Genomic DNA, 55,152 nt, shown 5'->3' with positions numbered 1-55,152 from the left:
TGGCGAAAAACGCCACCATTCCCGTCACTGCCAGGCGCACGACGCGGAACACGTTCTAGACGCCTTGTGGCTCTACGAACATGCGGCCCTGCATCTCCATATGCATGGCGTGGCAGAACCATGAGCAATAGTACCAGTAGACGCCGGGCTTGCTTGCCTTGAACGTCACCGACGCCGTGGCGTGGGGGGCCACCTCCATGTTGATGCCGTAGTTGATGATGGCGAAGCCATGGGTGAGGTCCTCCACCTCGTCGATGTTGGTAACGTAGACCGTGACCTCGTCGCCCTGCTTGACGCTGAAGCTCTCCAACCCGAAGGCCGGCGCCGAGGACGTCATGTAAACGCGCACCTTGTTGCCGTCGCGGATCACCTCGCTGTCCACCATCAGGTCGATGCCGTCGGCCTTCGCCTGCTTGACCGCATCCTCGAAGAACGGATCGGCCCGGTCCCAGATGCTGATCGGGTTGATCTTCGAACGGTGGACGAGGGTGGCGTCGTGCGGCTCGGCGAAGCTCGGGCTGTCATGCACCAGCACCATCTGGTCACCGGAAATGTCGATGAGCTGGTCGTTCTCCGGCTTCAGCGGGCCGACGTTGAGGTAGCGGTCCTTGGAGAACTTGTTCAGCGAGATCAGCCACTTGCCGTCCGCCTCCTTGGTCTGGCCCATGGAGGAATGGTTGTGGCCGGGCTGATAGTGAACGTCGAGCTTCTGGCGGATCGGGTCGACCTTCTCGCCGGCGAAGGAGCGTTTGGCGTCCTCGATGTTCCACTTGCAGATCTGGCTGTCGATGAACAGCGTGGTGTAGGCGTTGCCGCGACCGTCATAGGCCGTGTGCAACGGCCCGAGCCCCAGTTCCGGCTCGGCCACCACCGTGTCGCGCGGCTTGATCTTGTCGTCGAAAAGGTCATCGAACTTGCGCACGTCGAACACCGTCACTGTCGGCGACAGCTTGCCGTTGGCCACCACATGGATGCCGTCCGGCGCGGTGTTGATGCCGTGCGGGCTGTTGGGCACCGGCACGTAGCGGGTGTAGGGTGAGCCGTGACGGCCGTCGATCACCGGCACGCCCCCCATTTCCTTGTAGTCCCCCCTCTTCACCGCGTCCTCGATGCGCTTCAGATTGAAGATCACGATCCAGTCCTGCTCCTTCGCCATCGACTGCTCGAGGTTGATGCCCTCCTCGGAATTGTAGCAGGTGGAGAAGGCGTACTTGCCCTTGTAGTCGGCGTCGACATTGTCGAGGTTGCCGTCCACCATCACCTGCCAGGCGACCTTCATCGTCTCGCCGTCCACGGCACTGAAAATGGAATGGTACTGCTTGCTGTCGTCCAGGATCTTGCCGTCATTGGGGATCGGCACACGGTCCTCGCCATTGCAGAACACGTAGCCGGTCTTGGGGTACTTCTGCACGCGCAAGCCGTGCACCGTATGCTGGTTCGGCAGCTGGATGATCTTGTCACACTTCATCACATCGAGCCGGATGCGGGCGACGCGCGTGTTGGCCTTGTCGTTCACGAACAAGTAGCGGCCGTCGTAGGTCCCGTCCGTTTGCGAGGGGTGGGGGTGATGCAGGTCGCCGTTGAGGTAGATGCCGCCGCGGTCCTTCAGGAACTCGACGGTCTCCGGCAGCAGACCCTCGGTCAGTATCTTGCGGCTCTCGTTGGTCAGACCCCAGCCGGTGGCGCTGCAGCGGTTGAAAACAGGGATGCGCATCATTTCGCGCATCGAGGGCGCGCCCATGATGCGGACCTCGCCCGTCTGGCCGCTGGAAAAGAACACGTAGTACTCGTCCAGCTCGCCGGGCTTGACCTCGAATTCCTGCTCGCCCTTCTCACTGGCCGCTGCCCGTGCAACCACGCCTCCGTTCAGCGCCAGTCCGCCGCCGACGCCGGCAGCCCCCGCCGCGGCGAGCGCGGCCGTCGTCCCCAGCAATTGGCGCCTGCTGAGGATCGTCTTTCTGTCCTGGTCTTCCTGCGACATGTCCTTCTCCTTTTGGTTGGCCTGTCAGCCTGTTGGATTTGTGTCGTTTTCGGGAACTTGTATCGGCAATCCCTTGTGCGTGATGACCGGCGGGCTTGCCGGCCCCTTGCCCGGCTTGGCGGGGGCTCGCGTTGTGGGCGAGGACAACGCCTCGAACTTCTCCCGCTTCAGCCGCACCTGGATCATGTGCGGACAGCGGTGGTCGTCGTGGTAGAGTTCCTGGCAGTGCATGCAGTAAATGCATTCGTTGACATTGATCTGGCCTTCGGGATGAATTGCCTGGACGGGGCATTCCTTAGCGCAGCGCTGGCATGGCGACCCGCATTCGGGATAGCGCTTCAGCCATTCGAACATGCGAATTCGGCCAGGAATGGCGAGGGCCGCGCCCAGCGGGCACAGGTACCGGCAGTAGAAGCGCTCGATGAAGAGGCTGGCTCCCAGCAGCGCCAGCGCGAAGACGACGAAAGGCCAGCCGCGTGCGAACTTCAGGATGATCGCCGTCTTGAACGGCTCGACCTCGGCGTAGGTCTCGGCCAGCGACACGGAATAAAGCGACAGACCGAACAGGCCGAGGAAGATCATGTACTTGATCGGCCACAGGCGTTCGTGCAGCCCGAAGGGCAGCTTGACCTGCGGGACTTTCAGCCATTGCGCGAGGTTGTTGGTCAGTTCTTGCAGCGCCCCGAACGGGCACAGCCAGCCGCAGAAAGGCCCCCTGCCCCAGAACAGCAGGCCGGTCGCCACCGCCCCCCATAGGACAAAGATGAGCGGCGCGGTAAGGAAGAACTCCCAGCGGAAGCCGGTCAACAGCGAATTGATGAAGGTCAGCACGTTGACGACGGAAAGCTGGGCGTTTGCGTACCAGCCGAGCCAGACCAGCGTAAACAGAAGGTAGCCGCGCCGCACCCAGGCGAACAGGCGTGGCCGACGCACCAGCCAGTTCTGGAAGAAGAAGATGGCGGTGAGCACCAGCAGGGCGACGACGGTGATGCCGATCTTGACGGTGTTCAGCTTCCAGATCTTCACCCACAGGGGTTCTTCGTTCGAGGAGCTCTGTCCGGTCTCGGCCGCCGCCTGCGCGACAGCCGCCGATCCGGGCGCGGCTGCTTGCGGTTCCTGAATGGGCTGTGTTGCCGGCGTCGGCGCCGTCGCCTTCAGGTAGCGGTCGGGCAAGGTGTAGCCGAGGTCGAAGGGCAAGGTCGCCTTGTCGCGAGCGCCATAGCTGCGCTGGACGAGCAGTTGCAGCTCCCACGGCTCGGACAGATCGAGCGAGAACTCGTCCGGCACCGTAAACAACGCGACCTCACGCAGGTGCGGCGCGCCCTTGGTCGCGATGTCGCCGAGACGCGTATGGTTGCGGTCGCGAAAGCGCACACCTTGCCCGTCCTGCAACAACTCGACGCGGTCGAAGATGCCGCCGCGCACATAGCCGGAGCCCTTGAAGGAATATGCCCCGTCTCCGGCCACCACGATCGCCTGTTGGCCGGGTTTGAGCGACTTCTGCAGACGCTCATAGGCGCTGTCGCCCAGGAGGCTGCGGCCGATGCTGGGCACGGAGACCGGCGCGACATAGAGGTCGATGAAACGATCGTCGGGATTGCCCGTCTCCGGCCGCGCGGCGGCCTCTGGATGGCCGGAATCGGCGAAGGCCTTGGTCACCTCGCCCACGGTCAGGCGCAGGCTGCGCACCGAGCCGTCGCCGAGCAAGGTGCTCCAGTCGTGGACTTCAGAAACGGACGTATCCACGGTTTTCGCAGGCGTGACTGGCGCGCCGGCGGCCACGGCTCCGGTTTCGGCCAGGCGGCCACTGCGAATCAGCTTGACGGCCGAGCGCACGACACTGTCGCTCATGACCAGCACCGTGACGGTGGCACCGCTGACAATGTCCACCTGCGGCAGCTGTTCCTGCCCTGCGGCGACCCGGCCAAGATCCTTGCCGATCAGCGAATTGAGCGCGGCGACCACCTTTTCCTGCGGGATGCCGATGAGGACGATGGGTTCCTTGTGTTCGACCAGCTTGATGCCACGGATGACGCCTTTGGGGTCGATGCCAACCAGGATGCGGATCGGTTTGCCCGAATAGCCTACCGCGCCGGAGAAGTCGGTGTTGAGATAGGCGTAGCCGACGGGTTTGCCGCCGGACAGGAGCGGCGCCAATGGTGGGCTTCCTGTCAGGTCGCCGTAGGCGTCCGCGCCTTGAATCAGCTCGCCCGGCTGCGTGCCGGACATAAAGTGCTGCAGGCTTTCGTCCGCACGACTCTGAGGCGCGGAAAGGGCGAGCAGCGTGAACGCAGCCAGCACGAACGCCAGTGCGCGCCGCGCGCCGGCGCCGACTTGGCGTGATACCGGTCGGTCGGTCTTGTCCATCAATGTGGGTGTCGGCATGCGCGTCCTCTCCCGGCCGCTTCGGGCGGAACCGGTCTCAGGACCACATGTGGGGGGTTTTGCCGGATCGTTCTTTGATCAAACGCAAACAAATGCACTGAGGAAGGCTGTAGGACTGAGCGCCTAAGCGCGAGAAGCCGTCCATGTCCCGTCTGACATCCGAACCGACGTCAATCCAATCGATGGACGAGCTTCTTGCCGTTGCGTTGGCGATGGAGAAGGAGTCCGCCGACCGCTACGCAGCCCTTGCCGAGCGCATGCGCTCGGTCGGCCGCCTGGAATTGGCCGAAGTATTCGATCGCCTCGTGCGCGAGGAGACCCGGCATATCGATATGGTTGTGAGTTGGTCGCGCCAGATCAGCCGACAGCCGCGAGAAGTCCTGCCGGCCGACGCCATGCCGCAGGACCTGTTTGACGATGAGGCAATAGGGGTTGTCTCGCCCGAACTTGTGGACGCCTACAGTTCTTTTGCGATCGCCGTCCGAAACGAGGAGCGCGCTTTCGCCTTCTGGTCCTATATTGCAGCCCATGGCGCGTCGCCGGAAATTCGCGAGGCCGCCGAGCAGATGGCGCGCGAAGAGCTTGAGCACGCGAAAACACTGCGGCGCGAGCGGCGGAAAGCCTTCTTCAAAGATCGGCGTCCGGGACCGGCAGCCACGGAACCCTACGATCTGCCCGGCCTGGAAATGGAGGTCTGCCAGCGCCTTGAGGACTATGCCGACAGGAACGAGGATCGAAGCGAATACCGTGATCTCGCCCTCGAGGCGCGCATGCTCTCACTTGATCTCGCGTCGGATCCTCTTCAGGATCCCCCGCACGCTGGACCGCCGCCGCCGAGATCCCTGGATGCGCTCTGCGAATGGTTGGCTGATTACTATATCGACGCCGGCGAGCACCTGCCCTCGCAGACCGCCCGGGACCGGGCGCAAGCCCTTGCCACCATCGCCGTCAAACGCCTGGCTGTCGTGCGGGCCCTTGCAATGAAATAGACGGGAACCTAGCCGTTTGCCTCGGGTCGTCGCCCATGTCGGCCAACCATTTGCCTCCAACAGGCGGCTTCCCGGGGGAGCCGAAGTCCCCACAGTCGCTCCTGGAACGGGCCCGCTTCCGTTGGCGCCACGCGTCCTCGCGTCGTTCGGGTTCATCCTTGACCGCCCAGCGAAAATAAATCGACAATCTTGCGACAGTTTGCGCTGCAACAAAGTGGACCCGCCTGGACCACGGTAGGGATCAGCCCATATTCATCCCGTAAGAACAAGGAAAGCAGATCATGAGATACGCAACCATCGCCGCGGCAGCATTCGCGACGCTTCTCGCCTCAAGCGCAGCCGAGGCCGCCGACCACCAGGTGCAACTGCTCAACAAGGGCGAGCATGGCGTCATGGTCTTCCAGCCGAATTATATTGAAGCAGCCCCTGGCGACACGGTGACTTTCGTGCCCACCGACAAAGGCCATGACGCGGCGAGCATCGACGGCATGATTCCAGATGGCGCGCAGCCCTTCAAGGGCGAGATCAGCAAGCCGATCACTGTCACGGTCGACAAGGAAGGGCTTTACGGCATCAAATGCGTTCCACACTACGGCATGGGCATGGTGGCGCTGATCGTCGTCGGCAAGCCCGTGAACCTGGAAAAAGCCAAGGCCGTCAAGCAGCCTGGCAAGGCCAAGACCGTTTTTGCCGATCTGTTGTCGAAGGTCCCGGCAGGCAACTGAGCCGGAACCCGCCAGCGTTTGGCCGCCGCCGGCTTATCGGCGGCGGCTTTTGTGTGCGTGTCGCCACCCCTAGGGGAATGCAAGATTGCGATCCCGCGCACGAGGCACCTAGCCGTTACCCTATCCTGGCTGGCCGAGTGCCCGCTCAACATCGCGGCGAACTCGGTTCCGGGTATTAGGCCGCAGCAGGAATGACTTGCGGCAAAAGGCTTTCGCGTGACATGTTGCTGGAGCCCAAAACATTGCACAGGCCGGAAAATAAAGATGAGTCGTCTTGACCGCTCGCTGATCGCCAGCCTGTCGGCGTTCCAGGGCCTGACCTCGGCTGAACTCGATCGCATGGTAAGCCAGGCGCGCTCGCTCCGCATCGCAAGGAACCGGGCAGTCTTCGAGCAGGAGGGGGATGCCCATTCCTTCTTCCTGTTGTTGGATGGCCATATCCGCGTCGTCAAAAGTACGTCAGAGGGCGGCGAGGTCACTGTACGCTACATCGGTCCTGGCGAACTGATGGGCATAGCCACGGCTCTTGGCCGCACGACCTATCCAGCCAGCGCCATCGCCGCGGTCGACTGTGTAGTGCTGGCGTGGCCTAGCAGCCTGTGGTCGGAATTCGCCTCCGCCTATCCAAGCTTTGGTGCCAGCACCTACCAGACCGTCGGCAACAGGCTGCAGGATGCCCACACGCGTGTGGTCGAAATGTCGACCGAGCACGTCGACCAGAGAGTGGCCCATGCCCTCCTCAAGCTGGTGAACCAGACGGGAAGAAAGACTCAGGAGGGTCTGATGATTGACTTTCCGATTTCACGCCGGGACATCGCCGAGATGACGGGAACGACGCTGCACACGGTTAGCCGCCTTATGAGCGCCTGGGAAGGAAAAGGACTGGTCAGAAGCGGCCGCCAGAAAGTGACTGTCGTGGAGCCGCATCGCCTGCTCATGCTGGCCGAAGGCCGGGCGCAGAAGACATAGGCGCCGCCGAATCGTCGGAGGATGCAGCGGCTTCCAGATCGCTGCGCAACAAATCTTCATCCAACTCGTGCTCGCGGGCGGCGTCAGAAACCGTGTGGAAAGATGCAATTGGACAACCAACGCACAGCATGCCGCTGCGAATGACCACGCGGATGGTCAGCGGCCATCTGCGCATGATCTGGTCCATGGTCATATCATCATCAATCAAGGATCGCATCGTATCCACTTCCGATGGTCAACCCTAAGGCAATGGACGGCGGCAGTTCTTTGCGCATCGACAAACTCCTGCGTGGAGCCAAAGTCATTCGCTCAGCCTCGCCGGATCACGACGCGATAGTGTCCGTCGGGCTCGACGGCTCCGCGCCAGAGATGGCCGCGCGCCTGCAGTTCCTCGAAAAGAAATAGAGGCTCCCGCGGCAGCAGTGCGGCAAGCGTTTGCCCGGGCGACAGCGCCTCGACCCCTTCCAGCGTCCGCACCATCGGCTCAGGAGGCTCGAGATCGCGATTGTCCAGTTCGACGACGGGTGCGGGCCACGTCTCACCGGTGAGGCTTCCATCAACTGCTGGCGCTGGTTGTGCTGCCACGGGGTACGGCTGCTGGCCGACCGGCGTGAAGATCACCTCCCAGTCGCCATTTCCGACCTCCCGCGCCGTCGGTTCAAAGCCACGACTGCCCAGGACATGAAACAGCGGGATCGGCTTGAAGGTTGCAAGCAGGCGCAGGCTCTGGCCGGGTGCGAGCGCCTCGAGCGCCGCCATGATGGCACTGAAAGGTTCCCCGCCTTCGCGCAGGATCGGCCTGACGTCGACATCGTAGTAAGGAAGAGTCATCGCTATCTCCAGTTCTTTCGCCGTCAATGCGGGGTAGGCAGGAAAAGTCGTGGCCGCGACGCGCCTTCGGGCAGGCGTTTATCGTCCTGGATGTTGGCGAGACGGCGCGCGAGGACGAGCTCGGCGACAATGGCCAGCGTTGCAAGCAGCGTTGCGGCGGCTGCGGCGCGAAACAAGCCAGGCTGTTCGACAAGCAAGGTTACCGTGCCAGCCAGCACGCCGAGGAAATAGAGCGCGAACCACATCCAGCCACGTCGTTCCGTGACGAGGTCCTGTACTCGCGGCGTCGGCTTTCTGCCCATGACCGGGCCATAGCATTCCAGCCAGGTGAGGAACGGGACTATCTTGTAGAGCTGCGAAAGTCCCAGCCCAGTTAGCCAGCCGAAGGCGACGAGATAGAGCAGCGCGCCGATATGGCGTTCGAGCGTTCCGGTCGCCAGCAGCGCAAGCAGCAGAATCGCTGACAAAGCGAGTGCCAGAAAGGCACCTTGGGCCGCGCGGCTGTTCAATTCGATGGTACGGCGCTTGCGGTGGCGGTAGAAGAAAGCAAGATCGAGGCCGTAAAGGACGAGGGCAGCCATCCCGAGTGCCACGGCCAGCCCCGTCGCCGGGCTGGCTGTGGCAGCAAGCCCCACTTTTTCCAAAAAGGCGGCGATTGGCGAGGCCAGCGCGATCAGGAGCAGTGCGACGACCCCGCTCCACCAGGACACACAACTGGTGGCGCGCTCCCGGTCCGGTGACAGCATGAACATGGGCAAAAGCCGGTAGGAAACGCCGATCGCCGTGAAGCTCAGCCATCCGCCAAGCCCGACGGCGATATGGACGGGAAGCGCCTGCATCCGGAAGTCGATCACGGCAAGCGCAGGAAGAAAGCCCGAGAGCAACAACGCGAAGAGCCCGCCGAGGATGGCCGTCACGAGCACACATACCAAGCCAACGGCAACGAAACGCGCGGGGAGCTGCAAGTTCGCGCGCCAGAGCGTAGCGCCCAGCACCCCGGCGACGAGCAGAAATCCGGCCGGCAGAAGCGCGCCTGCCAGAGCGAGCAGAGGAATACCGACATCGAAGACGCCGGCCAATTGCAGGAAACCCGCCAGAAGAAAGGCGAGCCCGGTCAAAAGACATATCAAGGCGGGCAGCACCAACCGTTCCCCGCGCAAAGGCTGCGCGATTAGCACCGGCACGAACTGAAACAGGGCGCCGCACATCAGCATGCTGAGCCAGCCGATCGTAACCATGTGCACGAGGACCAGCGTCTCGGGCGCCTCCGCCGCCACCGCAGGGAAGCCGTAGCCGGCGACCATCAACATCTGGGCACCGATAAGAAAGGCCAGCGCCACGGCGAAATATGACATTGTCCAGCGCGATAGCGCAGTGCCAACCATAGCCTTTTCCTCGCAGCGCCTTCATCACGGATAGCGCATCAAAACCGTCGAGACTCCGCCGGGGCTTTCCAGCAACGGATCCTTACTGGACTCCTCTTGCAGGAGGCCACTCAGGCCCAAAATCTAACTGGTCTGTCTCAATACACTTTGTCCAAACGCAAACTTGTTTGCGAGCAAAGCATTGTCTCTTCGACAGAAAGGGCGATCCCATCGGGCTAGCGCGACGCGCTGGTCTCGATATGGGCATCCCTCGATTTCGGACTGTCCGGCCAGAAAGCTGACATACTAGCGCAGCGCTTTTGGTGCCGCGATCATCGGCAAGCGTGGTCAGGCGCAGCGCCGTCCAGGCATCTATGCCGACTGAATGATGAAGCTTCCTGGAGGTGAGCCGGTCTCGCTTTATCTCCACATCCCCTTCTGCCGACTGATGTCGATACGATCCGGTCCTGATCCGCTCTTCAGGAAGGCGCTTTGTTCGGCTGGCGCCCACGTAATTTGGGTTGAACTAACATACCGCCAAACAGAGCCGCGTATCCGAGGAAGGCTACCACCCACAACATCGCCGATATGTGGAGGAGTATTGCGTCAATAGGGACGAACGCCGCTCCGATGCGCAGGAGAGCCGCGAGCACGATCGCGACAAAGACCGCGCATGTGCTAATGCTCGCCCGTAACTCGCGACCCGTATGACCAAGGGTGGCTCGGGTCATGACGGCAAGCGTCATGCATGCCACCGCACCTACGCTGAACGCGTGAATGCCCGCTGCGGAAGGAACGGTCTCCGGTCGGACGACGGCAAGTCCGGCCAGCAGAAAACCGATCGGCACAAAGACGAACGCTACGTGCAGGATCAGCACCAGCGGCTCGCGGAGCGTGCGATCACCAGCCCAGCGCGCAATCCGCATGGCGTTGAGGACCGCTCCGGCGATCAGCATTGCGCCCGTTGCGTTGCTTTCCGGAAAGAAGGCCCATGCCGCCAACGCGGTCGCGGACAGTGCGATCGTTGTTGCGTCGAAATGGCTGAACGGGGACGGCAGACGTCCCTGATTTTCGCGAGCCAACCAATTTCGGGTGAAACTGGGAACGATGCGTCCCCCTATGATCATGATGAGCACGACGGCGGCCCCAAGGCCGAGCCGACGGCTAATATCGGAGACGCCTTGGTAGTGCGCTTCGACATGAAACAACACATTGGCAGCAAAAAGCACCGCCACCGGCACGAGCACTTTGAGGTTTCGCCAATTTCGGCCTGCGATGATTTCGATCGCTGCGGCGAGCGCTACCGCCAGAAGGAAGCCGCAGTCGACTGCGGCTCCGACCAGCCAGCCGGTCTCCATCGAAAAGAAAACCGCGAGTCGGCCAGCAAGCCACAAGAGGACGAGCGCCAGGAGAGGCAGCCCTTGCACTGGCAGGCGTCCGGTCCAGTTCGGGATTGCCGTCAGTAGGAACCCTGTGACGATCGCAGCAAGATAGCCAAACAGCATCTCGTGCACATGCCAGTCTACTGGCAGAAAGGTGCTGAAGGTTTTGAGCTCGCCGTAAAACAATGGCAGCCAGAATAGGATGGCCCCGCCGGCATATAGCGAGCCGAGCAAAAAGAACGGCCGAAAACCGTAGGACAGAACCGCCGGATAAGCGCTTGATCGGGTACGGGGAATTGCCATAAACTGCATTTCAGAAAAGAGAAACCCATGGCGGACTGATGCCCGTCTTTAGGTTCCTGTTGATTTTTCAGAGCAATGTTTGCTCCGCTTCAATTTGCGGCTTGAACTTGAGCCAACAGGCTCTCGAACACTTTCTTGGCTTTCCCCGACTGTTTGACCGTCGCTGCATGCACCAGATTAACCGGCTTGCCGACCACGATCAGCGCTACCATGCCCATCCCATAATGAGGCGCGCACTTCACACCGTACACACCTTCCTTGTCCAATGTAACGGTGATTTGTTCGCTCGACTTACCCCTGAAAGTCTTTGCTCCTTCCGGGATCATTCCCCAGATGCTTTCGGCATCATGCCCCTTGTCGGTTGGCACGAACGTAACTGTGTCGCCGGGCGCTGCCTGGACAAAGTCGGGCTGAAAGACCATCACACCTTTCTCGCCCTTGTCTAGCATCTGGATCTGGTGATCGGCCGCCTGGGCCGCTCCTGCCAACATCGATGCGGCGAGTGGGACGGCGATTGCAATTGCGCATCTCATGATCTTGCCTTCCTGTTCAGATTCTCGATGACGTTCACGCTATTTCTAGACTGTCCTCGGCCCGAGAACTTTGCGACAGCGCAAACAAGGTTGAGAAATGAGGGAAAGAGCCACGGCGTCCGCCACTTGCCAGCCGTCGTCGCCTAGACATGACCCGGCTGAGGCGATGCTCGGGTAGCTAGAGCGTTTCACCGTTTCAAGGAAACGGCGAACCACTCTAAATCGTTGTTTTGACGCAATCCCGGACGGAAAACCGCCCACACTTTTCCTGAAATTGCTCTAGGCCGCCTCGATAATAGCGATCATCGGAAAGACATGCTCGCGTTCGAACGCAACATGAATCCGACAGCTTCAGCATTCTCGACCGTGTCGCCACGGCCAATCGCCGGCAGAATTTCGGTCACCTCGCCCGCAAAGCATTCGATTTCGACGTGTTCGGCGCGCAATCGCCGGGCTCATCGGAACATCTCGAAATCCGACGAAAGCCACCCTGGGTCGATTCTGAGCCAATTCGTAATCACTGCCGACGTGATCTGAAACGCCGAAAATCGGCTAGATGAGGATGAACGCGCCGATGAGAAGCGCGCCGAGCCCGATCGCAATTATGAGCCGTGTGGTGAAATCCATCGGGTCAATTTCCTTGTTGCCATGTCTGGCGTCTCGAGTTGGAAGAGACCGTCCGCTTGGAATCGTCGGCCCACACGAATTGCTTCCGCGCCGGAAGAAAACCCGGGTCGTCAGCTTTGCTGGAGCAGAAACTCCGTGCGCCGCTGCCCTGCCCGGCGCCATTCAGTCAGGAAACCAGCACATTCCGGAACTGCCAGGGATCGGATGTGTCGATCTCTTCCGGGAAGAGCCCAGGCCGGCCATCCAGAGGCGTCCAGTCCGTATAGACACCCACGAGTGAGCCAAGATAGGGCTTCTGGATCTCCAGGCAGCGCCGGAAATCCAGGTCTTCAACCTCCACGATGCCAGCCTCGGGATTTTCAAGCGCCCAGACCATGCCTGCGAGCACAGCTGACGTGACCTGAAGCCCAGTAGCATTGTGATGGGGCACAAGCTGACGCGTCTCTTCAATCGAGAGCTGCGAACCATACCAGAACGCGTTTCTTGAATGCCCGTAGAGGAGCACGCCAAGTTCGTCGATGCCATCGACGATCTCGGCCTCCCCAAGGATGTGGAACTTGTCCTGGGCCTTGCCGGCCTTGCCGAACATCTCGTGCAAGGACAGCACCGCGTCGTCGCAGGGATGGTAGGCATAGTGGCAGGTCGGCCGGTAGGCGACCTTTCCGTCATCATCGTGAACGGTAAAGTAGTCGGCAATCGTGATGGACTCGTTGTGAGTGACAAGGAAGGCGTGCTGCGCCTGTGCTGTAGGCGTCCAAGAACGGACGCGCGTGTTGGCGCCGGGCTGAAGCAAATATATCGCCGCCTTGGAGCCTTTGTCATGGGTCCGGCCATTCGCCGGCATCCATTTTTCATGGGTGCCCCAACCAAGTTCCGCGGGTTGCAGGCCCTCGGACACGAAGCCTTCGACGGACCAGGTGTTGACGAACACGCCTATGGGTTTCGCGGATACGGCGCGCTGCGTGTCCCGCTCGGCAATATGCACGCCCGTGACACCAACGCGCTGCGCCCATTCCTCCCGAGATTTCGGCTGTTCATGTTCGATACCTATGTCGCTGGCGAGGGTGAGCAAGGCTTGCTTCACAAGCCACGAGACCATTCCGGGATTGGCGCCACAGCAGGACACGGCGGTTGTGCCACCGGGATTGCGGCGCTGGGCGTCGAGGATGAACTCGCGCAACGCGTAGTTGGTGCGGGCCTCAGGCCCGACGCTGTTATCGAAGTAGAAGCCCGCCCAAGGTTCAGCGACGGTGTCGATATAGAGCGCACCGATCTCCCTGCAGAGCTCCATGATGTCCCGCGACGATATATCGACAGAGACGTTGACGCAGAATCCTTGACCACCGGCTGTCAGCAGAGGCGTGAGAAGCTCGCGATAGCCATCTGGTGTGACCGCCGCATGGACAAATCTGATCCCTCGCTCATCGAGGAGGTGGCGATCCGTGTCCTCGGGATCGACAACCACAAGGCGAGCCCGGTCAAACTCAAAATGGCGCTCGATCAACGGCAGCATTCCTTTGCCGATGGAGCCGAAGCCAATCATTACGATGGGACCGGAAATTCGTGCGTGCACAGGCCAGGATTCGGTTTTCATATGCTTGTCCATGATGGTTGGCGTGACGTGGCAGACGTGACTGCAAAGGATTCACGGTTTTGATTTACGGAGACCGTCTTCTTTTTCGCGGATGGCGTCGGCCAAAGGAGACGTCCGCATTTGCAATCCTCGACGCAAACAGTGCAACTCGTCTCCAAGGACCTTAGAACCTGCGCGAGTTGGTAGTCCGAAACGGTCCGTCCCGCCTCGGAGACCGTGAACCAACTCCGCTTGCGTTGAGACCGCTCGGGCCAGTTGACGAGCGTGCCCCGGACTTCGATGCCGAACAGAACGACACGGCATAAGGCTGTCGAACCGTCGCGAAGGATTTTCAGGTAGTCGTAGGCCCCGATCGGTTCCGAACGAGCATCTCCAAATACTCCTCCTTCTTCGAATGCCTCCAGTGCGGCGACCTTTGCCGGGGTCTCGCCTTTGATGGGCCAGCCTTTGGGCACGATCCATCGACCTCTCTCTCGCGAAGTGATCAGGAGAACCTTGAGCTCACCACTCCTGGACCGGCGCCATGCGATGGCACCGTACTGACGGCGAATGCCTGCCCCCTGGAACGACACTCGCTTTCCGGAGACGACAGCTTTTTCAATCGCTGACACGGCCTACAACCCGGTCTTTTCGAGAGCGACGCATCGACGCCGCCGAAAACCCTTCTGAGGGCGTGTATAGAAGCTGTATTGAACAAGGCCCCGGCTGGCACACCATGGACAGCGGCGTGCGGCCTTCGGCAGGCTACGTTGACAGGTCTGGCACATGATGGCCAAAAACGGGGTGAACATGATGGGCTCCGAGGGGCGCTCGCCAAGCGATACGCAAATAGAACTGCACCGCGATGATTTTGGTGAGTGTTCCCGGAGCGGAGTACTGTGCGGCTGTCAGTTCATCATCAAGCTGCCCCGGGAGAAAGCATATGCATCCCCGGCGAGCCTCGAAATCATGATGAATGTTTCCATGCACATGCCATCGAATCTAGACATTAAGGCGACCAAAGCAAGGGCAGAAACTGCCCTGCGACAAAAAGTGTTCTTTGCAAAACCGCATTTGACTTTGACCATTCCATGACCAAGATGGAGGCATGCAAAGTTTGCTCCCCTATTTGCCGACTTTTCGGTTGGGCCTTCTCGTAGGCCATTAGCCCTGGTCCGGATTGTCGCCGAAGCGACAAGTGGGCCAGGGAGTTCTTCCTTTCAACAACCCAACTGGTTTCGCTGACCGCAACACGTTCAGACGGAATCTGATTGCGAATGTCACACGGCTTGTTCCCGAGCGAGACCGGGCGGGAGGAGGTTGATGTGATCTTGGCTTCAAGGCAGGAATCCAATGTCAAAGAAAAATGGTAATCGAGAAATACGCAAGCCGAAGAAGATAAGGGAACAGCCAGCGGAGATATCCGCGATTTCTCAACAATCTATCAGAGTCGGGCAGCGCCTAGGAAAGAAATAACTCTAATTTCGCTATCCATATAGGGCGTTCGTCAAGATATGCCCTATATGGAAACTGGGCCATTTATGCTCTCGCAAAGAAGGCTCTGTCATTTTTGCTGAAATACCTCTTGACTTTCGTCAGAAGCCTGGGAAGACGCAACCATGAATGCCGCTGCGAAATTGCTCTTTTACTTCCGGGATTGCCCCATGGCGGGATCCTGACCTCGGCTCGGCTTTTCTTGAGTCGAGGGGCGAGCGTTCTTCTCCACCAAATCCGGTCGGCTTCGCCTGTCGAGATTAATGCCACGAGATCCCGGCATCGACCTGAGTGCCTGCTTCCAGAGGGACGCACGGCCCGGCTTTTAGCGAGTTTGAAATGGCCAAAAAAATCGAATCCAAGAGCAAGCCAAGGCTCGTCATTAGCGTTGCCTCGCAGCGCCGGCGAAGCCAGCGGCCAACGCAAAGCGGCGACGGCAGACGAAGCTCAGTCGGTAAAGTCGACGTAACACTTCCGAGTCTCTTTAATCGGCTGAACCAGGCGGGCAGCCCGATCGCGGGAGAGTAGCCCCTCCTGTGGCCGCTTGCGGTGCATGGATCAGGGGCAACTCGTAAACAAATCACAGAACGGAGAACGCTTTTTCGTCGGCCCCAGCGGCCGACATGGAGATATGCCATGTCCAACGATCAGATCTTTCGCCTCACTACAAAAGACTACACCATCCTCGAAGTCATGCTCGACCGCCGCCTTGGGCGTGACGATCCTTTGGTCCCGATCCTCCAGCGCAAGCTGTCGGCCGCCATCGTGACGTTCCGAGAGGATATCCCGGCAAACGTTGTGACACTTAGCAGCCGGGTCACTTACAGGGTGAACGATGCTCCGGCAGAAACGCGCATCGTTACCCATGACGAGATGCGCGGCCTAGTCGGGTCGGTTCTGTCGATCACCAATCCACGCGGACTCGCTCTTCTAGGCTTGGCCGAAGGCGAGCGGATGACGTTCTCGAGGGCGGACGGACGCGAAGAAACGATATGGGTAGAAAATGTGGTTTATCAGCCCGAGGCCTCCCTTCGAGAAAAGGCCAAGCTCAGTGAGGCAGCGGCAACCGGGCAATCGCCGCACCAGCCTGCTCTGGGCGTCCCGCGTGGCTCAGGAAACATTCTCTTGAGAGCAGCCAAGGCGATGTTCATGCCGCATCCAAGCGGATTCGACGATCCTGGACCGTCGATTACTTAGCAGGCCAACGACATATTGCTATGGGCGCGGGCGTGATCGGTGTCACGTCCGCGTAGAACATTGAGAGCGAAGGACTGTCAGAGTATCCGTATCTCACCAGACATGCGATCCAATCAGTTCGCGATCGCCTTTTCTTCGGAAGAAATCTCGACGAGAACGCCGTCGAACGCTATCCATCGTCACAGGCCGAACTGCACGCGCCAGGTACCACCGCCGGTAACATGCGCCGCCTCGCCTGATGAGCCTTGCTTCGAGGCTGTTGAGGAAATGGTCGCGACCACTTCGCTGTGGACCAAAACCGAAAGCTGTTTTCAGCTGCCGCCTGCATCATTCCGTCCCTTCCTAACCAGCACTGCTGAGTCTGGTGGCGGCGGGCCTGGGGCGTCGAGGTGCGGCCGAACAGGCACCCGAATTTCCGTATCCAGACGATCCTGGCGAACCAACCGTGCAAAGGCGGTCCGGCATTTGTCGAAGTCGCGAAAAACCTTCCTGCGCGCGGCTGGGGTGCGGCTGCGTTGCTCAGCATTCCGGCAGGTTAACGGCGAGGCCTCCGAGGCTGGTCTCCTTGAACTTCGCGCTCATTTCCGCGCCCGTCTGGCGCATCGCCTCGATGCAGTTGTCAAGTGGCATGAAGTGCGAGCCGTCTCCGCGCAGCGCGAGCGAAGCGGCCGCCACCGCCTTGGTGGCACCAATGCCGTTGCGTTCGATACAGGGCACCTGGACAAGCCCTGCGACCGGATCGCAAGTCATGCCGAGGTGGTGTTCGAGCGCGATTTCGGCTGCGTTCTCCACTTGGTCCGGTGTGCCGCCGAGAACCGCGCAGAGCCCCGCAGCGGCCATAGCTGCGGCAGAGCCGACCTCGCCTTGGCAGCCCGCTTCCGCGCCCGAGATCGAGGCGTTGTGCTTGATCAGCCCGCCGATGGCGGCGGCGGTGAGCAGAAACTCCGAAACGCTGGCCGGGTCGGCGCCGACGCAGTGGTCGAGATAGTAACGCAGCACGGCTGGCACGACCCCGGCGGCGCCATTGGTCGGCGCGGTGACCACCTTGCCGCCTGCCGCATTCTCCTCATTGACCGCCATGGCATAGACACTGAGCCAATCGGAAGCGACATGCGGCTGAGCTCGGTTTGAGCCGCGTTCCTGCTCAAGTTGCTGAAAGATTTTCTTGGCGCGCCGCTTGACGCGAAGACCGCCCGGCAGTTCGCCGTCGAGCGCAAGCCCACGGTCGATGCAGCCACTCATCGTCGTCCAGACCCGCGTGATACCCTGCTCAAATGCCTCCGGCTGTCGTGCAGCCAACTCGTTCGCCAGTTTCATCATCGCGATCGACTTGCCGCTTTCCTTGGCCATGCGCAGCATCGAAGCGGCGGTGTCGAATGGATAAGGCCAGGCTGCTGCCTCACCACCTGTTGCCGCTTCTGGCGCCTCACGCTCTGCAGCCGTGACGACGAACCCACCGCCAATCGAATAGAAGGTCTCAGCGAGGCAAACCTTGGCGCCGGCATCGAACGCCTCGAATATCAGACCGTTGGCGTGGCCGGGCAGAGACGGACCGTAGTCGAAGACCACGTCGCTGTCCGGATCGAAAGCCAGCGGCGGCAAGCCGATGGACTGAAGCGTTTTGGTCCGACGAAGCCCGAGCAAGCGCTGTTCGGCCACATCGACCTCGAGGTCGGCCGGCGCATAGCCGAGGAGTCCGAGCGCCACTGCTCGGTCCGTCGCATGGCCCTTGCCCGTGAAGGCCAATGACCCATAAAGCGTTACTCGCAGGCTTGCGGCCTGAACGTCCTCGCCGCGATCATGCAGGATCTGCAGGAACCGGACAGCCGCCGTCATTGGCCCCATTGTGTGCGAGGACGATGGACCGATGCCGATCTTGAAGATGTCGAATACGCTGAGAAACATCTGACGGCTCCGACCCACCAAGCTGACGACTAGATGTGAGCTGTCGATAGGTTGTCCATTCGGACCGAACCGAGGAGACTGGAGTTACCAAGCTTCAGCACTCACCGGAGGGTCCGAATGAACATCCACAAGAATGCCCGTTTGACACCGTTGCGTCGAGAGGAGATGGCTCTTTCGGTCATCGGGGGCCGTCTTTCCCAAGCCCTTGCGGCGCGGGTCTATGGTGTGTCGGCCAAGATCGTGGCGCGGTGGGTGGAGCGGTTCAAGGCTGACGGCCGCGCAGGTATGGCCGATCGTTCTTCGCGCCCCAGGAAGCTTTATCGTCCAACCGAGGCAACCACCGTCGAGCGCATTGTCGCGCTGCGGCGGCAGCGGCTCACCGGCCAGCACATCGCGGTTGCCGTCAGCGTCTCGCCGGCAACGGTCAGCCGGGTCTTGAAGCGAGCGGGCTTGTCGCGCATCAAGGACCTTGAGCCGGCCGAGCCGGTGCGCCGCTACGAGCGGGCGCACCCGGGCGAACTCATTCATCTCGATATCAAGACGCTCGGCCGTTTCGAAGCGGTCGGTCACCGCATCACCGGCGACAGAACCAGGCAAAGTTCAAGACGAGGCAACGGGTGGGGCGCGGGATGGGAACATGTCCATGTCTGCATCGACGATGCCTCCCGCATCGCCTTCACCGACATCATGCCTGATCAGACGGCCGCCAGCGCGGTCGCCTTCCTCAAGGCCGCTGTCGCCTACTATGCCGCCCTCGGCGTCACGGTCTCGCGCGTCATGACCGACAATGGCCCCTGCTACAAAGCCTTCGCCTTCCGCGACACTTGCCGCGAGCTTGGTCTCAAACACATCCGCACCAGACCATACACGCCAAAGACCAACGGAAAGGCCGAGCGCTTCATCCAGAGCGCCCTTAGGGAATGGGCTTACGCACGCGCCTATGAAACCTCAGATCGACGAGCCCAGGATCTCCCGGTCTGGACCCACATGTACAATTGGCACAGACCGCATGGCAGCCTAGCCTCAAAGCCGCCAATCAGTCGCCTCGCTCAAACCGAGGACAACCTGTTGAGGCTCCACAGATCCCGTTTGCGACAAGGTCGTCTTTAGTGATCTGCACGCATTCCGCAAGGCGAGAATTCGGGACACCGACGTCGGTCACCATTTAGTATGCGCCCGGCCGGGTCGAAGTCATTACCTAAGTGCAACGCCGGCGCCGCTGGTCGGTGGCCGAGAAGGTCCGCCTTGTTGAAGAAGCCATGCAACCCGGCATGACTGTTTCCTCTGTTGCCCGGCGTGCGACCATTTCTCCCTCCCCTGGTTAGAAAATCAACTGTCGATGATCTCCTCCGGCTCTAGGCTAGCCGAAGACATCCGCTATGAGCTCGCTTACCGGGAGAGGCTCACCCGCTTCCTCGACGACGGCTCGGCTCTAACTTGACACCAACCCCGTCAAAAACGCCGTCCGCCCCGTATGCTTGATCAGAAAAACTGCCCTGTTTGCGGGCCACGAGGTCGAGGCTGAAAAATGGGGGCTGCTCTCATCCATCGTCGCCATGGGTCAATTTCGGATGGAAATATCCTGTTTCACCGGGCATTCTCGGTGGGAAATCAACAGGCGGTCAGAAGAACGTTTTTCTCAAGCTCGAAGCGTCATCTTTACAAACGCACCCTCAGAAAGCGGAGGGGAGTCAGTCCCTCTTCCTTTGGAACTCTCCCGATGGCCGTGAACGCGCGATTCCTACATGCTGTGCTTTCCACCTGAGAGTTGTGTCGGCAAATGATCGGTCCGATCCTTCAAACCAACGAGGTCAATCATCGGGCGGGCACGCTTTTCTCGCTTTGCTCGGGCTTCACGCGAACCTTGAGCGGCAAAGCAACATTCTCGAGAACAGTTCTATGCGCCAATAACGCATAATTCTCGAAGACCATGCCCATTCGATGCCGCCGCAGTTTGATCAAGCGCTGTCGTTTATTTCATCTTGATGCGATGCTCGTGGGTTGCACCGCCAGCCGCTGCTCGGCCAAACCTCCAACAAGGCGTTTTGCACAACTGCCAAGATGGCGACTGCGAAACCCGCCATCAGGCCTTTTCCGGGATAGACCTGCGCCAACGCCACGTTAGCGCGATTTAGGAAGGGCAGCGGAGATCGCCGTTTGGTATGATTCCGAGATGTTTGGCGTGGCACGTTCAGTAGACAATACAATTTGTCTGGGGCGATCCCGTTCACACCTACTCACACAACGGTGATAGCTGTTCTACGAAACCGTTCGTCGACACGTGCGTTTTGTTCAGTACGATTTATCTGAGGTTCCATCATGTACGAAGCGTGGTTTTCCAAGCCGGTGTCAGTCACCACCGGCATTGGCGGAGACATTCGCAACCTTTTGAATGCTCAACAAGCGGTGGATTTGCTTGGAGGCAATTGGCGCGATGCAGGAAGTCAAAAACATCGGTCCGCGTTGAGAGCTTGCCGACAGGCCATAAACGGCGGCGTTTCCGCCGATGTTGCACGAGAAGTTTTTGTCGAAGCCGCCCGAGAGGCGCATATTTTGGTTGAATGAGATCACAGTTTGCGCGCCGGATTCCTCGTTCGGCCTCCAAGGTCCTCCATTCGTCGGCGGGAACCCGGTCAGTCGGCCGTTTGAAAGTCCCTCAAGCATCCACAAAACCGTATCGCGATTGGAGCCGCGTAATTGCTGGCGAGGTAGATCGACCGCGTTTCGAGAAAGCTCGCATGTAGTGCGCGTTCAACCAACGCGGTCTTGTTCAGCGCCATCCTGTTTTCTACGGCGTGTGCCGAAGCCCAGCAATGCCGAACGGTCGCGTTCCTCGGATTGTTTCTTCGACCGCACGCGCATCATATCCTTCCAGCCGACATAGCCGACCAACTGCGAGTCTTGACGGGTGACGACGGGCAGATGGGAGACATTGGCTATCAACAGCTTGTCGGAAAGGCCTTCGAGATACTCATCCGGATAAGCGAGCGTCACCTTGCTGCCGGCCAGCAGCGCGCCAAGCGTCGTGGTGCGATGGGTGCCGGCACGGCGCCAGCGCAATATCGCCGGCGGATCGATGAGGCCGAGCACCTGCCTGTTTTCATCGACCACCGGAAAGCTCGGATGCCGTGTTTCCGGCGCCGTCAGGAACGCCGCCGCGCCATGCAGCGTCATCGTCGCCGGCACGCTCTCGACCTCTGAGGTCATGACCTCGCGCACCCTGGTCAAGGCGAAGGGATCGACGCGATATTCGCGGACCAGGTGGTGTCCCCTTCTGGCAATCTTCTCGGTCAGGATCGAACGCTTCATCAGCAGCACAGTGACCGCATGCGCCGAAGCACATGCCGCGATCAGCGGCACCAGCATATGCGTATTCCCCGTCAGTTCGACGGCAAAGAAGGTAGCGGTCAGCGGCGCGCGCATCGTGCCACCCATGGTCGCGGCCATGGCCAGCAGCGCCCAGAAGCCCGGATCCGCCGCCGGCAGGATACCGGCGAGCACGGCTCCCATCGCTCCGCCCATGATCAAAAGCGGCGCCAGCACGCCGCCTGATGTTCCTGAACCGAGCGCCACCGACCAGATGATGGCCTTTACCACCAGCAGGATGAGTGCTGCCGTGGCGATTGTGCGGCCGTCCAGCATATCGGCGATGTTGTCATAGCCGACGCCGAGCGCCCGCGGCTCGATCAGGCCGCCGATCCCGACCATCAGACCGCCAATCATCGGCCACCACATCCAGTGAATGGGCAATTTCTGGAAACCGTCCTCGCAGGCATAGACCATCTGCGTCAGCAGCCCCGACAACAGCCCCGCACAAATGCCGATCGCGACCCAGCCGCCAAGGCCGACAAAGGAAACATCCATGCCGCCCTGAAACGGAAAGATTGGTCCGGGTAGATGCAGCATGGTGCGTTCGACTTCGGCAATGATCGCGGCGACGGCTACGGGAATGAAGCTGCGCGGCGTCCACTCGAACAGCAGCAGTTCCACCGCCAGCATGATGGCGGCGATCGGTGTTCCGAACACGGTGGTCATGCCGGCCGCCGCGCCTGCCACCAGCAACGTCTTGCGTTCATTGTCGCTGACCGGCAGCATCTGCGCGATCAGCGATCCGATGGCGCCGCCGGTCATGATGATCGGCCCTTCGGCGCCGAATGGTCCGCCGGAGCCGATCGAGATCGCCGACGACAGCGGCTTCAGGATCGCAACCTTGGCATCCAGCCGCGACCGGCCAAGGAGGATCGCCTCGATGGCCTCGGGAATGCCGTGGCCGCGAATCTTCTCGCTGCCGAAGCGCGCCATAAGGCCGATGATCAGCGCGCCGATCACTGGAACAATCACTGCGGCAAGCCCAAGCGGAGTGTCCTCGAGCTTCAGGTCGGCGAGCGTGAACTGGCCAAAATAGGCAATGTTGGTGGCCAGCCGGATCAGCTTCAAAAGCGCGATGCCGGCAAACAGTCCCGCCGTCGCTACCACCACCGCTATCGCGGCAACCAGCAGCACCCTTGCATCGGTCGTGAAATCTCGGAGATGGTCGGGGCTGGCGTGATCAGGTTTCATTGCTGCTCTCATTCTGGGGACGCATAGCATGTGCCGGGTCACTGTGTCGGCGGACACGGCATGCTTGTCGGTTCGCTATGTATCGTAATACGATATAAATAGACAAGGCCGTTCTTGCTAAAACCGATCGGAATAGAACAAGTGTCAAAAATGACGCATCCGCAAAAACCACGCCCCGCCATCAGCCAGGCCGACTACCAGCGGCTGTCGGAGTTTCGTTACCTGATCCGCCGCTTCCTCGAATTCAGCCAGGTCCAGGCACATGATGCCGGGCTGACCCCACGCCAGCATCAGGCGCTGCTTGCGATCAAGGGATATCCGGGTGGTGGACCGGTGACGGTCGGCGACCTCGCGGAGCGCCTGCGCATCCGCCACCACAGCGCCGTCGAATTGGTCAATCGTCTTGGCGAGGCAGGGCTGGTCGCACGGGATCAGGACAAGGACGACCACCGTCGTGTTCTGCTGCAGTTAACGATGCGTGCCGACGACCACCTGGCCGACCTTTCGGTTGCGCATCTCGACGAGCTTTCGCGGATAGAACCGATGCTGAGACGCTTGCTGCGTCGTGGCGACGAATGATCCGAACAGGTCGACTTCATTGGCATTGGCTCGTCGCGACACGCAGCTTCTTGCAAGAGCCAGCTAGATACCATGTAAATATGAGAGCAACTGTGTCGGTCAGCGTTCGAAATCCTATTCAATGGTAACCAACGTCAGCGCGAACTTTGCCGCGGAACACCCAATACGACCAGCCAGTGTACATCAGGATCACGGGCAACAACACAAGAGTGCCGACGAGCAGGAAAGCCTGGGTACGTTCTGAAGAGGCCGATTCCCAAAGCGTGAAATGGTAGGGAACGATCATCGGGAAGAGGCTGATGGCGATCCCGACATAGGAAAGCACAAAGAGGCCGATGGCGCCGACGAAAGGCTTCGTCTCACTTGCACTGCCCAGTACCCGCCAGGTGAAGAAGGCGACGGTCGCTGTCGCGACAGGTACCGGTGCCAAATACAGAATGTTGGGCCAGGCGAACCAGCGCGCGGCGATGGCCTGGCTCATGAACGGGGTCCAGATGCTGACCACGCCAATACCGACGAGGACGCCGACAAGACACATGCGGCCGTGGCGGCGCGCCGCCGCCTGCACCTCCCCCTCGGTCTTGAGGATCAGCCAGCCGGCGCCCAGAAGGCTATAGCCGAACAAAAGGGCGAAACCTGTCAAAAGCGAGAATGGCGTCAGAAAATCGAAGGAACCGCCGGAAAACTGTCTGCCCGTGACCTCAAAACCCTGGATGAAGGCGCCAAGCACGACCCCTTGAGCAAAGGTGGCGACAGCCGAGCCATAGCAGAAACCATGATCCCAGAAGGTCTTGTGCTCAGCGTCGCGGAACCGGAACTCGAACGCCACGCCGCGGAACACCAGCGCCAGCAGCATGACCAGGACCGGAAAATACACCGCCGGGATGATGATGGCGAAGGCAAGCGGAAACGCCGCCAGAAGCCCGAGGCCGCCCAGCACCAGCCAGGTCTCGTTGCCGTCCCAGATCGGCGCGATCGAGTTCATGATCGTGTTGCGGGACGCAGTGTCGGGCGCGAAGCCGTAAAGCATGCCGACGCCAAGATCGAAGCCATCCAGCAGCACGTAGAAGAACACCGCCATGCCGAGGATCAGCGTCCATATTGGCACGAAATCGAGGACCTGGCTCATCGCACTTCTCCCTCTCGAAGTTCGACGGCTCCGGCACGGACCGGCGCCCCGGGCCGTCCTCCCTCGATCTCCGCATCTATCTCGGCAACATTTGCCGGACCTTTGCGCACGATGCGCAGCATCAGGAAGAGGCCCACGGGGTAGATGATGAGATAGACGGCTATGTAGCCAATCAGCGAGAGCATCACGTCGAAGCTCGTCAATGAAGGTGTCACCGACTCCGCCGTGCGCAGAAGGCCGTAGACGGTCCAGGGTTGACGTCCGACCTCGGTGGTGATCCAGCCTGCGATGACCGCCACGAAACCGATGGGCGCCGCGATCTGAGTAACCGTGAGAAAGGCCGGCGACGCGTCCAGACGGCCGCGCCAGCGAAGCCATCCGCCGACAAGGACGAGGCCAAGCATCAGAATGCCGCAGCCGACCATGATCCGGAAGGCGAAGAAGGGGATCGCGACGGGGGGACGCTGATCGGCCGGAAAATCCTTTAGGCCCTTGACCTCGCCGTCAAGCTCATGGGTGAGAACGAGGCTGCCAAGCCATGGAAGATCTATGGCAAAGAGGTTGCGCTCGGCTTTGTCGTCCGGGATGGCGAAAAGGGTAAGCGGCACTTGTCGGGCAGTTTCCCAGCGCGCTTCAATCGCGGCGAGCTTGGCCGGTTGGTGGTCGCGCGTGTTCAGACCGTGCTGGTCGCCGATGAACATCTGCAGCGGGACCAGCACGGTCAGCAGCCAGAGCGTCATCGACAGCATCGTTCGGCCTTCCTCAACGGACCGCCAGCGACGCATCAAATAGGCGCCGACGCCCATGACGACGAAGCCTGTCGTGACGAAGAAGGCGACGACGGTATGCGCCAGCCGATAGGGAAAGGAAGGATTGAAGACCACCTTGAACCAGTCCGTCGGGAAGAAACGGCCATCGATGATCTCATAGCCGGCCGGCGTCTGCATCCAGCTGTTGGCAGACAGGATCCAGAAGGAAGACAGCAAAGTGCCGAGCGCCACCATTAGCGCTGCAATGAAATGCGCCCAGCGCGGCACCAGTTGCCGTCCGAAAAGAAGGACGCCGAGGAAGGCCGCCTCCAGGAAAAACGCCGTCAGGCCCTCATAGGCGAAAAGCGGGGAAAGCACATTTGCGGTCGCGTCGGAAAAGCGGCTCCAGTTCGTACCGAACTGGAAAGGCATGACGACCCCGGTGACGACGCCCATGCCGAAAGCAATCGAGAATATCTTGATCCAGAACGTCGAGATGCGGAGATAGATGTCCTTCCCGGTGAAAAAATTGAGCCCTTCCAGCATCGCGATGAACGCGGCCAATCCCACGGTGATGGCCGGCAACAGGATGTGCCAGCCGATGACCCAGGCGAATTGCAGGCGCGACAGGAATACCGGATCGAAGTCCATCACTCGTCTCTCTAAACGAAAACGAGCTGGCCTCATGCATCCAACTGCGCCGTAGCCACGACAGTGGACAGGGCTCGTCTTCGGGCCATCGTCAAGCTATAGCAACTAGCGACGGTGTCGATAGCGCCGTTTCTTAACCTCGTCTTCTCCCAGTAGATCGGCCCTCCCAGGCAGCGGCTTTGGAAAGCGCTAGCTCAAGGTCGGCGATCAGATCAGTCTCCGCTTCGAGGCCGACCGATAGCCTCAGAAGGCTGTCGCTTATTCCGGCGACCTTTCGGGCCTCGGCGCCCATTCCGGCATGGGTCATGGTAGCCGGATGGGCAACGAGGCTTTCGACGCCGCCGAGAGACTCGGCTAGCGTGATAACCTCGACCGCTTCGACGAAGCGCCGAACCGCCTCCACGCCTCCTGCCAGTTCGAAGCTCAGCATCGCTCCGAACCCGGCTTGCTGAGCCTTGGCGATTGCATGGCCGGGATGGGATTCGAGACCCGGATAGTGGACGGCGCTGACTTGCGGCTGCTTTTGCAGGAAAACGGCCACTGCCGCCGCGCTTGCTTGCTGCCGCTCGATACGCGGGAACAGCGTGCGGAGGCCCCTGATTGTCAGGTAGGCATCGAACGGCGCACCTACCACGCCGGTGATCTTGGCCCATTCGGCGAGAGCGTACGCATCGCTCTCTTGCGTCGCGACGACGGCGCCACCTACCACATCGGAATGGCCATTCAGATATTTTGTGGTCGAATGGACGACAAAATCCGCACCGAGCGCGATCGGCCGCTGAAGAGCAGGCGACAGGAAGGTGTTGTCCACGGCAACCTTCGCGCCGACGGCCTTCGCCTGAGAAGCGATCGAGCGGATGTCGACGACGCGCATCAGCGGGTTGCTGGGTGTCTCGATTAAGACGAGGGCCGGCTTCCTCAGCAACACGGCCGACAAAGCCGCGGCATTGCCCTGATCAACGAAGATTACATCGAAATGCCCTTTGTCACGGCGAATTGAAAGCAGCCGGTAGGTGCCCCCGTAGCAATCATGCGGCGCAACGACGAGATCGTCTCGTCTCAACTGCCCCAGCACCAGATCGACCGCCGCCATGCCGGAGGATGTGACGACCGCGCCGGCGCCGCCTTCCAGCCTCGCCAATGTATCGGCCAGCATGTCGCGGCTCGGATTGCCGGCCCGCGTATATTCGTAACGCCCCGCCTGCTCATAGCCCTGGAAAACGAAAGTGCTCGAAAGATAGACCGGAGGCGTTACCGCGCCGAAGCCACGGTCGGCGGCGATACCGTTCGCCGCCGCTATGGTCCGCGGATCTCTGGGCTTTGTCATGGTGGCGACCTCGCACTTCAGGAGCGGCTTTTGGCCGGAAATCAGCCCTGCAATTGGACCATGCGCAGATAGGGTCGAAGCTCCTTCCAGCCTTGGGGGAACCGCTCATTTGCCTGCTCATTGGTGAGGCTTGGCGAGATGATGACCGGCTGGCCCGGCTCCCAGTTCACCGGTGTTGAAACCTTCTGATTGTCGGTCAGTTGCAGGCTGTCGATGGCGCGCAGGATTTCGGAAAAATTGCGGCCCGCGCTCGGCGGATAGGTCAGGCTGAGGCGGATCTTCTTGTTCGGATCGATGATGTAAACAGCGCGCACCGTCACATTAGGATCCGTCTCGGCGTGGATCATGGCGTAGAGGTTGGCGACCTTCTTGTCGGTATCGGCAAGCATCGGAAAGTTGAGCGCCTGCCCCTGCGTCTCCTCGATATCCTTTTCCCAAAGATTGTGCGCCTTGACGTCGTCGACCGAGAGGCCGAGCGGTTTGACGCCGCGCCTTTCCCATTCCGGCTTGAGACGGGCGACCTCCGCCAGTTCGGTGGTGCAGACCGGGGTGAAATTCCTCGGATGGCTGAAGAAGATGCCCCACGAATTGCCGAGCCATTCGTGGAAGCGGATTTTCCCCTGGGTGCTTTGTTGCTCGAAATCTGGGGCGGTCTGGCCAAGTTGCAATGACATGATTTGTCCTTCCTGTTTTGATCTTGAAGCGTCAGTCGTTGAAATGCCGGCCTTCCGTCACCTGCGCGACATACCCAGTGCGGATGGCGAAATCGCCGAAGCGCTCGCCCGGCCGCCGATCCCGAGCAAAGTGCCCGATCACCTTCCCGAGCATGTCCAGAATGGCGGCCTCACCGACGTTTTCGAGAACCATTTTGTTGAGCCGCTGGCCGTGGAAGCCGCCACCGAGATAGAGGTTGTACTTGCCGGGCGCGCGGCCGGTCAGGGCGATCTCAGCGATGTAGGGACGCGCGCAGCCATTGGGGCAGCCGGTCATGCGAATGGTGATCGGCTCGTCCGTCAGGCCATGTGTGGCCAGGATGGCATCGATCCGGTCGATGAGGTCGGGCAGATAGCGCTCGCTTTCAGCCATGGCGAGACCGCAGGTCGGCAGCGCAACGCAAGCCATCGAATTCAGGCGCAAGCCGCTTCCCCCGTTTAGACGGTCGAGCCCGAATTCCTTCATCAGACGTTCGATGCCAGGCCGGGCCTCAGGCGCGATATCGGCGATGATCAGGTTCTGGTTCGGCGTGATGCGGAACGTGCCCTCGTGGATACGGGCGATTGCACGCAGGCCATCCATGACAGTGCCGATGACACGGCCGTTCTCGATGAAGAGGGTGCAGTGCTCGCGCCCGTCCTCTCCACGCGTCCATCCAATCGGGTCACCATTCGAAGTGAACTCATGCGACCGGGCGGCCGCTAGCGAAAAACCGAGCCTTGCCTCGATCTCGGCCTTGATCCAGTCGAGGCCCTTGTCGTCGATGGTGTATTTGAAGCGCGCGCGGCCACGATCGACCCGGTCGCCATAGTCGCGCTGCACCTGCATGACCGCGTCACAAGTCTGCAGCACCTTGTCGACGCCGACGAAACCGATCACGTCGGCCAGTCTAGGATAGGTTTTGGGCGCCTGATCGGTGCGGCCCATGCCGCCGCCAATGGCGATGTTGAAGCCCTCAAGCTTGCCGTTGGCGGCAATGGCGATGAAGCCCAGATCCTGCGCATAGACGTCAATGTCGTTGATCGGCGGAATGACGAAGCCGATCTTGAATTTTCGCGGCATGTAGGTGCGACCATAGAGCGGTTCTTCCGGCCCTGAAACCTCCGTGCGCTCCTCGCAATACCATATCTCGCGATAGGCGCCGGTCTTGGGAATCGCATGATCGCTGGCGCGCTTGGCCAGCGCGTAGATCTCGGCGTGCAATGAGGAGAGCCGAGGATTGACCGAGCACATGACACCGCGGGAATCGTCGCCGCAGGCTGCCTTGGTGTCCAGAAGCACGTCGCGCAGACCTTGCATGGTCGCGCGCAAATTCTGCTTCTTGACCCGATGCAGCTGGAACGTTTGACGCGTTGTCAACCGCAGCGTCTCGCCTGCGTATGCGCGCCCGAGCTCGTCCAGCTTCAGCCATTGGCTGGGACTGCAGACACCGCCTGGCAGGCGGATCCGGGCCATGAAGGTATAGGCCGGCTCAAGCTTTTGCCGACGGCGTTCGTCGCGGATGTCGCGGTCGTCCTGCTGGTAGAGGCCGTGGAACTTCATCAGCTTGATGTCGTCACCGGGCACGGCGGCAGTAAGCTCTTCGACGAGGCCCGCCGCTATGGTGCCACGCAACTGATCGCTATTCGCCTTCATCCTCTCGTCGGCCCCGAGTTTTTCCAGCGGCTGCGAAAGGTCCCGGCTACGGTCCGTATTTGACTGGTGCACTGTCATGCGAGCCTCAATAGACATCGATCTGGTAGCGGTGGTCGCGCTGCAAGGCGCCAAGATAGTCTGCGGCCTCGGCCTTGCCGCATGCCCGCTGCTGCTGCACCACGCCAGCCAAGGCGGCATGCACGTCCGGAGCGAGATGCGTGCCGTCCCCGCAGACATAAACATGCGCGCCCTCCTCCAGCCAGGCGTAGACTTCGCGTGCATGGTCGAGCATACGGTGCTGGACATAGGTTTTCGCCACGCCGTCGCGAGAGAACGCAACGTTCATGCGGCTGAGCACGCCATCCTTCAGGAAGCGCTGCCATTCGGTCTGGTAGAGAAAATCACTGTTGAAATTGCGCTCGCCGAAAAACAGCCAGGATTTGCCCGCGGCTCCTTGCGCTTCGCGTTCCTGCAGGAATGCACGGTAAGGCGCGACCCCGGTGCCTGCACCGATCATGATGATGGGAACATGACCGTCCGGCAGACGGAAATGCGGGTTGGCCTGGACATAGACCGGTATTGTCGCGTCCGGTGCGCCACGTTCGGCGAAGTGGCCAGAAGCGACGCCGGCGCGCGGCTGGCCATGCAGATCATAGCGCACGGTGGCGATCGTCAGGTGCGCTTCATCGGGCACGGCGGAAGGACTCGATGCGATCGAATAGAGCCGCGGCTGCAAAGGCCGCAGTCCTGCGGCAAAGGTTTGCGCATCGATGCCCGGAACCGGGAACTCGCGGACGATGTCGATGACGTGGTGGTTACGCAGAAACGCGGCGCGAGCCTGAAATTGGTGCTCGCCACGCAATTCCTGAAGCTTGCTTGCGCCTGTGAGTTCTGCCCATTGGTCGAGGAAGCGCGGCGTGGCAGCGGTGATTTCCAGGTGCTCGGTCAGCGCGACAACGAGCGTGGTCGTGAGCCCCTTGACGGACAAGCTTGCATCGGCGCCAAGGGACAGCTTATCCAACAGCGTTTCGACTAGGGCTGGATCGTTGCGTGCCATCACACCAAGTGCGTCACCCGGTTCGAAAGAGAGTCCCGAGCCTGCCAACGACAGTTCGATATGCCGGGTTTCCTTGGACGATCCACGTCCGGTGAGTACAAGATTGTCGATGATGGCTGCTGGGAATGGCGTGCGCTTGTCGAATGTCGGGGCTTCAACTACTGCCACGGAAGAAGCGCTTGCAGGACCAGCCGCCCTTTTTTGCAAAGCTGGTCCGGAAGCGGCTGGCGCGAGATTGGCGACCGCAGTCGCGATCCAGCCAGCGGCCTCGTCTTCATAATCAACGTCGCAATCGACCCGGTCCTGCAGTCGCAACGCGCCAAGTTCGGCCAGTCGCCGATCGAGTCGCTTGCCCGCTTCGCAATAGTGTTCATAGGTGGAATCGCCAAGTGCAAGCACGCCATAGCGCACGCCTTCGAGGCGCGGCGCCTTGCGGCTCTCGACGAATTCGAAGAAGCCCATGCCTGAAAGCGGTGGATCGCCCTCGCCATGGGTGCTGGTGACGATCAGGATGTCCTGCTCGTCCTTGAGCTTGCGCGGCTTGTAGTCAGCCATGTCAACCAGGATTGGCTCAAGTCCTTGCCTGCGGACGACTTCGCCAAGTGTCCTGGCGAGAGCGGAACTGTTGCCGGTCTCGCTGCCGAACAGGATCGTCAGCGATCGCGAGGAAATCGCTAGTGGCGCGACCGACACAGAGTGGTCAGATGGTGATGGAGAAGCAATGTCTGCGAGCAGTGAGCGCGCGCCGTGATCGATCCCGGCGAAGTAGCCGCTGATCCAGAGCCCCTGTCCGGGCTTCAGCGAGATCGTCAGGGCGTTAATCCGTTCCCATTGCTCGGCCGTAAAGCCTGGGCCCGGAAACTCGAATGCCGTCATCTGATCACTTCCTTTGGCACAGTCCCGGCTGTGCTTTTTGCCTGATTAGGGAGCGTGGCGGAACTCGCATCCGAAAGCTCTGCCGGCTGCCAGGCGCGACCATTGCATCTGAGTTTTGGCCAAGACAAACGAATGATATTGTTAGTTTGATGCAAGAATTTTGCTGCAAATAACTGTTGAAACGCCCATCCTGTGGTTTCTTTCGATCACGTATCGTTCCTTCTAAAAACGATGCCTTCCGTGGTCGAAAAATGCGTCTGACCGATTCCAGTTTTTTGCTGTGTTGAGATGGCGCACGCCTTAACTTGCGTGTTTGTGCGTGCCTAGCTGCGCAAGGACACCCGGTCGGTCGAGACCGCCCGCGGCGATCCAAGCCTCGGTGCTGCTCGCGGCCCTCTCGATCAGATCGCTTGTCTGGGAGAAGTCATGGGGCGACCCGACCAGCGGGCAGAGCGGCGGCAGGACGAAAAAATCGATGCTGCCGTCCAGTCCCTCCAGTTCGCTCCACAATTGCCGCGCGACAAGCAGCGTCAAGGCGTGCAGCGCGTTCGCGACCGCTCCCGCAGGAGGCTTGTCGAGGGCACAGGCGTAGCCGGTGGACAGAACGATCAGGCGCTGTGCACCTTGTGCTACCGCCACCTTGACTGGCGTGTTGCTCGATACGGCGCCATCGGCAAGATAGAGATCGCCATGCTGCACCGGGGCGAAGGCCGCCGGAATAGCTGCGCTGGCGATGATGGCCTGCGCGGCCGAGCCTTTCGACAACACGACTGTTCGACCTGTCAGAATATCAGTCGTCACGATATGTATGGGGATCGGCGCGTCTTCCAGGTTGAGGTAAGGCACGTTCCGATCGACGAGTTGGCGCAGCCCGTCCGACGTCACCAGAAAATCGCGGCGGTACATGAACCCGATCATGGTTTTCAATGTCAACGGAAAGACGTCGCTCCGGCGCAATCCGCGCCCGATCGTCTCCAGCCGCCGGATTCCTTCAATCGTGGGATCGCCGGCATAGTAGGCCCCGTTCAGTGCGCCAACGCTCGAACCGACAACCATATCAGCCGCAATGCCGCGGCGCGCGAGCGAACGCAGCATGCCAACCTGAATGGCGCCGAAGCTGCCGCCGCCCGCAAGGACAAACGCGGTCTTTGCTTGTGCAACCTCCTTGGGCACGACGTATCTCCCAAATTGTGGGATCGCGGCGTCTGCCGCGATCCCATGCTTCAGCTACGGCGCCACCGCGATGTGGCCCTTCATGTTGGGGTGGAAGCGGCAGAAATAGTCGACCGCTCCCGCAGCCTTCAATGTCAGGCTTGCGGACTTCTTTGGTGGGATCATCACCTCCCAGCCGCCCTTGACGGTGGCCGTGTGGGCGAACATGTCCTTGTTCACCCACTCGATCGTGTCGCCAACCTTCGCTTCGACCGTCGCCGGCGAGAACACCAGCTTGTCAATGGTGACCTGGATGGTTTCGGCCTTCACCGGCGCGGCAATGACTGTCAGCGCCAGTGCAATCCAAAGATGGCGTTTCGGTACCATCAGCGCCGGCCTCATTTCAGCATACTGGCGACATGTTCGGCATGCTGCTCATGGCCCTGGAAGATCTTCAGCCCGGTCTCCAGCAGGCTTTTCAACTCGGCATTGCTGGCCGACGGGATGAGCAGCGTTTCGAGAGCACTGTCGACCTGTTTGTGATAGGCAACTTCATTGTCGACGTAAGCCTTGTCGAAGGCCGCACCTTTGAGTTTGGCGAGCTTTGCTCGCTCTTCTGCCGCGGCTTTCGTCAACGCCTTGCTGGTGGCGTTGTCTTCGGGCGTCACCTTGAGTTTCTTGACCAGATCGAGCGCCTGCATATTCACCGCCTCATGGTCGCGTACCATGTCCTTGGCGAAGGCGAGCACCTCCTTGTTCTTCGATTTCTTCAGTGCTTGCTTGGCCGCCTCGACATCGATCACGCCGGCTGTGTAGGCGATGTGGGCGATCTGCGGGTCGGTCGGTTTGTCGGCAGCTTGTGCGAGCGGGGCAGTGCCGAGCAGAAGCAGCGCGGCCAGGGTGGCTGTGTGACGAATAAGCATGAAATCTCCTTCTCCGGACGCGGGAAGCGCGCCGGCCAGTTTTTTTCGGTTGACGGTTATTGGATGCGGGGCGGCGGCAAACGTTCCCGCTAAAATCTGCTGAATCTGACGAGGGTCAGTCTTCCAGCCCGAGCCGCTTCATCACGGCAGCTGTCAGCCGTTCGCAGCGCCGACCAGCGAAGGGGAAGGCCTCGAGCAACACTGGCCCGATCTGGTCATCCAGCGCCTTGCGCAGAAGGGCGCGGGCGCGGTGCAGTCTTGTCTTCACGGTTTGTGGCCGCACGCCGAGCAGTTCTGAAGTCTCTTCAATGCTCAGGCCCTCGATCACCCGCGCCATGAACACCATCCGGTAGACATCGGGAAGGCTGTCGGTTGCCCGTTCCACGAGTTGGAGGATCTGCCGTTGCGCCATGGTCCGCTCCGGATCGTCGCTGGGGTTGAGAGGGAACTGGATAATCTCGGCCTGCGGGTTTTCGGGCATCGCCACCGTTCGCCGTCTTTTGCGCAGGCGGCCCAGCGCTTCGTTGATGACGATGCGCGACAGCCATGTGCCGAGTGAGGCATCGCCGCGAAAACTCTCGAGATGGGGGAAGGCCCTGACATAGGCCTCCTGGACAATGTCCTCGGCCTCGGCGTCGTTGCGCACCACGCCGCGCGCGATGCGGTAAAGCCGCTGGTTATGCGTCTTGATGACGGTCCGGAAGGCGGCGCCGTCGCGCGCCATGGCGCGCTGTGCCAATTCCAGGTCGCCAGAGGCAGCGATGATTTCGGTCGCGTCTCGTCGAACGTACGACATAAGCAGTCTCCTTGCGCTTCAATAGATAGGTCTCGACAACAAGGGTTCCCGGAAATTCGTCATACAGGGATCGACGACAGGAATTCACGCCTGAGATCGACGTTCGTGTCGAAAACGCCAAGCATGCGTTTGGTGACCATGCGCGTGCCGTGCGCGTGGACGCCGCGCGATGTCATGCAGCCATGCTCGGCGACAAGCACGACAGCCACTCCACCAGGCTGCAGGGCATCCTCGATGGCGCGAGCGATGTCCTCGGTGAGCCGCTCCTGTATCTGCAGGCGGCGGGCGCAGGCTTCGACAACCCTTGCCAATTTGGAGATACCCACCACGCGGTTGACGGGCATGTAGGCGATGTACGCTTTGCCGCGGATTGCTGCCATGTGGTGTTCGCAGAAAGAGTGAAACGCGATGTCGTGCAACTCGACTGCCTGGTCATAACCGCCGATCTCATCGAACGTCCGTTCGAGCAGCCCCGCAGGATCTTGTTGATAGCCGGCAAACCACTCTTCGTAGGCACGCACGACACGCGCAGGAGTATCGACAAGCCCGGGCCGGGCCGGATCGTCGCCGGCCCAGGAGATCAGCGTCCTGACCGCGGCCTCTGCATCGAAGCGCGTCGGACGAGCGCGTACGACTGTCCTGGGCATGCCGTTTCCCGCTGAGTTTCCCTGGGCGGCTGGCACGCCGTCTTCGGTGCCGTCCAGAATTTGCGAATGCAGGTCCATCTGTCTCTCCAGTTCCACGTTCGAACCATTGGACGCGCCCAGCGAAGATTGGTTCCCGACCGGCACGACACGGGGACGAAGGTTCCCAACTATGACGAACCATGGGAACTTTTCCAAAGGCGCTGCATCCAATTTCATGTCCGGCGCATGATCAACGTACGCCGTCAGGGCCGTGAAGGAGAACCGAGATGGCATCGCAACAGCCAGTGGAAACCGACCCCGACCTAGCGGCTAGTGTGTTCATCGTGGCAATTGCGATAATGCCAATGCCGCCGGGTTAGCTGGTGGTCCTGGTACGCGTCGGCGACGATATGCTGGCGGTCGACGGCACATGTATCCACTGCGAAGTACCGCTGGCGTGCGGAGCACTGACCGGCACCAGGCCTGCATCGGCCTTCGGATCGGCGAAGCGCTCCAGCGTGCGTGACGTGCCGGCCATGTCCACCGGGGCGGCCGATCTAGGTCAGGACGCGATGCGCGGCCGCCCGGTGGCTGTCGCGACGACAATGGCTTCGACGAAACTGCGCTCGCCTTCGATTGTAGCAACCCTTATGTCCCGTGCGATCTCGATCCGCGCCTGATCGGTCCCCGCGCGCTCGGCAAGGCCTGCCGCCAAGACACGAATGTGGGCTTCGGCGGCAGCCATTGCTTCGTCCTCGGTGTCATAGTCGTCCAGCCGCTCGCCCGAATTCAGACGGAAAAGCCCGGTCTCCGGCTGGCTGACGCGCGCTTGCGCTGACATCCGCACCTGCCCAACGACGGCACCCAGCGCATTTGCGACGTCGGCGTGTTCGGCGATGCTGCAGTCATTGCCGATCAACTGCGGGAGACCGACATAATGGAGCGCTGCAGAGGCCCCTAGGCCGATCACCGGCCGGTCGAGCGCGATCGAAAGCCGCGCCATGCCGCCTCGGCGGCCAACCGCCCGCTGAACCAGCGGATTGGCAACGGAGACGCCGCCATCCAGCCCGTCCTCGGCAAAGACCGTTTCAAGAATGGCTTCGGCCGAACGCCTGGTGACGGCGGTGAGAACCATCTCGGAGAATGCTTCTGCGCCGTTGGCGACACGATGCCCCTGGCCGTCGCGCTTGCGTGCGAACAATTCGGCGCCCAGTCGAGCCGCGACAGGATCCCAATTCCCTTGCCGGCCGAGCACATGGGCTGCATCGGATGGCGTCAAGCCCGCGATATGCACAAGACCGCGCGCGACCAGGCGATTGAGCGTTGCGACCTGTGACGTCGATACGAGCAGCCGATCAAGCGCGGCGGGAATTGCCGAAATGTCAGCATAAAGCCGCGCCTCGGTAACTGTCAGGCCGGCAGCGAGACGCTCGGGCACTCCCGTGCGCAATGCGAAGCGGCCGTCCAGCCGGCTGGTGTTAGGGCTGAGCAATTGCCGCTTGAGGCCTTTGTATATGGCATCGTCATGCTTCACCGCGGCCAGCGCCAGCGGCACGAGCCGACGGGGCCCAAGCACGATCGTCGAAGTCAGCGACCGCTCATGAAGCGAGACTTCCGAATCCCCGCCGAGGCCAAAGGTGCGCATGGCGACGGCTTCCACCATGGTTCGCATTCCGCCGACGGTGGCGCCTTCCGGATCGAGCCGCAGTCGGCCGCCGTCCAGAACGGCGATGTCGGTGGTGGTGCCGCCGATGTCGGACACCACCGCGTCATCGATGCCGGTCATGTACCGCGCGCCCACCAGGCTTGCCGCTGGTCCTGACAGGATGGTCTCGATCGGCCGGGCGCGGGCGAATTCTGCGGTTATGAGCGCGCCGTCGCCGCGCACGACCATCAGCGGAGCTACGATCGCGCGTCTTGCCAGAAAGCCCTCGGTGGCATTGACAAGGCGATCGATCATTGAGATCAACCGGGCGTTGAGAAGCGTGGTCAGCGCCCGACGCGGGCCGCCGAGTTTCGACGACAGTTCGTGTGAACAGGTCACCGGAAGCCCGGTACGCTCGCGGATGACGTGACGTACTGCGATCTCATGTTCGGGATTGCGAACCGCAAAATAGGAGGCCACGGCGACGCCTGAGACCGTTTCGGCGAGAGACGGCAATGCGGCCGCGAGAGCGTCCAGCACCAGCGAACGCGGATCGCCGTGGACGTCGTGCCCGCCCGGGCAGAAGATCACGGGATCGGAGCCGAGGGCTTTTGACAATCCGTTCCGGGCAAGATCGGCTTCAGCGAAACCGATCATCACCAGCGCGACCCGTCCGCCCTGCCCTTCGACGAGGGCGTTGGTTGCGAGCGTGGTCGACATCGAGACGAGTTTGATCGCTCCGGGTTCGATGGCAGCCTCGGATAAAACAGCGTCGACGGCGCCGGCGATGCCCTCGGCAAGATCGTGTCGCGTGGTCAGCGATTTGGCCTTGGCCACGATGCCTGTAGATTCCGACCATAGCACGGCATCGGTGTACGTGCCGCCGGTGTCGATGCCCAGATAAAGAGGCGACGGCGGGTGCGCATATGCGTTCATTTGATCAGTCGCCCAGCCCAGGTTCCGACGAGAAATATTTCGCGAGTTTGTTCGCTTCGCCGTCGAACGCCTTGGCGTCGGTGGGCGGATCGCGCTTGATCGCAATATTAGGCCACACAGACGCGTACTCGGTATTCAACGCGAGCCAATCGTCGAGACCAGGCGCGGTGCCGGGAAAAATGGCCTTCGCGCGGCATTCGGGTTCGCAGACGCCGCAATCGATGCATTCATCGGGATGGATGACGAGCATGTTCTCGCCTTCATAGAAACAGTCCACGGGACAGACTTCCACGCAGTCCATGTATTTGCATCTGATGAAATTGTCAGTGACCACGAACGTCATGCGGCGTTTCTCATGCATGGCCGTTCAGGGCGATAGAACAAGAACAGCTTCAGACTTTCAGCTATGTGGGCGGCCTTCAGCCAACAGAGTCCAGCAGTCTCGCTGTCCAGCAATTCGTCGCAACTGTCGCCAAACAAGGCGAGCCACCGGTCGAGCAGACCGATCTCCAACCCACCCATGTGCTTGCGGACCGCGACGAGACTTCCCTTGTAGTACCCGGTCGTCAGCATGACTGAGGACCAGAAATCGTACATCTTCGCCAGATGCGTTTCCCAATCGCCGGCAACGACGCGCTCGAAAATCGGCTCGAGATCCGCGTCGGCGCGGATCTTGCCGTAGATGGAGTCGACTAGTTGTCGAATCTGCTCTTCGGAAATCGGGACTGTCTGCATCAAGGGCATACTCTGGTCCAGCGCTATCCGCCCCTTCAGACCACGACATAGGTCATATCGAGGGGAATGCGGTGATCATCGATAGCCCGCACGCCAGCGGTGTTTTCAGCCAGGATGAGCGAAGCTTTCCGCTCCTGTTCCGACAGGTAAGCTCCCCAGAACGTAACCACGCCGTTGGTCACGGTCACGTCCGAACTTCCGGTCGAAGGCCACGATTCGGATCGCAAGGCGTCAACAATCTCCAGCCTGATACTGCTGTCGTCATGCGAGACCGGAGCGCGCCAACCTTTCCTGGCAACGACCAAAGCTCGCACTAGATTGGCGCGACTGGTGATTCCCACCACCTGTCCGTCGCGAAGCACGGGGACACGCTTGATCTGATTGTGTTCAAGCAGGGTTGCGATCTCGACGACTGGCGTACTCTCGACCACAGTCGCAACCTGCTTTGTCATGACGTCGGTCACATGCTCGGAATGAGACTTGACATAGCCTTCTGCAAGAGCGGCGTTGTTGGCGAAAAGCCGAAGCCACCAGGAACGATGTTGCGGGGCGGTGCCGATCTCTGCCCGGCGGATCAGGTCTCCTTCACTAACGATGCCCAGCAGCGCACCGCGATCAATCACCGGCACGGCGCTGATCCCGTGCGACAGAAGGACATCGGCAACCTCATCAACCGTACTGTGCGGCCCAACCGCGATGACCGGTGACGTCATGACGTCCTTGGCGATCAGCATTTCGTTCTCCTTCACCGGTCTGCAGGCGGCAGTACCGGCGGCAAGGTCGTTCCAGAGCCTTGCCCGTTGCCAGCATGGCGATGGATCGCGCGATAAAACTCCCTTGCATGGAAAGCGTACGCTTCCAGATCGGCCGGATCGCCAGCGAACAGCCCCATACCCTCGGCTTTCCGGAAGAACCAGGGAGCGGGCAAACCGGGATCGAGCGTCTTCACGGCAACAGCCGCAAGCAATGGCAGGCCTTCGTCCGCATCGTCGTCCATCAGTTGTTCGAGTGCACCCCGGATCAGGCCTGTTGCTTCCGAACCAGTCATGCTCTCGGCCAGTCTTGCATAGGTGATCGGCAGCCGGGTCTGTGCTTGCAGGAGCAGTTCCTCGCGCAGCCGCGTTTTGAGAGCGTTGTCATCCGCAGGTGCGATTGGGATGTCGTCGTCTGCGTCAAGGCGATTGGCAGATACCATTCGACCGACCACATGACGCCGAATGTCCGGGCCGGAAAGTATTCTGCCGAAATCGTGTTCAAGCCTGTCCATTATCATCATCGCCGAGCCCAAGGTGCCCTTCGCGCGATATCGCCAAGAGTTCCCTCTGGCGCTGAGACCTGCTGGCACCCGATCCTATCAATTTCGCTACGGCGGAGCATCCCTTATCCTTGTCCGCAAGACAAACGAAATTTATTGCCGCTTTAGCACAATTATTTTGTATCAAGATTTCGATTGCGGTGAGTGGCGCGGCCCTTCCCTTTTCGGTTTCGATATGCACTTTTGATTGGATGAAGCTGCGCACCCGGAGTGTCCTGGCTTTCAGCAAGCGGTGATTTCGGGCCCGAAAACGGTAGCAGGAGATTTTATGATGATCACTGGTGCTCAATGCCGTGCCGCTCGCGCGCTGGTCGAATGGACCCGTGATAAGCTCGCCGGCAATTCAGGGGTGGATGCGTTGGTCATCGAAGAATTCGAGCGCCGGATCAACCTTCCCGACCAGGATATCTGCGACATGCTGCAAACCGCGCTTGAAAGTGCCGGCGCCGTTTTTATCGCCGAGAACGGCGGCGGTATCGGCGTTCGCCTGAAACTCAACCGCTCGGAAGTCAAGCGGATCGGCGTTCTGGAGAATGAAGGCGGCATTGTCGGTATAGATGCCGTTCCATAGGATCGAGATCTTCGGGGCTCAATGAATTCACGGTCGCAGCCCATCGCTGGACAATCCAGAATCGGCATCGGGTTGACAGTGCAAACAAGGAGGGTGGCCCTCAATGACGGTTATCTGGGACGATCTCACCGAAGAGGAGCAAACGACACTCAAGCGAATGAACCGCGGACCTTACCCATCTCTATCGAAAATCTTGGCCGAACGCCTTGTTTTCCTCGGACTGGCGGAAGAAAGACCGAGCGGGACCGGGATAAACAGGACCGGAAGAGAGCTGGTGATAAGAACGTTGCTTGGTGCTCGCTCTGACTAGTTCAGAATTGACGCCCGCTAAATTTCACCGAGGTGGCTGTCTTGACTTCCCGGATTGCTTCACCAACTATGGTCTTATGAACGCCGCCGTCAAAATTCGTCGCGATTTTCTTTTCCGGGTTTGCCCCATCGCGGGTCTGTAACCCCCGGCTCGGCTGCCATGCGCGCCCCGAGCCGAGGGGCGGTGCGTTTACTCACATGGGATGGTCCCGCAGGGCCTCAAGCCTCCGGAGCATCGGCGTTCCATCAAGTTTTCACGAATTGGCTCGGTTCCGGCACCCTCGGTGGGCGGCTGGTCCGAGCAGAAGTACGAGTATTCAAATGCAAGACAATACGAAAACCCGGCGCAAGCCGAACATCCGAATCTCGCAGTCGGACCACGCGCGTCTATCAGTGCTTGCGAGCACTGTGGCGGCACGAAATCCGGACGCGTCCGATGAACTGCTCGCCGAACTCGAGCGCGCGCGCATCGTCGCCGATGGCTGGGTCTCCGCCGACATCGTTCAGATGGGCTCAGCGGTGACATTCAAGCCCGACACGGGCGACGCCAAAACAGTCACGCTGGTTTTCCCAGGCGATGCGGATATCTCTGAAGGCAAGGTTTCAATCCTCACTCCGATTGGCACAGCCCTGATCGGCCTCTCGGCCGGGCAGTCGATCATGTGGACCGCGCGCGATGGGCGCCGGCACGAACTGTCGGTGCTTGCCGTGAACCAGCACGCTCCAGAAGGCGATGCAGCCGATCGGCGCACACCAGCGTCTTCGGCGATTGCGGCGGACGTCTAGACATGGGCGTTTCCATCCGTCTCCTCAATCACGCAGGCAGCCTGATCGCAGGAGTCTGACCCCTGCGCCGGCCTGCCCTGGTCCGGCACAGGGGTAGCTTTCCACACCCGATCAAATGCTTGACGCCGGATCCCCTTTTCACGGGCCCGGCAGGAGACGTGCCATGCCCACTATCGATAGCTGCCAACTGACCATCAAGGACTACACCATTCTTGAAGCGATGCAGGAGCGCCATCCGGCTCGCGACGAAACCCTCTCGGCTATCCTTCAACGGAAGATTTCGAGCGCGGTTGTAGTGTTTCGGGAGGACATTCCGGCAACCGTCGTGACGCTCAGCAGCCGCGTGGCTTATCGGGTAAACGACGGCCCTGCCGAAACCCGCATCGTCGCACATGACGAGATGCGAGGTCTGATTGGCATGCTTTTGCCTATCACCAATCCGCGCGGCCTGGCGCTGCTCGGTCTGGCAGAAGGTCAGTCCATGTCCATTCCGACTGTGGACGGCGGCCTTGAAACGCTGACCGTGCATGAAGTGGTCTATCAGCCGGAAGCCGCAAGGCGCGAGAGATTGAAGCTGGCGGGGGGTGCCGCACCGGGCTCGTGGCGAGCGGGCGGACCAGTTCTGCGCGTCGTCCATCATTCCGATGAGTTGCAGGACAAAGCGGAGAACAAAGTCATGGCGGCTTTCGACACCGGGTTCGACGACCCGGGTCCGTCGGCCGCCTGAGGGCTCGACTATCCCGAAGGCTGTGAAGGCGGGTAGACAAGCGTTCCGTCGGGCCTTGCCTTCACACCGTCCGTGAGGTTCGCCGGCTCGACCTTGTCACGGCCCATCAGATGAAAAACGGACTCGCCGCGGCTGATCAGGTAGTCTGAGACGATTCTTCTGTGACAGCGCCACCAGAGCGTTTCCGAGCACACGATGGCGCATCGCTGCCGCCTGCCGAGGGACACAAGCCGGTTCAGGCCGTCAAGAAATTCTGCCGACAGCGCGTAATCGGCGTAGTTGTGAAAGCTCTGGTTGATCCAGAATGCATTGAGTGTCGGTGAGATGTCGCGCGCCTTGCCGCGCAGGCCACCAAGCTCGGCAATGTATTCATAGCCGATCCCGAACACCGCCAGGCTTTCCGGAAGCACCTCGCTGTTGAACTGCGGGTTCGCCCGCGACCGCCGGATGGTCCTTATGTCGACCGCCAGGGCGATCTCTCCAACCCGCAGCAGGGCAACGAATTCGGCAATCGACCGTGTCGAATGGCCGATGGTGTAGAACGGAAAAGGCATGTTCGCTGAATCCTTGGCGATCCATCCTTCCAGTCACGCGGGCCGTGGTTTCGCGCCTGGAGGAGCGGTCATTTCACAACTTGCTTCAGGCCGCGCAGTGCCTCCTGCACGTCGGCTCGCGCCTCGTTTGCGTCCGGATATACGGCATAGGCCGGATAGGTGAATTCCGGCGCGCCTTCCACGACCTCCAACTGTCCCGCCTCGATATGGGGAGCCGCGGCGCCCCTGCGGAAATAACCCATTCCGCCGGCGCGCAGGATGTAGCTCAGCCCAAGCGGACCAAGGCCGACCATCAGTCCCGGCTCGCCGAAGGCAGAGCAACTGGCACCATGCTGGGCCGCAAACAGCGGCCCCCAATCGACATAGACATAGTCCTTGGAGCCGGCAGGTTCCCCGTCTTTGTCCGTGGTCCGAACCAGGACGAGCTGCTCCTCCACGAGAAGCTCTACCCTGAAACCCGGTAGCAGCTTCGGCGCATAGAGCACCGCAATGTCCAGAACGCCAGTCCTCAGTTGCTCGAGGAGTTGGTCCGGCACGCCGACCTGGGCTTGGATGGCAATTTCCGGCCTGGCCTTCTTCATCCAGACCAGCCAGTCGAGCAGCAGCGGGTTCCATAGACTGAGCTCTCCGCCCAAGGCAACGACGCTTGTCCGTCCCGATGGGATGGCAAGCTGGTGCCGTGCCCGTTCCCAGATTTGCACGAATGACTGGGCGAACCGCTCGAACTCCCGACCCGATGGCGTCAACTGCGCGCCATTGCGGTTGCGGATAAAGAGCTGACGCCCGAGCTCTTCTTCGAGCGTGCGTATCCGCGCGCTGACAGTTGTCTGGGTGACATGGAGTCGGTCGGCAGCTCTCAGAAAGCTGCCGGAATGGACGATTTCCAAAAACGTGCGCGCGCGGTCGATATCCATCACAGCTCCCAGTTCAGTGCAATAATCTTGCATCAATACAGCATTTAATTCCGTTTGCCTTCCTGTTTCATGCGGCGCAACGTCCAGGTCAGGCGATGCGGGTTTCCGCTGCAACGAATATGGAGTGTGCGATGCCTGATCAGGAGGATGCTTACCCGGAGACGAGAGAATACGCCTCTCCGCCATGCTTCATGCACGAACTTGTCCCCGGATACGGCGCCGAGCCGATCGTCCAGGACGCATGGCCCGATGTCTGCCGATGGCGCAAGGCGGAACGCAAGCGTCTGATCGATGAGCGTCTCGCGGTAGACGCCGAGGAACGCAATGCGAGGTCTTTGCGCATCGCTTCCGCTCTCGATCTGGCTGTCGGTCGGGTGAGCGGGCGGATCGTCAGCGGCTATTGGCCATTCCGCGGCGAGCCCGATCTCCGCAACTGGGCGATCCGGGTGATCGAGCGCGGCGGACGAATCGCGCTGCCGGTCGTCATCAAAAAAGGCTGGCCGCTGGAGTTTCGTATCTGGGGGCCGGGAGACCCGCTCGAACGCGGCGTCTGGAACATTCTTGTCCCGTCACACGGGCCATCGGTCCAGCCGGATGTGGTCATCGCGCCCGTCGTCGGTTTCGACCAGGCAAACTATCGCCTGGGTTATGGCGGCGGCTTCTTCGACCGGACCCTGGCCGCCGCGCCGAAGCGGCCGCTCGTCGTCGGCGTCGGTTACGCCGGCAGCAGGATCCAGACGATCTATCCCCAGCCACACGACATTCCGATGGATGTGATCGTCACGGATGATTGAATGAGTGCGGGCAAGGCCTGATTCCCGTGTGACGGCGGATCGCAGATGCCGTCCACCGTTGAGTCCGTATTGCCTGCAATCAGTGAAGAGCAGGAAGCACATCATGTCTAATCCAGCCACAGTCTTGGATGACCGCAAGCCCCGTTTTCTCGTCAGATGGCTGTGGTCCACGAACCACAAGGATATCGGGACGCTTTACCTGCTGTTCTCGATCATGACGGGGGTCTTTGGCACGGCGCTTTCCGTGTTGATCCGCATGGAGTTGCAGGAGCCCGGCCTGCAGATATTCAGCAATCCGATGGCCTACAATGTCGTCGTCAGTTCCCATGGGCTGGTCATGATCTTCTTCGTCCTCATGCCGGCGCTGATAGGGGGGTTCGGCAACTGGATGGTGCCGATCATGATCGGCGCGCCCGATATGGCTTTTCCACGCATGAACAACATTTCCTTCTGGCTCCTGGTGATGGCGTTTGTCCTCTTCATCACCTCGATGTTCGTTCCAGGAGCGCCCGGCACGCTCGGCCATGGCGGCGGCTGGACGCTCTATCCGCCACTGTCGACCTCAGGCCAACCCGGCCCTGCCGTCGACCTCGTCATCCTTTCGATCCACCTTGCAGGAGCGTCATCGATCCTCGGTGCGATCAACTTCATTACGACCATTTTCAACATGCGCGCACCCGGCATGACGATGCACAAGATGCCTCTGTTTGCCTGGTCGATGCTGGTCACCGCCTTCATGCTTCTCATGTCGCTGCCCGTGCTTGCCGGCGCGATCACGATGCTGCTTACGGACCGCAACTTCGGTACGACTTTCTTTGCCCCCGAAGGCGGCGGGGATCCGATCCTCTACCAGCATCTGTTCTGGTTCTTCGGTCACCCCGAAGTCTACATCATGATCCTTCCCGGCTTCGGCATCATCAGCCATGTCATCTCGACCTTCGCCAAAAAGCCGATCTTCGGCTATATCGGCATGGCCTATGCGATGGTAGCGATCGGCGCGATCGGTTTCGTCGTCTGGGCGCACCACATGTATACGACCGGTATCTCCGTCGACACCCAGCGCTACTTCGCCTTCGCCTCGATGGTTATCGCCGTTCCGACAGGCGTGAAGGTGTTCTCGTGGCTGGCCACGATGTGGGGCGGGTCGATCGAGTTCAAGACGCCGATGCTCTGGGCTATCGGCTTCGTCCTGCTCTTCACCATCGGCGGCGTCACCGGGATAATGGTCGCCAGCCCTGGCATCGACCGCTCGTTGCACGACACCTATTTTGTGATCGCCCACTTCCACTATGTGCTGTCCTTGGGAGCCGTCTTCGCCATCTTCGCAGGCTTCTACTACTGGTTCCCGAAGATGACCGGCTACATGTACAATGAAAAGATAGGCAAGCTGCATTTCTGGCTGATGTTCATCGGCGTCAACCTCGTCTTCTTCCCTCAGCATTTTCTGGGAATGGCCGGCATGCCGCGACGCTATGCCGATTACCCCGACGCTTTTGCCGGCTGGAACTTCATCTCGTCGATCGGGTCCTACATTTCAACGGCCGGACTTGTCGTCTTCTTCATCACGGTGGCGGAAGCTTTCAGCCGCAGACGCCAGGCTGGCGCCAATCCATGGGGCGAAGGGGCGACTACGCTCGAATGGCAACTGCCATCGCCGCCGCCCTTCCATCAGTGGGAGAAGCTGCCGCGCATTCTCTAGCTTCGCCTCCTGTTCCAAATCGGTGCTGCTGTCACTTCGACATTTTGTCGGGAGAACGACATGAACGAGACCACAGATCCAAACAACCAGATACTGCTCGTGGCGATCATCGCCTTCTATTGGGCTTGGGCATTACTGGGCAGTTGGGGTCAACTTCTGCCGCGCTCCGGCGACGACAAGGCCAAGCGGGACGATGCGCCGACGGACCATCGGACCGGCAGTGATGAACGCACCTCCTCCGCCGACGCTTCCTTGGAGGGGATTCGAAAGATCGACCCGGATTTCGACGTCGCCGCGTTTCTGGCTGGCGCCAAGACAGCCTACGAAACTATCCTGCGGGCCTATGCGGACAGTGACATCCAGACGTTGAAGCGCCTTGTCGAGCCGGAAGTGCTTGACACCTTCGAGCGAGCCATAGCTGGACGCCGCGATCGCGACGAGACGCTGCATCTTACCTTCATCGGCACCAGCGAAGCGAAGGTCGTCGATACTCTCGAGGAGGACGGTACCGCCGAGGTTGTTGTTCGGTACGTTTCCGATGTGGTCAGCGTTACACGCTCGGCCAACGATGCGATCGTCGCCGGCGATCCCCGGCAGGTTGTCGAGGTGATCGATACGTGGACGTTCGCCTGTCAAACCCAGTCAACCAAGCGGAATTGGATGTTGATCGCCACGGAAGGCGATAACAATTATGTTCTCTCGTCCGATAAGCCTGCAGCCGAGACCATGTTCTGCGAGGGATCGTCCATGCGGGCGATCTCCCGCGTTGCCGATGTGTCGCTCACCACGGTTTCGAAGCTGCCTGTCGGTGTCAGCAAATTCTGCGTCGATTTCCACGACCGCGAAGTCCGCAACGTGGTTTCCAAGCGCGTCCAGTGCGAAGAAATCTGGTCGTTGTCGACGCGAATGTGAAGAACGTTTCCGGCAAATTGCGGCTGGCGTGTCGCAGACGCTTGGTCGATGGGCGATCTTGCGAGAAGATGGACGCTGTAGCGCCGAAGCCGGGCAAGCGCGGTCCGTACAAAAAGAAGGTCGCCTAAGCCGTTACCTGCCCTTCACGCCGTCCTTGCGGACTATCGAGAGCTTCGGCCCGTGGGCTTCCCGGATGATCTTGGCGGCTTCATCTCTGGTTATGCCAACCTTGCGGGCATAGTAGGCGGCTTCCGCTTCAAATCCGCCTTCGAACGGCGCATCAATCGCCTGCTTGGTCTTCTGCTTCTTGCCCATAAGACGAATCATAGCACATCGCGAGGCTTGGCTGAATGGTCGCTCTGAGGTCGCAAAAATTTCAAACTGAGACACTACCCCACCCGCCGAAATCCAAACTGAGGCACTACCCGAGAACTGGGCGGCATGCGCGGGTCTGTCAGCTTTTGACAATTCGCATCCACTATTGCTGTTTTGCGATCAATTCGTCATGACCCTGTTCAGTCTATCATTTTCAAGCAGCGAGCGGGTAGCACCGCCGAAAATCCACTCCCTGAATCTGCTGTGGCCGTAGGCGCCGGATATGATCAGATCCGCATGCATCGCGTCGGCCACATCGGCGATCGTTCCGCCATCGGATCTTTCTGGAAAAACTTCCGCCCGTGCCTTTACGCCGTGGTCAGAAAGTAAGGCAACAACATCGTCCAGGCTGTTCCAGGTTTCGTCGGTTGCATCACTATCGATCGTAATGACACGAACCTCCCGAGCCATTTGCAAAAAGGGCATGGCATCAGTAACCGCACGCCTGGCTTCACGCGTGTCCTTCCATCCGACAAGAACTTTGTTGATGCGGAAATTTTCCTGGTTGGTCGAGGCGACAAATACAGGCCGTCCTGCCTGAAGGATCAGGTTGCCGAGGTCGGTGGAACGATGAACGTTACCAGAGGAGGCGCCCTCGGGCGACGCTGTGACGATGAGATCGGCCACGAGCGCCGTCTCGATCAGCAAGCGGGTCGGATTGCCCACAGCCCCACGCCATTCCGTACCAACCGTTGCGCCAGCAAGGCCTTCGAACTCCGCGCGGAGGTCCTCAATTCGTCGCTCGATGTTCTTCCGCTGGTGCATCATGCTCTCGCCTTCAAGGCCACTCCTCCTTCCATCACGACAGGCGGCGGAACGTCAGCCGCCGAGAGACCTATCAGGCGCGCATCGAAGCGCTGGGCCAGATCGACACCAAGCTTGATTACAGGAGCGACCATACCGTCGATGTCGAGATTGAGAACGATTGACCTGTAGCCCATTGAGCTTTCCTTCCATTGGGTTGGAGATGATGCCGGCTGGGCAAAGGGGGAACGTCAACAGACGTCCTGCCGCGAAACGCAGCTTCACAATGCGGCAACCCTCAAAAGCCGGAGGCCTTCCACGTAACGTTTCAACTAACTGATGACGAACGATCGTTATAGCGAGAAGTGCGCTGGCCGGCGTGATCGTGGCGGTGCCCGCCCTACTCGAAGATGATCCGAGCGGTACCTCTTTTGGCGATCAACATTCTCCGAGCCTCCTGGATCCGCTCAGCCTGTTGTTTGGTATAGGGGCCCATCGGCCGGGTCTTTTCATCGCCGCGACGGACCCGGCAGTACCAGTTGCCGCCGTCTGAGAAGATTTCAACGGAGGTTGACGTCTCATCGGACGCTTCCCTGGCCGCCTCCTTAGCGAACTGGACGATCTTTGAATGATGCTGAACCGTGCCCAAACGGCTGGTGGTGCTCGGTTCCTGTTGGATTGTAGCCATAAGTCGAACTCCTTTCGGTCACGACGACACACCGCTCTGCCATGCTGGTTGCGCTCTCTCCGGGTCGCGGTGCCCAAGAGCGCCTGCTAGGTTGCCATTTGGCGCTCCATTTTCGCTTCAGCCTCCAGACTTGCGACGTCGCGGAAGATAGAAGCGACAGCCAGTGTGCTCCCTTCACGCCTGAAACGCAGCAGACAGTCTTTGGCGACGATGTCGCCGCTGACCGCGATCTCATCCCACTGTTCGGCGTGGCCGACATAGCTGATCGGGACGTCGTAATGCTGGCTCCAGAAGAACGGGACTGCGACGAATTTCTCGCGATGTCCGAGCATATTGAGCGCCGCGGTCTGCCCCTGTCTCTCGGCAACCACCCAATGCTCGACGCGAATGTTCTTGCCGCTGTGAGGATCTGGCCATCTCGCAATGTCGCCGGCCGCGAATATCCCTGGCTCGCTCGTTTCCAGAAAGGCGTCCACAACAACGCCGCGGTCAACAACGAGCCCTGCCGCCTCGGCAAGTCCGATCCGCGGCCGCACGCCGATGCCGGCGACCACGAGATCCGCCGCCAACGTACCGCCACTGCTAAGTTTCACCTTCCTGCCGTCGATGCTTTTTACCGTGCTCTCGAGATGGAATACCACGCCATGCTCTTCATGGAGGGCGCGGATGAAGTCGCCCATTTGGGGCCCCAGGACCCGTTCCATGGGCCGTTTTTCCAGCGCGACGACATGAACCTCGATATCCCGCGCCCGCAGGGCCGCGGCAACCTCGAGCCCGATGAAACTGGCTCCAAGCACGATCGCGCGGCATGCCGTGGTGGCCTGCTCGATGATCGCCTTGCAGTCTGCGAGCGAGCGCAGCGTGTGAACGTGTGGTTGGTCGGCGCCTGGGATGGTCAGGCGGACGGGTTCGGCTCCGGTTGCAAGCAGCAGCCTGTGGTAAGGAATCCTTCCTTCATCAGCGAGGACGACCTCGCGGGAACGCAGATCGATGTCAACGGCCTTCGTATTGAGACGCAGGTCAATATTGTTTTTTGAATAGAACTTCTCGCCGCGGAGCGGGATCCAATCCTCAGGGGCCTTTCCGGCGAGGTAGTCCTTGGAGAGGTTGGGCCGGTCGACGGGTGGCGCATGGTCGTCGCTGATCATGACGATGCTGCCCTGGTACTGCTCGCGCCGCAGCATTTCGGCCGCCGCGAAACCCGCTGCGCCGCCGCCGACAATGACGATCTTCTTGGGGGCGTGACCGGAGCGTCCGGAGCGCGGTTTCGAAAGCGTTCGTTTGAGGTTGTCGCCAACGAATATCCGGCCATCCCGCTGTTCGACGGCCCAGCAGGCGAGAGGATTGAAGGCAGGAGCGCGCAACGCTTCGCCTGTGCGCAAATCAAAGCACGCGTGATGCCAGGGACATCGAACGGTATCTTCCACCAAAAGACCGTCGACGAGCGGCCCGCCGTAATGCGTGCATGTCGCGCTGACCGCGAACACCTCGGTTCCGCGACGCACCAGCAACACCTGTTCACCGCCACTATGACCGACAAGCTTTCCGCCATCGGGAAGATCGGAGAACGCGATCCCCTGGACCAGATCCGGTCCGCTCAGTTCGTTATGGCCTTCAGCCATTTTCTTCTCCTTTGGCGATCCCATGCGCGGTGAAGCGGGAAATCCCAAGCCCACCAGCATCGCAATATTCTTTGCCTGGCTAGCGCGTCGTCAGATTTTCAGGACTGCCAAAGGCCCAGACCAACTCACTCGGCGCGACCGAGCTGCATACACAGTGTAGTCTCCCGCCTTCTTAGGTATCGTGCAAACGAATTTAATCGGCAATTGTGTGCAATTTTTATGATGTGTTAAACTAAGGCTCCCGCGGGCGGCCGTTGCAAAGCACCTTCATTGCGGAGCAGATTGAGGTCTTCGCTTTGCCTTCCTCGTCGACGCCGGCCACCACCATCGCGACGTTGTGCCTTAGGCCATCGTTCGCGCCTCAATGGTGGTCCGGCGCGATGTTGAAGACGAGCTTCTCGGTCGCTCTCGCCGCCGTCCAGGAAACCCTGAAGGGTGTGAAGCCGCCGATGTGTAGGAAAAGGCCACCGATTCTTGCAGGTTGAGCATGCAGTAGATACGCAAGCCCCACGGATCTAGGGGGATACCTATGCACGCAATCAGACTGGCCGTAGCGGCTCTCATCCTGATGCCATCTTTGGCCTCCGCTCAGGCATTCGTCTGGTACCAACAATTGCAGAGGTCGCCCTCCGACTTGAAGCTGCTCTCGGGGCGAACGCAAAATGCACCGACAGCACTCTGTGCCGGTGAAGGTGGTCGATTTAGGGACCACAATCGAGGCTGACCTTTTCTCGCCGGTTGCAGTGCACGACTTCATGTCATTGGTGTCCGTAGTTGGCAAAGAGAATCCGCGCGTAGATCGAAATCCAGACCGGCGATATGTTGCGCAAGGGATCGAGAAATCCGTCTGTTCGATAGGGAGAGAGGCTACAGCGACTGTGTATTCTTTCCTGAATCGCATGTTCCGGATCGAACTTGTGTTTGACCGATGCGAGTCACGGGAGGAGAAGGCTCACTCGGTTCTGGCGATGGACGCAACGTTTGTGTACGCGCGATGCGACGGAGTTGACCTGAAGGAAGAGGATTTCGACACCATACTCTACCAGTCAATCAAGGCCCGGAACTCATATGGCTACACCAGACAGGGACAGCCAGGACTTCTGGACTTTCGATGGTCTCGCTTCATGGACGGTGAGTACGAAGCAGCGGAACGGAGATACGTTGTCAACTTCAGCTGCAGCGTACGCGACGAGGTCCAGAACCAGATGTCACATATGGATCAGTCACATCGATGCTTAATAGACGTCGATAATTCTGACCCCACACATTGGTCGGCTACTTCCATGTATGAAAGCTTCACGCCCGGCATCATTTTTGATGACGTCAGTTCGCGCCTTACCGCGAACCGGCTGTTTGTAGACATGCCAGCTGAAAAACAAGCCATAGAATCCATGCGGCCCGGGCTTCAGGCGATGGTAGATGGCATCGAAGCGGGCATCGTCGATCGGCTGGCCACGAAAGAATCCAAGGACAATGGCGTGTCCAATATCCTTGGTGCTGGCAACTGACGATCAGCACCTCGGCCCATGACGCCCAGTCCAAGTCCTCGCGAGGCCTGCATGTGCGATGACGTGCTGGCGGACGACAAGGCGTGGCGTCTCCCGGGGAAGCCCGCTGCGGACGACTACAGGATCGCTTGCCCTGTTTTACCCCAGTCGGCGAGAAAGGACTCAAGTCCCCGGTCGGTGAGTGGGTGTTTGGCGAGATTTCTGAGCACTGCTGGTGGTACGGTCGCAATATCGGCGCCTGCGATCGCGGCCTGTTTGACATGGAGAGGGGTGCGAATTGAAGACGCGAGGATTTCCGTCGTGAAGGATTTGTCGTTGTCGTAGATCTTGCGGATTTCCCGGACCACCTCCATGCCGTCCAGACCAAGATCGTCTAGCCTGCCGACGAACGGCGAAATGAAGGTCGCTCCTGCCTTGGCTGCGAGCAACGCCTGATTGGCTGAAAAGCACAGCGTGACATTGACCTTGTGTCCGAGCTGACTGAGTGCCCGGCAAGCCCTGAATCCATCCCAGGTGGATGGTACCTTGACGGCCACATTGGCGGCAATGTCGGCCAAACGCACTCCCTCGGCGATCATGCCGTCGAAGTGGATCGAGGTGACTTCGGCAGAAACCGGGCCCTGGATTGTCTGGCAAATCTCCTTGACCACATCCCTGATCGGTCGGCCGGTCTTTGCGATAAGGGACGGGTTCGTGGTCACCCCGTCGAGAAGGCCGGCGGCAGCGAGCTCGCGAATTTCAGAAATATCGGCTGTATCGATAAAGAACTTCATTGTCTTTCTCCTCAACGTGAATACGTCCATCAATGATTTGACTAATTTTCTTTAGTTTGGTTTCGGGAAAGATGATTTCGCTCTCGCAGTTGTGATCGCACGCCCTATGTACTTGAAGGCAATGGATAGTGAGGAGCGTCGTCATGAGTGAAAAAATCTCCGACGAGAGAGTGAGATTGAAACGGGCATATGAAGGCCCGGCTGCCGACGACGGCATACGCGTGTTGGTTGACCGGCTTTGGCCGCGCGGGGTCAAGAAGACCGAAGCAGCGATCGACCATTGGATGAAGGAACTTGCGCCAAGCACCGAGCTTCGAAAATGGTTTGGACACGATCCAGCTCGCTGGGAGGAATTCCGACGCCGATACGCTGCGGAAATCCAGGAGCATCGCAATGAACTCGACCGGATGCGCGGCCTGATGCGGGAAGGCACAGTCACGCTCGTCTACTCGGCTCACGACGAGACGCACAACGATGCCGTCGTTCTCAGGGAGATTTTGCTGACACATCGATAAAGAGGTCATGTCCCGTCCGTCTCCGGGGCGTCGACAACGTCCAGAAGGTTTGAGAATTCTTTTCTAAGGATTGCCTGGTCGGCAGCATCCAACGCGAAAACGAAGATGTCGCCGCGATATCGCTCGATCCAGTGATGGCCGGTGCCATGGCTGCGCAGGTAGTCACCGATCTGATGGACCGTGGAATACCCCAGACCCTGATGCAGGAGGAATTTCATAAAGGTTGTGCTTTGCGGCCGGGACAGGTCGCTCGTCTGACTCAGGGGCCGACCTTCTGGCCCTGAGCGTTGAACTGCTTCAGATAGGCGATTACATCGGCTATCTCCTGGTCCTTGTTGAGACCGGCGAATGTCATCTTTGTGCCGGGCACCAGTTTGCGCGGCGCGTGCAGATAGGTCTTCAGCGTCGGTTCATCCCAGGTCAGGCCCGAATTCTTGTTCGCCGCGGAATAACTATAATCCGGATACACACCGGCCGCTCGGCCGACGACCCCGTTCAAAACCGGACCTACTCCGTTCTTTGCGTCGGGACCGACCTGGTGGCAGGCCATGCACCTCCTGAAGACGACGGCGCCGGCTTCGGCATTACCGGGGGACGAGTCTTGCGCATGGGCCGAGCCGACTGCAGTGAGAATTGCGGTCATCAATCCAAGCATGGTCGATCTCATGTCTGCTGCTTTCAATGAGCTACGGGGTCCGGCCGAACCGGCCCCGAGCAATATATTCGGTTCGAAACACACCCAGTCTGCCGGACCCGCGGATCCGGATCCGGCAGACGTTGCTTAGGAGAGAACCAGTGGGCCGGGGTTCTTCAGATATTGGTTCTTGATCGCGTCCACCGCCCAGTAGGCAAGAGCGCCTACCGGTCCGGTCGGGTTTTTCCCGGCGTTCTGCGGAAACACGCAAGCGCCCGTGACGAACACGTTCGGGACATCCCAGACCTGAAGATATTTGTTCAGAACGCTGGTGTTCGGGTCGGCTCCGAAGACTGCCCCGCCTGTGTTGTGCGTGCTCTGATAAGGCACGATCGAATACGGCACGGGGGGAATGCTCCGATCGACCTTGGTCGCACCCATCTCCTTGGCGATCTCCACGCAGATGTCGGCCTGACCGTTCATCTGCTTTACCTCGTTGTCCTGGAAGTCGAACGTCATCCGCAACAGTGGACGCCCAAAGACGTCGGTGTAGGTCGGATCGAGGCTGAGATAATTCTGTCGGTAGGCCATCACGGCGCCTTGATTGCCAACGCTGGCCGCGTGGTCATAATTGTCGACCACTGCCTTTTTCCAGTCGGAGCCCCAACGCGGCGTGCCGTGCGGAGTTGGATGCGACTGGATGGGCCGCGCGCCCGAGTTGCTGCAGCTGATGCCGCCGCCGCCGATGTAGCCAGCCTTCACGAAATCGTAATTGTCGCCGTTGAAATCGTCCATGGTCGTGCCGAGCGCGCCCGCTCCCATGAAGCGATTCAGGATGGTTTCCTTGTCGAAGAAGGCCGTAGCGCCGCCACCGCACTGATAGGCATAGTTGCGACCGACCACGCCTTTTCCCGTTGCCGGGTCATAAGGCACGCCGATCCCCGAATGCAGCAGCAGGTTGACGTTGCCGAGCGCATAGGCCGAGAGGATGATGAGGTCGGCGGGCTGCTCGAACTCCCGCCCTCGTGCGTCGAGATAGGTGACGCTGACTGCCTTCTTGCGGGTCGAGTCGAGATTGACCTTCAGCACGATCGAGTTGGTGCGTAGCTCGAAATTCGGGTTCGCCAACGCCAGCGGGATGACGGTGAAATGCGGGCTCGCCTTGGCGTTCGCCTCGCAGCCGAAACGTTCGCAGAACCCGCAATAGTGACACTGGCCGAAGGCCACACCATCAGGATTGACGTAATCCCGCGACGCGTTTGACGACGGGTTGGGGAAAGGGTGGTAGCCGAGATTGCGGGCTGCCTTCTCGAACATCACCATGCTCTGCGCGGCAATCATTGGCGGATTGGGGTACTCCTCCT

General features: G+C 60.3%; 57 protein-coding genes and 1 pseudogene (2 of these 58 cut by a window edge). 17 read left to right on the top strand and 41 right to left on the bottom strand.

Annotation, left to right across the window (positions count from 1 at the left end):
* The 3 genes in view from AC07SZ_RS26515 to AC07SZ_RS26505 are tightly spaced (at most 36 nt apart) and all read right to left on the bottom strand, a layout consistent with a single transcriptional unit that may run on beyond the window.
* Positions 1–19, bottom strand: partial view of a nitrous oxide reductase family maturation protein NosD gene (locus AC07SZ_RS26515; RefSeq protein ID WP_019863823.1) — the beginning only. It extends 1,337 nt beyond the left edge of the window; 19 of the gene's 1,356 nt are visible here — the first part of the coding sequence; it begins with the start codon at positions 17–19; the stop codon falls past the left edge of the window.
* A gap of 36 nt (positions 20–55) precedes the next feature.
* Complete coding sequence (nosZ, locus tag AC07SZ_RS26510) at positions 56–1,981, bottom strand: TAT-dependent nitrous-oxide reductase (RefSeq protein WP_019863824.1); 1,926 nt, start codon at positions 1,979–1,981, stop codon at positions 56–58.
* A 24-nt stretch (positions 1,982–2,005) separates the two neighbouring features.
* Complete coding sequence (locus tag AC07SZ_RS26505) at positions 2,006–4,348, bottom strand: NosR/NirI family protein (protein ID WP_019863825.1); 2,343 nt, start codon at positions 4,346–4,348, stop codon at positions 2,006–2,008.
* A gap of 200 nt (positions 4,349–4,548) precedes the next feature.
* On the opposite strand from AC07SZ_RS26505, the gene AC07SZ_RS26500 reads away from it, so the two are divergent.
* The 3 genes from AC07SZ_RS26500 to AC07SZ_RS26490 all read left to right on the top strand — a co-directional run bounded on the left by AC07SZ_RS26500 (position 4,549) and on the right by AC07SZ_RS26490 (position 7,049).
* Positions 4,549–5,355: a ferritin family protein gene (locus AC07SZ_RS26500; protein ID WP_494916541.1), complete on the top strand. Its 807-nt coding sequence runs from the start codon at positions 4,549–4,551 to the stop codon at positions 5,353–5,355.
* A 281-nt stretch (positions 5,356–5,636) separates the two neighbouring features.
* Entirely contained in the window at positions 5,637–6,080 is a 444-nt protein-coding gene (locus AC07SZ_RS26495) for a pseudoazurin (RefSeq protein ID WP_019863827.1), read from the top strand.
* A gap of 264 nt (positions 6,081–6,344) precedes the next feature.
* On the top strand, positions 6,345–7,049 hold the full coding sequence (locus AC07SZ_RS26490) for a Crp/Fnr family transcriptional regulator (protein ID WP_019863828.1): 705 nt from the start codon (positions 6,345–6,347) through the stop codon (positions 7,047–7,049).
* Here the strand turns inward: AC07SZ_RS26490 and AC07SZ_RS26485 are convergent.
* The 8 genes from AC07SZ_RS26485 to AC07SZ_RS26450 all read right to left on the bottom strand — a co-directional run bounded on the left by AC07SZ_RS26485 (position 7,015) and on the right by AC07SZ_RS26450 (position 14,255).
* The gene (locus AC07SZ_RS26485) at positions 7,015–7,266 is read right to left on the bottom strand and encodes a DUF1858 domain-containing protein (protein WP_080643901.1); all 252 of its coding nucleotides are present in this window, start codon (positions 7,264–7,266) and stop codon (positions 7,015–7,017) included. The two genes, AC07SZ_RS26490 and AC07SZ_RS26485, sit on opposite strands and share 35 nt — an antisense overlap.
* A gap of 92 nt (positions 7,267–7,358) precedes the next feature.
* Positions 7,359–7,880, bottom strand: coding sequence for a DUF2249 domain-containing protein (locus tag AC07SZ_RS26480; protein ID WP_027047890.1), 522 nt, complete (start codon positions 7,878–7,880; stop codon positions 7,359–7,361).
* 23 nt (positions 7,881–7,903) lie between these two features.
* Positions 7,904–9,265, bottom strand: coding sequence for a hypothetical protein (locus tag AC07SZ_RS26475; protein ID WP_027047891.1), 1,362 nt, complete (start codon positions 9,263–9,265; stop codon positions 7,904–7,906).
* Between the two features lie 458 nt (positions 9,266–9,723).
* Positions 9,724–10,929 (bottom strand): NnrS family protein, encoded by a 1,206-nt coding sequence (locus tag AC07SZ_RS26470; protein ID WP_494916539.1) that lies wholly within the window; start codon positions 10,927–10,929, stop codon positions 9,724–9,726.
* Between the two features lie 89 nt (positions 10,930–11,018).
* Positions 11,019–11,462 carry a pseudoazurin gene (locus AC07SZ_RS26465; protein ID WP_027047892.1) on the bottom strand — a complete coding sequence of 148 codons (444 nt, stop codon included), beginning with the start codon at positions 11,460–11,462 and terminating at the stop codon, positions 11,019–11,021.
* 302 nt (positions 11,463–11,764) lie between these two features.
* A complete protein-coding gene (locus tag AC07SZ_RS26460; RefSeq protein WP_494916537.1) occupies positions 11,765–11,908 on the bottom strand; it encodes a hypothetical protein in 144 nt (47 codons plus the stop codon).
* 347 nt (positions 11,909–12,255) lie between these two features.
* Entirely contained in the window at positions 12,256–13,683 is a 1,428-nt protein-coding gene (locus AC07SZ_RS26455; RefSeq protein WP_494916536.1) for a homospermidine synthase, read from the bottom strand.
* On the bottom strand, positions 13,680–14,255 hold the full coding sequence (locus AC07SZ_RS26450; protein ID WP_019863836.1) for an NUDIX domain-containing protein: 576 nt from the start codon (positions 14,253–14,255) through the stop codon (positions 13,680–13,682). The genes AC07SZ_RS26455 and AC07SZ_RS26450 overlap by 4 nt, the downstream gene beginning before the upstream one ends.
* A 193-nt stretch (positions 14,256–14,448) precedes the next feature.
* Here AC07SZ_RS26450 and AC07SZ_RS26445 point away from each other — a divergent pair, with 193 nt between their 5' ends.
* Entirely contained in the window at positions 14,449–14,757 is a 309-nt protein-coding gene (locus tag AC07SZ_RS26445; protein WP_019863837.1) for a hypothetical protein, read from the top strand.
* 1,035 nt (positions 14,758–15,792) lie between these two features.
* Complete coding sequence (locus AC07SZ_RS26440) at positions 15,793–16,353, top strand: GreA/GreB family elongation factor (protein ID WP_019863838.1); 561 nt, start codon at positions 15,793–15,795, stop codon at positions 16,351–16,353.
* 519 nt (positions 16,354–16,872) lie between these two features.
* Here the strand turns inward: AC07SZ_RS26440 and AC07SZ_RS26435 are convergent.
* Positions 16,873–18,258: an L-serine ammonia-lyase gene (locus tag AC07SZ_RS26435; protein ID WP_019863839.1), complete on the bottom strand. Its 1,386-nt coding sequence runs from the start codon at positions 18,256–18,258 to the stop codon at positions 16,873–16,875.
* A gap of 117 nt (positions 18,259–18,375) precedes the next feature.
* On the opposite strand from AC07SZ_RS26435, the gene AC07SZ_RS26430 reads away from it, so the two are divergent.
* From AC07SZ_RS26430 to AC07SZ_RS26420, 3 genes and pseudogenes are all read left to right on the top strand, one after another.
* Positions 18,376–19,368, top strand: a complete 993-nt coding sequence (locus AC07SZ_RS26430; protein WP_494916533.1) for an IS481 family transposase — start codon at positions 18,376–18,378, stop codon at positions 19,366–19,368.
* A 92-nt stretch (positions 19,369–19,460) separates the two neighbouring features.
* Positions 19,461–19,574 (top strand): annotated as a pseudogene (locus AC07SZ_RS26425) (transposase); the annotation flags it as partial.
* A gap of 1,003 nt (positions 19,575–20,577) precedes the next feature.
* Positions 20,578–20,823: a DUF982 domain-containing protein gene (locus AC07SZ_RS26420; RefSeq protein WP_080643898.1), complete on the top strand. Its 246-nt coding sequence runs from the start codon at positions 20,578–20,580 to the stop codon at positions 20,821–20,823.
* 186 nt (positions 20,824–21,009) lie between these two features.
* On the opposite strand, the gene AC07SZ_RS26415 is transcribed toward AC07SZ_RS26420, so the two are convergent.
* Positions 21,010–22,818: a chloride channel protein gene (locus AC07SZ_RS26415; protein ID WP_494916532.1), complete on the bottom strand. Its 1,809-nt coding sequence runs from the start codon at positions 22,816–22,818 to the stop codon at positions 21,010–21,012.
* Between the two features lie 150 nt (positions 22,819–22,968).
* Here AC07SZ_RS26415 and AC07SZ_RS26410 point away from each other — a divergent pair, with 150 nt between their 5' ends.
* Positions 22,969–23,397, top strand: coding sequence for a MarR family winged helix-turn-helix transcriptional regulator (locus AC07SZ_RS26410; RefSeq protein WP_494916531.1), 429 nt, complete (start codon positions 22,969–22,971; stop codon positions 23,395–23,397).
* Positions 23,398–23,515: 118 nt separating this feature from the next.
* Here the strand turns inward: AC07SZ_RS26410 and cydB are convergent, their stop codons facing one another.
* The 17 genes from cydB to AC07SZ_RS26325 all read right to left on the bottom strand — a co-directional run bounded on the left by cydB (position 23,516) and on the right by AC07SZ_RS26325 (position 39,615).
* A complete protein-coding gene (cydB, locus tag AC07SZ_RS26405; protein ID WP_494916530.1) occupies positions 23,516–24,526 on the bottom strand; it encodes a cytochrome d ubiquinol oxidase subunit II in 1,011 nt (336 codons plus the stop codon).
* Entirely contained in the window at positions 24,523–25,926 is a 1,404-nt protein-coding gene (locus AC07SZ_RS26400) for a cytochrome ubiquinol oxidase subunit I (RefSeq protein ID WP_494916529.1), read from the bottom strand. Before AC07SZ_RS26400 ends, cydB begins: the two co-directional genes overlap by 4 nt.
* Before the next feature lie 133 nt (positions 25,927–26,059).
* The gene (gene metB, locus AC07SZ_RS26395) at positions 26,060–27,253 is read right to left on the bottom strand and encodes a cystathionine gamma-synthase (RefSeq protein ID WP_494916528.1); all 1,194 of its coding nucleotides are present in this window, start codon (positions 27,251–27,253) and stop codon (positions 26,060–26,062) included.
* A gap of 41 nt (positions 27,254–27,294) precedes the next feature.
* Complete coding sequence (locus tag AC07SZ_RS26390) at positions 27,295–27,927, bottom strand: peroxiredoxin (protein WP_494916527.1); 633 nt, start codon at positions 27,925–27,927, stop codon at positions 27,295–27,297.
* A 31-nt stretch (positions 27,928–27,958) separates the two neighbouring features.
* On the bottom strand, positions 27,959–29,680 hold the full coding sequence (locus AC07SZ_RS26385) for an NADPH-dependent assimilatory sulfite reductase hemoprotein subunit (RefSeq protein WP_494916526.1): 1,722 nt from the start codon (positions 29,678–29,680) through the stop codon (positions 27,959–27,961).
* Positions 29,681–29,687: 7 nt separating this feature from the next.
* Positions 29,688–31,535 (bottom strand): assimilatory sulfite reductase (NADPH) flavoprotein subunit, encoded by a 1,848-nt coding sequence (locus tag AC07SZ_RS26380; protein ID WP_494916525.1) that lies wholly within the window; start codon positions 31,533–31,535, stop codon positions 29,688–29,690.
* A 300-nt stretch (positions 31,536–31,835) separates the two neighbouring features.
* Positions 31,836–32,708, bottom strand: coding sequence for a patatin-like phospholipase family protein (locus AC07SZ_RS26375; RefSeq protein ID WP_494916524.1), 873 nt, complete (start codon positions 32,706–32,708; stop codon positions 31,836–31,838).
* A 54-nt stretch (positions 32,709–32,762) separates the two neighbouring features.
* Positions 32,763–33,074, bottom strand: coding sequence for a cupredoxin domain-containing protein (locus AC07SZ_RS26370; protein ID WP_137935146.1), 312 nt, complete (start codon positions 33,072–33,074; stop codon positions 32,763–32,765).
* Positions 33,075–33,085: 11 nt separating this feature from the next.
* Positions 33,086–33,610: a DUF4142 domain-containing protein gene (locus AC07SZ_RS26365; protein WP_494916522.1), complete on the bottom strand. Its 525-nt coding sequence runs from the start codon at positions 33,608–33,610 to the stop codon at positions 33,086–33,088.
* A 115-nt stretch (positions 33,611–33,725) separates the two neighbouring features.
* The gene (locus AC07SZ_RS26360) at positions 33,726–34,406 is read right to left on the bottom strand and encodes an RNA polymerase sigma factor (protein ID WP_494916520.1); all 681 of its coding nucleotides are present in this window, start codon (positions 34,404–34,406) and stop codon (positions 33,726–33,728) included.
* Between the two features lie 59 nt (positions 34,407–34,465).
* Positions 34,466–35,053, bottom strand: coding sequence for a GTP cyclohydrolase I FolE (gene folE, locus AC07SZ_RS26355; protein WP_494916623.1), 588 nt, complete (start codon positions 35,051–35,053; stop codon positions 34,466–34,468).
* A gap of 355 nt (positions 35,054–35,408) precedes the next feature.
* On the bottom strand, positions 35,409–35,570 hold the full coding sequence (locus tag AC07SZ_RS26350) for a hypothetical protein (RefSeq protein WP_494916519.1): 162 nt from the start codon (positions 35,568–35,570) through the stop codon (positions 35,409–35,411).
* 24 nt (positions 35,571–35,594) lie between these two features.
* On the bottom strand, positions 35,595–37,613 hold the full coding sequence (locus tag AC07SZ_RS26345; protein ID WP_494916518.1) for a hydantoinase/oxoprolinase N-terminal domain-containing protein: 2,019 nt from the start codon (positions 37,611–37,613) through the stop codon (positions 35,595–35,597).
* A gap of 4 nt (positions 37,614–37,617) precedes the next feature.
* Positions 37,618–37,956: a ferredoxin FdxA gene (gene fdxA / locus AC07SZ_RS26340; RefSeq protein WP_494916517.1), complete on the bottom strand. Its 339-nt coding sequence runs from the start codon at positions 37,954–37,956 to the stop codon at positions 37,618–37,620.
* On the bottom strand, positions 37,953–38,357 hold the full coding sequence (locus AC07SZ_RS26335) for a group III truncated hemoglobin (RefSeq protein WP_494916515.1): 405 nt from the start codon (positions 38,355–38,357) through the stop codon (positions 37,953–37,955). Before AC07SZ_RS26335 ends, fdxA begins: the two co-directional genes overlap by 4 nt.
* A gap of 26 nt (positions 38,358–38,383) precedes the next feature.
* A complete protein-coding gene (locus AC07SZ_RS26330) occupies positions 38,384–39,082 on the bottom strand; it encodes a CBS domain-containing protein (RefSeq protein ID WP_494916514.1) in 699 nt (232 codons plus the stop codon).
* Positions 39,083–39,093: 11 nt separating this feature from the next.
* On the bottom strand, positions 39,094–39,615 hold the full coding sequence (locus AC07SZ_RS26325) for a hypothetical protein (protein WP_494916513.1): 522 nt from the start codon (positions 39,613–39,615) through the stop codon (positions 39,094–39,096).
* 235 nt (positions 39,616–39,850) lie between these two features.
* Here AC07SZ_RS26325 and AC07SZ_RS26320 point away from each other — a divergent pair, with 235 nt between their 5' ends.
* From AC07SZ_RS26320 to AC07SZ_RS26310, 3 genes are all read left to right on the top strand, one after another.
* A complete protein-coding gene (locus AC07SZ_RS26320) occupies positions 39,851–40,234 on the top strand; it encodes an XRE family transcriptional regulator (protein ID WP_494916511.1) in 384 nt (127 codons plus the stop codon).
* A 630-nt stretch (positions 40,235–40,864) separates the two neighbouring features.
* Positions 40,865–41,329: a nucleoside diphosphate kinase regulator gene (gene rnk, locus AC07SZ_RS26315; protein WP_494916510.1), complete on the top strand. Its 465-nt coding sequence runs from the start codon at positions 40,865–40,867 to the stop codon at positions 41,327–41,329.
* Between the two features lie 163 nt (positions 41,330–41,492).
* Positions 41,493–42,056, top strand: coding sequence for a GreA/GreB family elongation factor (locus AC07SZ_RS26310; RefSeq protein WP_494916508.1), 564 nt, complete (start codon positions 41,493–41,495; stop codon positions 42,054–42,056).
* Between the two features lie 8 nt (positions 42,057–42,064).
* Here AC07SZ_RS26310 and AC07SZ_RS26305 read toward each other — a convergent pair whose 3' ends face one another.
* Together AC07SZ_RS26305 and AC07SZ_RS26300 are read right to left on the bottom strand one after the other, a co-directional pair.
* Positions 42,065–42,610 (bottom strand): DUF488 domain-containing protein, encoded by a 546-nt coding sequence (locus AC07SZ_RS26305; RefSeq protein WP_494916506.1) that lies wholly within the window; start codon positions 42,608–42,610, stop codon positions 42,065–42,067.
* 68 nt (positions 42,611–42,678) lie between these two features.
* Positions 42,679–43,638, bottom strand: a complete 960-nt coding sequence (locus AC07SZ_RS26300; protein WP_494916505.1) for a LysR family transcriptional regulator — start codon at positions 43,636–43,638, stop codon at positions 42,679–42,681.
* A gap of 17 nt (positions 43,639–43,655) precedes the next feature.
* Between AC07SZ_RS26300 and AC07SZ_RS26295 the strand changes: the two genes are divergently transcribed.
* From AC07SZ_RS26295 to AC07SZ_RS26285, 3 genes are all read left to right on the top strand, one after another.
* Entirely contained in the window at positions 43,656–44,318 is a 663-nt protein-coding gene (locus AC07SZ_RS26295) for a 5-formyltetrahydrofolate cyclo-ligase (RefSeq protein ID WP_494916622.1), read from the top strand.
* Positions 44,319–44,421: 103 nt separating this feature from the next.
* A complete protein-coding gene (gene ctaD / locus AC07SZ_RS26290) occupies positions 44,422–46,017 on the top strand; it encodes a cytochrome c oxidase subunit I (RefSeq protein WP_494916504.1) in 1,596 nt (531 codons plus the stop codon).
* 99 nt (positions 46,018–46,116) lie between these two features.
* A complete protein-coding gene (locus AC07SZ_RS26285) occupies positions 46,117–46,929 on the top strand; it encodes a Tim44/TimA family putative adaptor protein (RefSeq protein WP_494916503.1) in 813 nt (270 codons plus the stop codon).
* Between the two features lie 132 nt (positions 46,930–47,061).
* On the opposite strand, the gene AC07SZ_RS26280 is transcribed toward AC07SZ_RS26285, so the two are convergent.
* From AC07SZ_RS26280 to AC07SZ_RS26260, 5 genes are all read right to left on the bottom strand, one after another.
* Positions 47,062–47,244 (bottom strand): hypothetical protein, encoded by a 183-nt coding sequence (locus AC07SZ_RS26280; protein WP_494916502.1) that lies wholly within the window; start codon positions 47,242–47,244, stop codon positions 47,062–47,064.
* Positions 47,245–47,424: 180 nt separating this feature from the next.
* Positions 47,425–48,072, bottom strand: coding sequence for a universal stress protein (locus AC07SZ_RS26275; protein ID WP_494916500.1), 648 nt, complete (start codon positions 48,070–48,072; stop codon positions 47,425–47,427).
* The gene (locus tag AC07SZ_RS26270; protein ID WP_494916499.1) at positions 48,069–48,245 is read right to left on the bottom strand and encodes a hypothetical protein; all 177 of its coding nucleotides are present in this window, start codon (positions 48,243–48,245) and stop codon (positions 48,069–48,071) included. The genes AC07SZ_RS26275 and AC07SZ_RS26270 overlap by 4 nt, the downstream gene beginning before the upstream one ends.
* Before the next feature lie 203 nt (positions 48,246–48,448).
* The gene (locus tag AC07SZ_RS26265; RefSeq protein WP_494916497.1) at positions 48,449–48,736 is read right to left on the bottom strand and encodes a hypothetical protein; all 288 of its coding nucleotides are present in this window, start codon (positions 48,734–48,736) and stop codon (positions 48,449–48,451) included.
* A gap of 86 nt (positions 48,737–48,822) precedes the next feature.
* Positions 48,823–50,358, bottom strand: coding sequence for an FAD-dependent oxidoreductase (locus tag AC07SZ_RS26260; RefSeq protein ID WP_494916496.1), 1,536 nt, complete (start codon positions 50,356–50,358; stop codon positions 48,823–48,825).
* Positions 50,359–51,641: 1,283 nt separating this feature from the next.
* On the opposite strand from AC07SZ_RS26260, the gene AC07SZ_RS26255 reads away from it, so the two are divergent.
* Positions 51,642–51,866 carry a hypothetical protein gene (locus tag AC07SZ_RS26255; RefSeq protein WP_494916495.1) on the top strand — a complete coding sequence of 75 codons (225 nt, stop codon included), beginning with the start codon at positions 51,642–51,644 and terminating at the stop codon, positions 51,864–51,866.
* Positions 51,867–51,982: 116 nt separating this feature from the next.
* On the opposite strand, the gene fsa is transcribed toward AC07SZ_RS26255, so the two are convergent.
* Positions 51,983–52,639: a fructose-6-phosphate aldolase gene (gene fsa, locus AC07SZ_RS26250; RefSeq protein WP_494916494.1), complete on the bottom strand. Its 657-nt coding sequence runs from the start codon at positions 52,637–52,639 to the stop codon at positions 51,983–51,985.
* 143 nt (positions 52,640–52,782) lie between these two features.
* Between fsa and AC07SZ_RS26245 the strand changes: the two genes are divergently transcribed.
* Complete coding sequence (locus AC07SZ_RS26245) at positions 52,783–53,154, top strand: DUF488 domain-containing protein (RefSeq protein WP_494916493.1); 372 nt, start codon at positions 52,783–52,785, stop codon at positions 53,152–53,154.
* 5 nt (positions 53,155–53,159) lie between these two features.
* On the opposite strand, the gene AC07SZ_RS26240 is transcribed toward AC07SZ_RS26245, so the two are convergent.
* From AC07SZ_RS26240 to AC07SZ_RS26230, 3 genes are all read right to left on the bottom strand, one after another.
* Positions 53,160–53,372, bottom strand: a complete 213-nt coding sequence (locus AC07SZ_RS26240; RefSeq protein WP_494916492.1) for a hypothetical protein — start codon at positions 53,370–53,372, stop codon at positions 53,160–53,162.
* Between the two features lie 41 nt (positions 53,373–53,413).
* Positions 53,414–53,809: a c-type cytochrome gene (locus AC07SZ_RS26235; RefSeq protein ID WP_494916491.1), complete on the bottom strand. Its 396-nt coding sequence runs from the start codon at positions 53,807–53,809 to the stop codon at positions 53,414–53,416.
* Positions 53,810–53,935: 126 nt separating this feature from the next.
* Positions 53,936–55,152, bottom strand: partial view of a GMC family oxidoreductase gene (locus AC07SZ_RS26230; RefSeq protein ID WP_494916490.1) — the 3' portion only. Its footprint extends 553 nt past the window's final position; the window shows 1,217 of its 1,770 coding nt (coding positions 554–1,770); the start codon falls outside the window, past its right edge — the gene reads right to left on this strand; the stop codon is at positions 53,936–53,938.

The sequence above is a fragment of the Mesorhizobium sp. GW821-FHT07A06 genome (genome assembly GCF_059419085.1).
Note: the sequence above shows the minus strand (reverse complement) of the source record. Positions and strands in the feature narration are given on the sequence as shown.

What these genes read in the sequence shown, in the direction of transcription:
- AC07SZ_RS26255 (WP_494916495.1), top strand. Translation starts at nt 51,642, where the DNA reads ATGTATGAAAGCTTCACGCCCGGCATCATTTTTGATGACGTCAGTTCG.
- rnk (WP_494916510.1), top strand. Translation starts at nt 40,865, where the DNA reads ATGCAAGACAATACGAAAACCCGGCGCAAGCCGAACATCCGAATCTCG.
- AC07SZ_RS26365 (WP_494916522.1), bottom strand. Translation starts at nt 33,610, where the DNA reads ATGCTTATTCGTCACACAGCCACCCTGGCCGCGCTGCTTCTGCTCGGC.
- AC07SZ_RS26260 (WP_494916496.1), bottom strand. Translation starts at nt 50,358, where the DNA reads ATGGCTGAAGGCCATAACGAACTGAGCGGACCGGATCTGGTCCAGGGG.
- cydB (WP_494916530.1), bottom strand. Translation starts at nt 24,526, where the DNA reads ATGAGCCAGGTCCTCGATTTCGTGCCAATATGGACGCTGATCCTCGGC.
- AC07SZ_RS26265 (WP_494916497.1), bottom strand. Translation starts at nt 48,736, where the DNA reads ATGGCTACAATCCAACAGGAACCGAGCACCACCAGCCGTTTGGGCACG.
- AC07SZ_RS26385 (WP_494916526.1), bottom strand. Translation starts at nt 29,680, where the DNA reads ATGACAGTGCACCAGTCAAATACGGACCGTAGCCGGGACCTTTCGCAG.
- AC07SZ_RS26235 (WP_494916491.1), bottom strand. Translation starts at nt 53,809, where the DNA reads ATGCTTGGATTGATGACCGCAATTCTCACTGCAGTCGGCTCGGCCCAT.
- AC07SZ_RS26420 (WP_080643898.1), top strand. Translation starts at nt 20,578, where the DNA reads ATGTACGAAGCGTGGTTTTCCAAGCCGGTGTCAGTCACCACCGGCATT.
- AC07SZ_RS26410 (WP_494916531.1), top strand. Translation starts at nt 22,969, where the DNA reads ATGACGCATCCGCAAAAACCACGCCCCGCCATCAGCCAGGCCGACTAC.
- AC07SZ_RS26305 (WP_494916506.1), bottom strand. Translation starts at nt 42,610, where the DNA reads ATGCCTTTTCCGTTCTACACCATCGGCCATTCGACACGGTCGATTGCC.
- AC07SZ_RS26390 (WP_494916527.1), bottom strand. Translation starts at nt 27,927, where the DNA reads ATGTCATTGCAACTTGGCCAGACCGCCCCAGATTTCGAGCAACAAAGC.
- AC07SZ_RS26435 (WP_019863839.1), bottom strand. Translation starts at nt 18,258, where the DNA reads ATGTTTCTCAGCGTATTCGACATCTTCAAGATCGGCATCGGTCCATCG.
- AC07SZ_RS26470 (WP_494916539.1), bottom strand. Translation starts at nt 10,929, where the DNA reads ATGGCAATTCCCCGTACCCGATCAAGCGCTTATCCGGCGGTTCTGTCC.
- AC07SZ_RS26295 (WP_494916622.1), top strand. Translation starts at nt 43,656, where the DNA reads ATGCCTGATCAGGAGGATGCTTACCCGGAGACGAGAGAATACGCCTCT.
- nosZ (WP_019863824.1), bottom strand. Translation starts at nt 1,981, where the DNA reads ATGTCGCAGGAAGACCAGGACAGAAAGACGATCCTCAGCAGGCGCCAA.
- AC07SZ_RS26345 (WP_494916518.1), bottom strand. Translation starts at nt 37,613, where the DNA reads ATGAACGCATATGCGCACCCGCCGTCGCCTCTTTATCTGGGCATCGAC.
- AC07SZ_RS26350 (WP_494916519.1), bottom strand. Translation starts at nt 35,570, where the DNA reads ATGGCCGGCACGTCACGCACGCTGGAGCGCTTCGCCGATCCGAAGGCC.
- AC07SZ_RS26480 (WP_027047890.1), bottom strand. Translation starts at nt 7,880, where the DNA reads ATGACTCTTCCTTACTACGATGTCGACGTCAGGCCGATCCTGCGCGAA.
- AC07SZ_RS26495 (WP_019863827.1), top strand. Translation starts at nt 5,637, where the DNA reads ATGAGATACGCAACCATCGCCGCGGCAGCATTCGCGACGCTTCTCGCC.
- AC07SZ_RS26440 (WP_019863838.1), top strand. Translation starts at nt 15,793, where the DNA reads ATGTCCAACGATCAGATCTTTCGCCTCACTACAAAAGACTACACCATC.
- AC07SZ_RS26270 (WP_494916499.1), bottom strand. Translation starts at nt 48,245, where the DNA reads ATGGGCTACAGGTCAATCGTTCTCAATCTCGACATCGACGGTATGGTC.
- AC07SZ_RS26370 (WP_137935146.1), bottom strand. Translation starts at nt 33,074, where the DNA reads ATGGTACCGAAACGCCATCTTTGGATTGCACTGGCGCTGACAGTCATT.
- AC07SZ_RS26325 (WP_494916513.1), bottom strand. Translation starts at nt 39,615, where the DNA reads ATGGACAGGCTTGAACACGATTTCGGCAGAATACTTTCCGGCCCGGAC.
- folE (WP_494916623.1), bottom strand. Translation starts at nt 35,053, where the DNA reads ATGCCCAGGACAGTCGTACGCGCTCGTCCGACGCGCTTCGATGCAGAG.
- fdxA (WP_494916517.1), bottom strand. Translation starts at nt 37,956, where the DNA reads ATGACGTTCGTGGTCACTGACAATTTCATCAGATGCAAATACATGGAC.
- metB (WP_494916528.1), bottom strand. Translation starts at nt 27,253, where the DNA reads ATGACAAAGCCCAGAGATCCGCGGACCATAGCGGCGGCGAACGGTATC.
- AC07SZ_RS26330 (WP_494916514.1), bottom strand. Translation starts at nt 39,082, where the DNA reads ATGCTGATCGCCAAGGACGTCATGACGTCACCGGTCATCGCGGTTGGG.
- AC07SZ_RS26430 (WP_494916533.1), top strand. Translation starts at nt 18,376, where the DNA reads ATGAACATCCACAAGAATGCCCGTTTGACACCGTTGCGTCGAGAGGAG.
- AC07SZ_RS26475 (WP_027047891.1), bottom strand. Translation starts at nt 9,265, where the DNA reads ATGGTTGGCACTGCGCTATCGCGCTGGACAATGTCATATTTCGCCGTG.
- AC07SZ_RS26360 (WP_494916520.1), bottom strand. Translation starts at nt 34,406, where the DNA reads ATGTCGTACGTTCGACGAGACGCGACCGAAATCATCGCTGCCTCTGGC.
- AC07SZ_RS26455 (WP_494916536.1), bottom strand. Translation starts at nt 13,683, where the DNA reads ATGAAAACCGAATCCTGGCCTGTGCACGCACGAATTTCCGGTCCCATC.
- AC07SZ_RS26465 (WP_027047892.1), bottom strand. Translation starts at nt 11,462, where the DNA reads ATGAGATGCGCAATTGCAATCGCCGTCCCACTCGCCGCATCGATGTTG.
- AC07SZ_RS26380 (WP_494916525.1), bottom strand. Translation starts at nt 31,535, where the DNA reads ATGACGGCATTCGAGTTTCCGGGCCCAGGCTTTACGGCCGAGCAATGG.
- ctaD (WP_494916504.1), top strand. Translation starts at nt 44,422, where the DNA reads ATGTCTAATCCAGCCACAGTCTTGGATGACCGCAAGCCCCGTTTTCTC.
- AC07SZ_RS26490 (WP_019863828.1), top strand. Translation starts at nt 6,345, where the DNA reads ATGAGTCGTCTTGACCGCTCGCTGATCGCCAGCCTGTCGGCGTTCCAG.
- AC07SZ_RS26505 (WP_019863825.1), bottom strand. Translation starts at nt 4,348, where the DNA reads ATGGACAAGACCGACCGACCGGTATCACGCCAAGTCGGCGCCGGCGCG.
- AC07SZ_RS26445 (WP_019863837.1), top strand. Translation starts at nt 14,449, where the DNA reads ATGATGGCCAAAAACGGGGTGAACATGATGGGCTCCGAGGGGCGCTCG.
- AC07SZ_RS26310 (WP_494916508.1), top strand. Translation starts at nt 41,493, where the DNA reads ATGCCCACTATCGATAGCTGCCAACTGACCATCAAGGACTACACCATT.
- AC07SZ_RS26485 (WP_080643901.1), bottom strand. Translation starts at nt 7,266, where the DNA reads ATGCGATCCTTGATTGATGATGATATGACCATGGACCAGATCATGCGC.
- AC07SZ_RS26275 (WP_494916500.1), bottom strand. Translation starts at nt 48,072, where the DNA reads ATGATGCACCAGCGGAAGAACATCGAGCGACGAATTGAGGACCTCCGC.
- fsa (WP_494916494.1), bottom strand. Translation starts at nt 52,639, where the DNA reads ATGAAGTTCTTTATCGATACAGCCGATATTTCTGAAATTCGCGAGCTC.
- AC07SZ_RS26400 (WP_494916529.1), bottom strand. Translation starts at nt 25,926, where the DNA reads ATGGACTTCGATCCGGTATTCCTGTCGCGCCTGCAATTCGCCTGGGTC.
- AC07SZ_RS26240 (WP_494916492.1), bottom strand. Translation starts at nt 53,372, where the DNA reads ATGAAATTCCTCCTGCATCAGGGTCTGGGGTATTCCACGGTCCATCAG.
- AC07SZ_RS26415 (WP_494916532.1), bottom strand. Translation starts at nt 22,818, where the DNA reads ATGAAACCTGATCACGCCAGCCCCGACCATCTCCGAGATTTCACGACC.
- AC07SZ_RS26335 (WP_494916515.1), bottom strand. Translation starts at nt 38,357, where the DNA reads ATGCCCTTGATGCAGACAGTCCCGATTTCCGAAGAGCAGATTCGACAA.
- AC07SZ_RS26280 (WP_494916502.1), bottom strand. Translation starts at nt 47,244, where the DNA reads ATGGGCAAGAAGCAGAAGACCAAGCAGGCGATTGATGCGCCGTTCGAA.
- AC07SZ_RS26500 (WP_494916541.1), top strand. Translation starts at nt 4,549, where the DNA reads ATGGACGAGCTTCTTGCCGTTGCGTTGGCGATGGAGAAGGAGTCCGCC.
- AC07SZ_RS26245 (WP_494916493.1), top strand. Translation starts at nt 52,783, where the DNA reads ATGAGTGAAAAAATCTCCGACGAGAGAGTGAGATTGAAACGGGCATAT.